The sequence below is a fragment of the Marseilla massiliensis genome (assembly GCF_023336985.1).
Lineage (GTDB): Bacteria > Bacteroidota > Bacteroidia > Bacteroidales > Bacteroidaceae > Prevotella > Prevotella intestinigallinarum.
In genome coordinates this window covers 1-57,671 of the sequence record NZ_JAMBLP010000011.1, presented here as the reverse complement: position 1 = coordinate 57,671, position 57,671 = coordinate 1, and the positions used below count along the sequence as shown (strand labels likewise).

Here is a 57,671-nt window from a genome sequence, read left to right as displayed (position 1 = left end):
TCACTAACTCCCCCTAATTCCCTCTACCTCCTTGATACATTAGTAATTAAAACTCGCCCGAGCCTGCTTCTACTCCCCATATCCGCCGAAGCCGGTTGCCTCGGTGTCGCTGCCGCCCATGGCGTTTTCGGGCCGTTTTTTCTCGCCGTTCATGTTGCCGAAGTTCCACGTCAGGGTGACGTTGACGCGCGGGTCGCGCCAGTTTTCCTGGTATCTCTCGAAGCTGTCGTTGCCGGTGTGGTTTTTCCAGCGGCGCGTTCCGAGCACGTCGCGCCAGTTTACCGACAGCGCCAATGCCTTGTTAAGGAACGTCTTGCGCACGCCCAGGTCGAGGCTTGCGTTGGGTTCGCGGTAGCCTTGCGTTATCACCCGTCGCGAGTTGTAGCGCCCGGTGGCCTGTAGCGATATGTCGTAGGGCAGGATGACGCTGGCCAGCAGGCGTGCGTCCCACGAGAAATTCTCGTCGGCCTCGCCCGTGACGGTCTGGTTGTCTATGACATAGCTGAACCCGTCGAGCTTGTAGTAGTAGGCGTTGACGGTCGTGGTGAGGTCGAGGATGCGGAAGAGCTTGTTTTTGACAATGAGCTCAACGCCGGCGCTCTGGCTCTTCGCCACGTTCTCGTTGGTAGAGTATATCGTGTCGTTGTGGTTGTAGGTGACACGCTGTATCACGTCGGTTGTCGGCCTGTAGTAGGCGCTCACGCTCAGCGTGTGGTCTTGCCACGTCTTGAGGAAGTTGAGAGAGAACGAGTTGGTGTACTCCGGTGTCAGTTGTGGGTTGCCAAACGATATCATCGAGGCGTCGCGCGTGTTGCGGAAACTGTTGAGCTGCCCGCCCCAGGGTCGCCTGAGCCGTCGCGTGTAGTTGAGCTGCAGCTGCGCCGTCTCGTTGAAGTGGTAGCTCAGGAAGAGGCTCGGGAAGAGCTGGAAATAGTCTTTCTTGAACGGCGTGTCGCGCAGCGAGGGGTCGTGTTCCTGCCAGTAGTCATAGCTCTCGGTGTTCACCCGCCAGTATTCGCCGCGCAGTCCGGCCATCACCCCCACCGGGCCGAGCTTGGTGGTTAGGGTGGCGTAGAGCGCGTGGACGTCGATGTCGTAGATGAACCGGTTGAAGTATTCGCGGTCTTCGGCCACGTTCTGGCCCGTCCAGCTGGTCTCGTCGATCCACGACTCCTGCGGCGAGTTCTCGCGCGAGAAGCGCCCGTCGTAGCCCGCTTCCACCTTGAGGTCTTCCGTCACCTGGTTTTCGTAGTCCACCTTTGCCTCCCACGAGCGGTTGTTCATGTGCATGGGGCGGTACTGGTAAGAGTATTCCGTGGGCTGCGAGCCGTCGTTCCACGTGGTGCTGTCCTGGTAGTAGTTGTCTTGGTCGCTCTTCCAGCGGTCGAACGACAGGTTGAAGTCAATCTTGTGCTTCTCGCCGAAGTTGTGCACATAGTCCAGTTCGGCGTGGTACATCCTCATGTCGCCGCTGCCGGAGTTGCGCCTGAACATTACATACGAGTCGGCCTGGGCCCCCAGCATGCCGTAGTGGTAGGGCGTTAGGCTGGTGTTGTCGTTGTCGCCGAGCATCGTCATGCCCGAGAGCGACAGCTCGTCGGCCGCCGTGGGGTGCCATGTCAGCCCCGCCCTTGCAAAGAGGTTGCCTCCCCTGTTCTCGCTGTCGGTCTCGTAGTTCTGGTATTGCCGGCTCTGCGTATATGTCTGCTCGCTCCTGGCCCCGCCCGTGCTCTTGCGCCTGCGGTAGCCTATGTTGGCAAAGGCGTCGAGCTTTCCGCTCGAGTAGTTGATGCTTCCGCTGGTGTTCCATCCGCCCCGCGTGTCGGCCCCGGCCCGCAGCGAGCCGTAGTATCCGGCCTTGCGGTCGCGCTTGAGCACAATGTTGATGATGCCGGCCGAGCCCTCGGGGCTGTACTTGGCGCTCGGGTTGTCTATCACCTCCACCCGCTCTATGCTCTCGGCCGGTATCTGTTGCAGTATCTCGGCGCGGTTGTCGGTGGTCAGCCCGCTGGCCTTGCCGTTTATCCATATCTCGACGCTGGTGTTGCCGCGCAGCGAAATCTCGCCGTCGGTGTCAATCTCTACCGAAGGTATGTTCTCGAGCAGGTCGCTGGCCGAGCCACCCGCGGCTGCCAGCACCTGGTCGACGGTGAACGTCTTGCGGTCTACCTCGAGCTTCATCTGCGAGCGTTGGCCCGTCACCTGCACCTCCTTGAGCACCTGGCTGTCTTCGCCGAGGTAGATAAACGGGAAGTTCGACTGCCTGTGGCCGGCCGAGATGGTAAACTTGCGCGTGGCCGGCTTGTAGCCGATGTACGACGCCTCGAGCACGTAGTCGCCGTCGGCCAGGCCCGTTATGTTGAATGCCCCGCCGCCGTCGGTCACGCTTCCCTTCACCATCTTGCCCGTCTTGGCCTGGCTTACCTTGATGTTGACAAACTGCAGCGCCTCGTTGCTCTGCCTGTCTATTATCTTTCCTTTCACCGAGCCTTGCGCGGCCGCTATCAGCGACGACATTGCCACAAGGCACAACATGATTATCCTGTACATAGTATTTATTAGACGCAGAATGCGGGGGGGATAGTATGTGGGCGCTTATACACTTAAGTTTATTTAACCCTAATCGCCCTGCAGACCGCCGTCCGCGCGCTTTGTTTTCCTTCTCCCGGCTTCCCAGGCGCTTTTGTCCTGTTGCCGGCATCTTGCCGTCCGCTTTGCCTCGTCGTAGCCCGCTACGCCTTCGGCAAATGCGTCAGCCAATCTTCCGGCAACAAAACAAAATCTCTCTGGCCTCTGCAGGTCGATTAGGGTTAACCCGTAATCGACCTGCAGACCGCCGTCCGTGCGCTTTGTTTTCCTTCTCCCGGCTTCCCAGGCGCTTGTTGGTCAGGCTTTCTTGCATGCCATTCTTCCGGCGTCTTGCCCAGGCATGCGCTCGATGCATGGTGGCGACGATAGGTAGTTGCGGCTTGTCGGGGCCGTTCGGCATTGCCGAACGGCCCGTATTGCGATGCCGAACGGCCCGTTTCAGACGGCAAAACGGGCCGTTTTGTAATTCGCTGAGGCTCAATGCGCCCGGCCGGCGCCGGCGCGTGGGCCTGTCAGACGCGCTGCTCGGTGTTGTTCATGCTGAGCATGCGCGGCGGCACGGCGGCCCTCACGTAGTCGGCCAGCAGGCTCCTCATGGCCTCGCGCACAAACGTGCGGGTGGTGAGCAGCACTATGCGGCGCGTGGGTATGGGCAGGGCGAAGGGCCTGACAAGGCGTCGCTGGGCCTCCGAGAGCTGGTCGAGGGCCAGCTCGGGGATGAAGGTGGTGCCGCGCCCGCCCTCGACCATGCGCATGAATGTCTCGATGCTGCCCAGCGAATAGACGTTCTTCGACGTCTGTCCGTCTTTCAGTCCGCAGAACTTCACTATCTGGTCGCGGAAGCAATGGCCCTCGTCGAGCAGCCAAAGGAAGCTGTCGGCAAGGTCGGCCGAGCGCACCGAGGCAGCCGCCGACAGGGCGTCGCCCTTGGCCACGTAGGCCACAAACTGCTCGAAGTAAAGCTCGGTCATGTCGAAGTGGTCGAGCCCGTCGACGTCGGCCACTATGGCGGCGTCTATCTCGCCTCTGGCCAGGGCCTGCTTTATGGCCTCTGTCTTCATCTCGGCCACGCGGATGTCGGTCTCGGGGTGGTCGGCCAGCAGCCGCGGGAAGAACCTCGGCAGCAGGTAGGGGGCTATGGTGGGCAGAATGCCCACCTTGAAGGCCCCCCGCACCGACCGCTTGGCCTCGGCCACGATGTCTTTTATCTTGTTGGCGCGCACCAGCACGCGCCACGCCTGCTCAACCACCAGGCGCCCGGCCGGCGTCGGCGCCACGGGCTGGGCGGTGCGGTCGAAGATGCGCAGGCCCAGTTCGTCTTCCAGTTTCTGTATCATCGAGCTCAGCGTGGGCTGCGTCACGCCACATTGTTCGGCGGCCTTGGCGAAGTGGCGCAGGCGGTAGACGGCCACGATGTATTCCATTTGTTGCAGTGTCATGGTCTCTGTGGTTTGTTGGTTTGCGTACTGCAAACTTACTCATTCTGCGCGACAATCGTGTAACATCGGGCGTTTTTCGTCGGCAAATCATCATTTTTGGGTATTTATTTGTCTCAAGCAAACCCTGTTTCGGGCCTCCGGCGGCATTTACCGGCCTGGCATACAGCGTGTTGTCTGCCGCCGATAGATGCCGTCTATCGGCCGATAGGCATTGTCTGTTTGCTTTGCGTGGCCATTGTGGCTATCTTTGCAGTGTCAAAAAGACAAAGCGACAACAATAGATAAACGTAACAACATACAATTAAAAACAAGACGACATGGAATCAATAATCAACGCACAGATGCCTGAGTTCAAGGTACAGGCATTCCAGAATGGAGAGTTCAAGACAGTGAGCAGCGAAGACCTGAAGGGCAAGTGGGCCCTGTTCTTCTTCTACCCGGCCGACTTCACCTTCGTTTGCCCCACCGAACTGGTGGACCTGGCCGAGAAATACGACCGCCTGAAGGAGATGGGCGTCGAGGTGTTCTCGGTGAGCACAGACACCCACTTCGTGCACAAGGCATGGCACGACGCCTCGGACAGCATAAAGAAAATAAAGTATGCGATGCTTGCCGACCCCACCGGCGTGCTCAGCCGCGGCTTCGGCGTGATGAAGGAAGACGAGGGTGTGGCCTACCGCGGAACGTTCCTGGTTAACCCCGATGGCCTGGTAAAGGTGGCCGAGGTGCAGGACAACAGCATCGGCCGCAACGCCGACGAGCTGCTGCGCAAGGTTGAGGCCGCCCAGTTTGTGGCCACCCACAGCGGCGAGGTTTGCCCAGCCAAGTGGAAGGCCGGCAGCGAGACACTCAAGCCGAGCATCGACCTCGTGGGCAAGTTGTGATTTAATCGCCGCCAGCGGCCCCGCCCTCTGCGGCCGGGGCCGCCCGTGGCGGCGGCTTGCGCGGCGTGGCAGCCATGCCCCGCAGCCCTTGCGGCAGCCCCGGCCCTGCCTTTCGTGGCCGGAGTGCAGTTTGTTTTTATACCCAGACTGGTTGTTGGAGCCCTGCAGGCTCCATCCTGTTGCCCGGCCCGTCGGCCTGTGCCATTGCCCTGTGCGCCCCGTGCGGCGCCGCGGCGGGGCTGCAGCCAAGGTGCCGGCAATAGGGTGGCGGCGGCTTGGGTGCATGGCGCGAGTGCCGTGGCAGGCTTCGGCCGCATATCGACAGGTCTGGGCTTTGTTTCAACCATAGCCCCTTTGCCCCTGGTGCACAGCGTGCACCTCCCCTCGCGGGATGCCGGGACAGGGGCTTAATTATATGACATTATGCTTGACAGAGATATATTGGAGCAGGTGAAAACCCTGCTCGCAGGGCTCAAGTCGCACTATGTGCTCCGTGCGGCTTTGTCGCCCGGCCACCAGAAGGCGGGCGAGTTGGAGGGCTTCCTCACAGACTTCTGCTCGTGCTCGCCCATGCTCGAGCTGCAGACCGAGGCCGCCGATGGCGGCAGGCTCGAGTTTGCCATAGTGAAAGACGAGACCCCCACCGGCATCACTTTCCGCGGAATACCCGGCGGCCACGAGTTTACCTCGCTGCTGCTGGCGCTGCTCAACGCCGACGGGGCAGGCAAGAACCTGCCCGACGGGGCTGTGGCGGCGCGCATACGGGCCCTGAAAGGCCCGGTGAGGCTGCGCACTTACATGTCGCTATCGTGCACCAACTGCCCCGACGTGGTGCAGGCCCTCAACGTTGTGACGCTGCTGGGCACCGACGTGGAGCACGAGATTGTTGACGGAGGGCTGTGGCAAGACGAGGTGGCGGCGCTCGGCATACAGGGCGTGCCGTCGGTCTTTGCCGACGGAGAGCTGCTGCATGTGGGCCGCGGCGACCTCGGGGTGCTGCTCGACGAGCTCGAGGCCAAGTACGGGTCGGAGGGCGCCGGCCAGGCCGAACCGGTTGAGCGGCGCTTCGACGTGGTGGTGGTCGGCGGAGGGCCGGCCGGTGCCTCGGCTGCCATATACTCGGCTCGCAAGGGCCTCAGCGTGGCCGTGGTGGCCGGCAGGATAGGCGGCCAGGTCAACGACACGGTGGGCATAGAGAACCTTATCTCGGTGCCGGCAACGACGGGAGCGTCGCTTGCCGCCGCGCTGCAGGAGCACATAGGGGCTTACCCCATCGAGGTGTTTGCCAACAGGAGCGTAGAGGGAGCCGACTTCAGCCAGCCGCTGAAGAGCGTCAAGGCCAAGGGCGGCGAGACGTTTGTGGCCCCTGCCGTGATCATTGCCACCGGGGCGTCGTGGCGCAGGCTCGGCGTCGAAGGCGAGTCGGAGTACATTGGGCGCGGCGTGGCGTTCTGCCCCCACTGCGACGGGCCTTTCTACAAGGGGCGCCACGTGGCCGTCATAGGCGGAGGCAACTCGGGCATAGAGGCCGCCATCGACCTTGCCGGCATCTGCAGCCGCGTCACAGTGCTTGAGTTTGCGGCCGAGCTGCGCGCCGACACCGTGCTGCAATACAAGGCTCGCAGCCTTGGCAATGTTGAGATACTGACCTCGAGGCAGACGGTGCGCGTGGTTGGCGACGGCAAGAAGGTCACGGCCATCGACGTGCGCGACCTCAACACGGGCGAGGTGAGCACGCTGCCGCTCGACGGGGTGTTCGTACAGATAGGGCTTGTGCCGGCCTCCGGGCCTTTCGCCGGGCTTGTCAACATAAACCGCCGCGGCGAGATAGTGACCGACGGTGCCGGGCGCTCGTCGGTGCCGGGCGTGTATGCCGCAGGCGACGTGGCCGACGTGCCGTTCAAGCAGATAGTCATTGCCATGGGCGATGGCGCCACGGCGGCCCTGTCGGCGTTCGACGACCGCGTGCGCGGCGTGCTCGGCAGCTGACCGTCGCGGCCGTCGAGGGTTGCATGGAGTGACGCATGGCAGTGCGATATTGGCCGTTTCGGCCTGCTGTGCGGGCTGTCTTGCACTGTGAGGCCCCGTAGGCCGCAACCTGCCTGCTGCCAGCCTGCCGCAAGGCTGGGGCCAGGGTGCAGGGCGGCCACGGCGGCATGATGCTGTGGTTTTAGGGATGCCCGCTCCCGCCGCGGGCCCGGCCTGGGGCCGTTGGCGGGGCGGATGAAAAGCAAAGGGTGGTGCGCCGCATGGGCGCACCACCCTTTTTGCTTGCCACCGGCTGCCGTCAGCGGGCGCCCCTCAGCATGTTGTCTATCTTGGCGGCGGCGTCGCGCCCCGATGCCATGGCCCTGACCACGAGCGAGGCACCGCTCGCCGCGTCGCCGGCAAACACCACGTTGTCGGCCACCTTGGGCAGCTCAGGCTTCAGGAATCCCATGGCCAGCAGGGCCATGTCGGCCTTGATTACCTCGGGCTTGCCCGCCGGCACCATCAGCGGGCGGCCGCCTTCGGGGTTGGGCTTCCACTCGATCTCCTGCACCTTCACACCCGTCAGCCGGCCGTCCTTGCCAAGGAACTCCAGAGTGTTGACGTTCCAGCGCCGCGTGCAGCCCTCTTCGTGGCTCGAAGTGGTCTTCAGCGTGCGCGGGAAAGCGGGCCAGGGGTTCTGCGGGTCGTCGGGGCCTGCCGGCGGCATTGGCATGATTTCTATCTGTGTGACGCTGCGGCAGCCCTGACGGTGGGCCGTGCCTATGCAGTCGCTGCCGGTGTCGCCGCCGCCAATCACGAGCACATCCTTGCCCCGGGCGCTCACCGTCTGGTCTTTGTTGAACTCCATTCCGGCCAGCACTCGGTTTTGCTGGGCCAGCATGTCGAGCGCGAAATATACGCCGCGCAGTTCGCGCCCCGGCACCTTGAGGTCGCGGGCGGTAGGCGTGCCGGTGGCTATCACGTAGGCGTCGAAGCCGTCGGGCAGCTTGTTGACGTCTATCTCAACACCGCACCTGAACTCAACGCCCTCGCCGCGCATCACCTCCAGCCGCCTGTCTATTATGGCCTTGTTGAGCTTGAAGTTGGGAATGCCGTAGCGCAGCAGCCCGCCGGCGGCCTCGTTGCGGTCGAACACGGTGACAGAGTAGCCCGCCAGGTTGAGCCTGTTGGCCGCCACCAGCCCTGCCGGGCCTGCCCCCACCACGCACACCCGCCGTCCGTTGCGCTCGGGGTGCTCTGTTCGCACATAGTTTTCGTGGAAAGCCATCTCCGTGATGGCCGCCTCGTCCTCGCGGTTGGTGGTAGGCTCGTGCTCCACGAGGTTGAGCACACACGCCTTTTCGCACAGCGCGGGGCACACGCGGCCCGTAAACTCGGGGAAGTCGTTGGTCGAGTTGAGCAGTCGGTAGGCCAGTTCGTAGTCGCCCCTGCACAGCGCGTCGTTCCACTCGGGCGGCTTGTTGCCCAGCGGACAGGCCCAGTGGCAGAACGGCACGCCGCAGTCCATGCAGCGGCTTGCCTGCGTGCGTCGGTCGTTGGCGTTGAGAGTCTGCTCCACTTCGCCGAAGTCGTGTATTCGGTCGTGTATCGGTCGGTAACCGGCTTCCTGCCGGTGTATGGTTAGGAATGCTTTTGGGTTGCCCATGTTCTTGTTTGGTTATGAGCCCCTCGCTGCCCCTCCACGCCGTGGGGGCGGCCCTGTTTGCGGCCGTTGCAGGTCGGGGCGTTGTTTGTTTTTTATGTTGATGGTTGTTGCGGGGCGCCCTTTCGCCACCCTGCAGTGCGTGGGTGGCGGCGGCGCCTCAGTAGTCTCGCTGCATGTCGGCAATCTTCTGTTGCAGCTTGCGCACCTGTTCCTCCTGCAGCACGCGCTTGTATTCAATCGGTATCACCTGTATGAAGTCGTCGGCATAGCGCCCCCAGTCGTCGAGCATCGTGCGCGCCAGCTTCGAGCCGGTGTACAGGTAGTGCTGCCTTATCAGTTCGTGCAGCTCCTTGCGGTGGGCGCTTTCCTCTACAAGGTTTATCTCAACCATGTCCATGTTGCAGTAGTAGTCGAAGTCGTGGCGGCGGTCCCACACATATGCCACGCCCCCGCTCATGCCTGCGGCGAAGTTCCTGCCGGTGTCGCCGAGCACCACCACGCGGCCTCCCGTCATGTATTCGCAGCAGTGGTCGCCCGCTCCCTCTACCACGGCGATGGCTCCCGAGTTGCGCACGGCGAAGCGCTCGCCCACCTTTCCGTTGACGTACAGCTCACCGGAGGTGGCCCCGTAGAGCCCGGTGTTGCCGGCTATGATGTTGTCTTCGGCCGCGAAGCTGCTCCTGGTGGGCGGCAGTATGGCTATGCGCCCGCCGCTGAGGCCCTTGGCGAAGTAGTCGTTGGCCTCGCCCTCGAGCTTGACGTTGACGCCCTTGGCCAGGAATGCCCCGAAGCTCTGGCCTGCCGAGCCCTTGAAGCGGATGTTTACCGTGCCGTCGGGCAGCCCCTGTTCACCGTGCCTGGCAGCTATGGCACCGCTCAGCATGGCGCAGGCGGCACGGTCGGTGTTGCGTATGGCATAGTCGAGGTTTGCCTCGTCCTGGTGGTCGATGGCCGCCGCGGCGGCGTGGATGATTCGCCTGTCGAGCACGTCGTCGAGGTCGTGGCGCTGCGATGCCGTGCAGTGCAGCGGGCCGTCGGCGCCGTCGCGTGCCAGCAGCCGGCTGAAGTCGAGCGTGGCCTCCTTCTCTGTCGCGGGCTTGCGTGCCGTTATCAGCTCAGTGTGGCCCACTATGTCGTCGAGCCGTGTGAAGCCCATCTCGGCCAGGTATTCGCGCACCTCTTCGGCCAGGAACATGAAGTAGTTGACCAAGTACTGGTATTTGCCCATGAAATGCTTGCGCAGCCGCGGGTCCTGGGTGGCCACTCCCATGGGGCAAGTGTTCAGGTTGCACTTGCGCATCATCACGCATCCCAGCACGATGAGGGCCGCCGTGCCGAACCCGAACTCCTCGGCGCCGAGCAGCGCCATGGCTATCACGTCGCGTCCGGTCTTGAGCTGTCCGTCGGCCTGCAGCCTGACGTAGCCCCTCAGCCCGTTTCTCACGAGCGTCTGCTGTGCCTCGGCCAGGCCAATCTCGGGCGGTATGCCGGCGAACCGCATGCTTGAGGCAGGGCTGGCACCCGTTCCGCCCTCGGCGCCGGAGATGACTATGAGATCGGCCTTGGCCTTGGCCACGCCTGCGGCGATGGTTCCCACGCCGCTCTCGGCCACGAGTTTCACGCTGATGGCGGCCCTGGGATTGACGTTCTTGAGGTCGAATATGAGTTGGGCCAGGTCTTCAATGGAGTATATGTCGTGGTGGGGCGGTGGCGAGATGAGCGATATGCCCGGTATAGAGTGGCGCGTCTTGGCAATGACCTCGTCGACCTTGAACCCCGGCAGCTGCCCGCCTTCGCCCGGCTTTGCCCCCTGTGCCACCTTTATCTGTATCTCCTCGGCGTTGACAAGGTAGGCGGCGTTGACCCCGAAGCGCCCCGAGGCCACCTGTTTCGTCTTTGACGACAGGCTGATGCCGTCGACCGACGCCGTGAACCGTGCGCTGTCTTCTCCGCCCTCGCCCGTGTTGCTGCGAGCCCCGAGCTTGTTCATTGCCAGGGCAATGGCCTCGTGGGCCTCTTTCGACAGCGCGCCGAAGCTCATGGCGCCCGTCACGAAGTGCCTTACTATGCTTTCGGCGGGCTCGACGCGGTCGATGGGTATCGGGTTGCGGCGGAAGTCGAAGAAGTCGCGGATGAATATGGGCTCGTCTTTCTTGTCGGCCAGCCTTGTGAACTCCTTGAACTTGGCATAGCTGCCAGTGCGTGTGGCCTGTTGCAGCGTGGCTATCGTCTCGGGGTTCCAGGCGTGGCGGATGCCGTCGCGGCGGTAGTGGAACTGCCCGTTGTTGGGCAGGAAGTCGGCCTTGGCCTGCTTGCCGAAGGCCATGTCGTGCATCTTCACCGCGTCGTCGGCGATGGTCTTCAGTCCGATGCCGCCTATTGTCGACGCCTCGGTGCCGAAGTATGCGCGCAGCAGGCTGTCGGACAGCCCTACGCTCTCGAATATCTTGGCGCCCCGGTAAGAGCGTATGGTGCTGATGCCCATCTTTGCCATTATCTTCATGAGGCCCTTCTTCACGGCCTTGACATAGTTTTTCTCGGCCGTCTCATAGTCTTCCTGTATCTTGTGGCGCCTCACGAGGTCGTCGAGTATGGCAAACACCATGTACGGGCATAGTGCCGACGCGCCGTAGCCCAGCAGCAGGGCGGCGTGCATGGTCTCCCGTATCTCGCCGCTCTCTATTATCAGTGCCGTCTGCACCCGCTTGCCCACGGATATCAGGTAGTGGTGCACGGCGCTCACGGCGAGCAGGCTCGGGATGGCGGCATGGTCGCGGTCGGCCCCGCGGTCGGTCAGAATGACGTAGTTGACGCCCTCGTCGACGCTGCGCTCCGCCTGCTTGCACAGGCTGTCGAGGGCCTCGCGGAGCCCCTCCTCGCCCTTGCCGCACTCGAAGGTGATGGGCAGCTTGACTGTGTTGAAGCCCTTGTAGCGTATGTTGCACAGTATGTCGAGCTGCGTGTTGTTCAGTATGGGGTGCGGCAGTCGCACCATCTTGCAGTTGGTCTCGTCGGGTTGCAGTATGCCCGTGCCCACGCGGCCAATGTATTCGGTGAGCGACATTACCAGGTTTTCGCGCAGCGGGTCGATGGCGGGGTTGGTAACCTGGGCGAACTGCTGCCTGAAGTAGTTGAACAGCGTTTGCGGCCGCTCGGTGAGTACGGCCAGCGGAGTGTCGTTGCCCATCGAGGCGGTGGGTTCGCTGCCGCTTACTGCCATCGGAATGATGGTCGAGCTGATGTCTTCCTCGCCGTAGCCGAACATCAGTTCGCGGCCCATCAGGTCGGGCAGGCTGTTGTCCACGCGGCGCCCGCTCCTGAGTTTCTCGAGCTGTATGCGGTTGGTGGCCAGCCACTGGCGGTAAGGATGCGCCGCGGCCAGGCGCTCCTTGATTTCGCCGTCGTAGTAGATGCGGCCCTCCTGCGTGTCGATGAGCAGTATCTTGCCCGGCTGCAGGCGTCCCTTCTCGGCAATCTCGGTGGGGTCGAAGTCCATCACGCCCACCTCGCTGGCCACCACCATCATGTCGTTCTTGGTGATGGTGTAGCGCGCCGGGCGCAGGCCGTTGCGGTCGAGCATGCCCCCGGCGAAGCGCCCGTCGCTGAAGAGCAGCGCCGCCGGGCCGTCCCACGGCTCCATCAGTATGGAGTGGTATTCGTAGAACGCCTTGAGGTCTTCCGAGATGGGGTTCTTGTCGTTGAAGCTCTCGGGCACCATCAGCGCCATGGCGTGGGGCAGCGAGAGCCCGCTCATGACGAAAAACTCGAGCACGTTGTCAAGGCTGGCCGAGTCGCTCATGCCCGGCTGCACTATGGGCGAGAGCTCTTGGATGTCGCCCAGCGCCTCGGAGCCGAGCACGCTCTCGCGGGCCTGCATCCACCCGCGGTTGCCCCTGATGGTGTTTATCTCGCCGTTGTGGGCCAGCAGGCGGAAGGGCTGCGCCAGGCTCCACGTCGGGAACGTGTTGGTAGAGAAGCGCGAGTGCACCAGCGCCAGCCCGCTCGTGAAGTAGCTGTTGGTTAGGTCGGGGAAGTAACGGCGCAGTTGCATGCTCGACAGCATGCCCTTGTATACAATGTTCTTGCTCGACAGCGAGCACACGTAGAAGTCGCTGTCGGCCACGCGGCGCTCTATGCGCTTGCGTATCTTGTAGAGCGTGCGCTCGAAGGTGGGCACGCGGTCGTCGGTGACGCCCGTTACGAACACCTGCCTTATGGCCGGCTCGGTCTGCAGGGCGGCCTCGCCAAGGCACTCGGGGCATGTGGGCACTGTGCGCAGGTGCATCAGCGAGAGCCCCTCGCGCTCAATCTCCTCGATCATCACCGACAGTATGGCTGCCTGGCGCTGCCCGTCCTTGGGCAGGAACACCAGCCCCGTGCCATACTTGCCCTTCTCGGGCACGGGTATGCCCTGCAGCAGTATGAACTCGTGGGGTATCTGCAGCATGATGCCAGCCCCGTCGCCAGTCTTGTTGTCTGCGCCCTCGGCACCGCGGTGGCGCATGTTCTCGAGCACCTTCAGGGCGTTGTCAACAAGCTCATGGCTTTTGTTGCCGTGTATGTTAACCACCATCCCCACGCCGCATGCGTCGTGCTCGTAGGCTGCATTATACAATCCTTTTCCCATATTTGGTTGCGTTTAGTTTGTTAAACCCTGATTTTGTTTTCGATTTGACTGCAAAATTACCTGTTTTGGTGTCAATATGACATGTCAGCAGAGACTTTTCAATCAACAAAATCGAACAAAATGTCAAATTGAAACGAAATAGAGTGAAATGCCTTACAAATAGTCTTTGTATCGTGCCGAATTTGTTTTGATTGTAATCAACGCGCGCTTTGCGCAGAACTTTTGTTGCCGCCGGTTCGCTACGTAGGCAGCCGTGTCCGGCCAAACGGGCCGTACAGCATTTCAAAACGGGCCGTATGGCCGTTCAAAACGGCCCATTCGGCAACGCCAAACGGCCCATATTGCAAAGTGCTGCCTGCCAGTGGGTTGCGCCGATGGCACACCTGCGGCATGCCGGACATGCCAATGTGCATCCGGCAGAGGCGTAAATGCAAAAGAAAAAGGTGGTTGGTTGATGCGTATTGATCAAAATCTCTTATGGAGAGATGGTATTTTCGGTGCAAAGATAAGGATAATCCAATAAACAAGCAAATATTTCGATGCCTTTTTTTCGCATAAAGGTCATTTTACTAAACATTTATTGAGCAAAACCATTTTCGGCCCGTTTGGCCGCCCGAGGCATGCTCCTAATATAAATATGTGGGGAATGATGGTGGCTCCAACATCAGGTGATGGTCCTGGAAACACACGGAAATGGGGTAAAAGTGTGCAGATTACGTAAACAAGGGGCATGCCCGCCAACCGGCTGTGCGGCCCGCCCCGACACTGGCCCAGAGCCATGGCGTAGGCCCGCCGAACCGCCTCGTGATTTTCTCTCCATAAGAGACGGACATTTTTCAGGCGTACGAACCATTGAGAATCGTTACAGTTTTTTAATTAATAATTTATCGTATGAGAAGAAAGTTTATTAGTGCACTGCTTTTTGGAGCCCTCGTTACGGCTTCGACAAGCACGTTTGTCTCTTGCAAGGACTACGATGACGACATCAACGGCCTGCAGGGACAAATTACGACTAATGCGTCTACTCTCGAGGAAATGGTCAACGAGAAGGTGAGCAACCTCACCACCGAGATCAACACCTTGAAAGACCAGGACGCTGCCCTCACGCAGGCTCTCGACCAGGCCAAGGCCGACTTGAACGCAGCCATAGAGGAGGCAAAGACCGCAGCCGGCGATGCTGAGGCTGCAGCCAAGGCTTATGCCGACGTGCAGGCTGAGGCAGCAAGGGTTGCCGCCATCGAGGCTGCAAAGCAGAGCATAGCCGATGCACAGGCACAACTGCAGGCCGGAATCGACGCTGCCACCCAGAAGCTCGAGGAAATCAGCGGCCAGGTGTCTACCCACGAGACGCAGATTGCAGGCCTGCTCGATGCTGACAAGAAACTGCAGGACGCCATCACTGCCGCCAATGGCAAGATTGACGCTGCCCAGACAACGGCCAACGACGCCCTGGCTTCTGCGCAGGAGGCCAACGACAAGCTGGCTCAGGTCGTAGAGAACCTCACAACCGTGAAGGGCGAACTTGACAGCCAGATCTCGCTGCTCGGCGACAAGGTTGACCAGGCCGTGGCCGACATCGCTGCCAACAAGGCCGAGGTGGATGCCGACATAGCCGAGGCCAACTCGCTCATCCAGTCTAACGCCGATGCCATCGCCGCCCTGCAAGGCAAGGACACGGAGCTCGGAAAGCTCATCGAGGCCAACACCAACGAGCTGACCGCGCTGAAAGGTCAGCTGGAGTCGCTCCAGTCGGCACTTGACGCCAACCTCGAGTCGGCCAAAGCATACACCGACGCACAGATAGAAGGACTGAAGTCGGCACTGGGCATACCCGTTGAGGATATCAAGACCAACTTCGAAGACATCCAAGGACGCCTCGGTAAGGCCGAGGAGCAGCTCGCAAAGATTGTCGAGGCTCTAAAGAGCGACGACGGTTCGATAGGCAGCATCAGCTCAAGCATTGCCTCGCTGCGCGAAGACCTCACCGAACTGACCGAACAGGTGGCAACGAACCTGGAGACCACCAACCAGAAGATTGGCGAGCTCGAGGGCGATATCGAGGAAATCAACGGCAAGCTTGCTACCAACACAACAAACATTTCAGACCTCCAGGAGCGCGTGTCTACACTCGAGAGCCAGATAGGCCAGTGGGCTGAAGGCATCGGCACGGTGGCAGAGAACGTCAAGCTCATGCAGGACAACATCAAAGCCCACAGCGACGAGTTGGCACGCCTGGCCGGAGTTAGCAAGCTGTTGAAGGGCCTTGTGTTCAATCCCGAGAAGTATTATCAAGGAATTGAGGCCATTGGCATAGAGTCATTCAACTACCATGCCATCATCGCAGGCTTGCAGACACCTAACCTTGATGACGACCAGACCGACGACAAGGCTACAAGGTTGGCTTCAACAGAGACCAGCGTTGTGCCTATCGTAGAGGCATCCTATTGGATGAACCCGTCGAATGCCACCGTTGACACTGTTACGGCCAACGTAAAGAAGCACTTCAGCTTCATCGTAAACAATGCAGAGTACACTCGCGCTGCCCAGGAAAGCGACATCGTGGTTGATAGCGCACGCTTTGACAAGGATGAGCGCGGATTGCTCAATGTGTTCTTCAGCATGAAGAATGCCAACAACATTGCCAAGATACCTGCAACAGGCAACGGAAACGTTGACGTGATGGCACTAAGGTACAACTACTCTACGGAGAATAGCGATACCACCATCATGTCTGATTTCGCAGCATTGAAGCAGTATAAGATTGAGAACTTCTACATCAATAAGGCAAACAATGGCAATGCTGGTGCTCCGACGGCTCAGAGCGGAGAGAACCATCTGGCCTTGACCGCTGCCGCAGCCGTTAGCCACAACTCTAATGGCGAATACAGCGCACCGACTCTCGAGATTGCTTACAACAAGACGGAGGGCATCGACCTTGACGAGTGGATCAACGTTCACTATGACATCAACGGCGAGACCGACAAGTATTGGGGCGACCAAGACGAAATCAACAAGAAGAAGTTCAAGCTGGTTTATGAGCTGATCGGTTACAAGGCAAACGATGCCGACAAGACAAATGAGAGCCAGCACGCCACAATCAGCTCCGACAATGTGCTCACCGTACACGATGTCAATGGCGAGACCGGCAGCCGCAAAATCATAGGCCGCACACCTCTGGTACGTGTAACCCTTGTTGACGTGAACACAAAAGAGCAGGTAGCTGCAGTGGGTTACATCGTGGTTAAGATTACCGACGTGTCTTCCGAGCCCATAAAGGTTGACGACATTGGCGCAATAGACAACGGATATACCGTTATCTGCGACGACAACGTTGCGCTCAACAATGTTAAGGCAATCACATGGCAGGAGGTTGAGGACAAGGTTCTCGGTGAGCTCAACATGAGCAAAGAGGAGTTTGAGAGCAACTACTCGCTCGAAGTGGTGAACGGAACGAAGAATGCCAAGCAGTATTCTTATGACGGCAGTGACAATTCATTCGCCGAAATGACAGACCGCATCGGCGAGATTGTCAACACGGAAGACGAACTCGGCCACACCACCAATATCCTCACGTGGACAGTCCGCAACCAGGAGGCTTATCAGCTGTTCGTAAGGGAGAATAAGTCGGAGGTGTCTGTTTACGTCAAGTTCGCTCCCCGCAATACTGTATCTACACAGCGTGACGTATACGTTAAGCTGACATGGGCTCCCAGTGCCGTTAACAAAACGCCTGAAGCAACCATACTCGACGCCGTAGAGCACAAGAGCAAGGCCGACTGGCATGCAACCAACTCACGCGAGGAGGGCTGGAAGGAGCTGCACGTACAGGTTGGTAGTGCAACCGTTGCAGGCGCAACCTGCGAGTATGAGAACCTGACTGTGGCCAAGACTTTCAACAAGCAGCCTATCGACATCATCAAGGATGACCTTGGAAGCACTTACGCCGCGCTCGCAAATGCAGCAAATGTAACTTACAAGTTCGCAGACCGGAATAAGCAGACCAAGACGCAATATGTAACAAGCAACACCACTTACAACATCACTGTAAGCCCAGATGGCTCTACCATCAGTGCTGCTGGTTCGACGCTTGCAACCATTAACCCGGCCGACGGTAAGATTACCATTGCCAAGAATGACGTGTCTAAGGCAATAATCAACAGCTATGGCAAGAATGATCTCGCTAACGCTCTTACGCTGACAGTGGAGATTGTGCCGTCTACTTGCTCACCCGCTAACGAAGACGACCTCATCGTTCTGAACAACAACAAGCTCGATGTGAAGGTTATCAAGCCAATCTTCGTTACCGACACTGCTGTAGAAGACATGGAGCTTAACAACGCAAGCACGCTTACCCGCGATGTGTTCCTGTCATTCGAGGACTTCAACGGATACGATCCTCAGACATTCTGGGACAACAGTATGGACAAGGTTGAGTTCTGGAAGTTCTATGGTGTGACAAGCATCAAGTGCGACGAGAGCAAGATTGAGACCAACTACACAGGCCAGTGGACCAGTGTTGACCCGAGCGTATTCACCATTGATTACACCGAGCCGGTTGGCGACATCAAGCTCAACAACATGGGTAAGGTGACACTCACACAGGTTAACATGAGCCGTGCCAACTCGTTTGACGTTCGCGTTCCGCTCACCATTACATACAGCTGGGGTACTCTGACTGCAAATGTGACTGTACATGTGAAGGCAGCTCCCGGCATGAGCACCATCAAGAGGCACTAATATTGATAATGACAAGTTAATATTGTAAAGGAGGGCGGGGCAGAATAAAGGCTCTTGCCCTCCTTTTCTCAACCAATCGATAAGCGAATAGAAAAGAATTTTCAAGTGAACAAGGATATGAGACTTCAAAAGATTTCTGTGCTCGTGGCCGTGATGGCATTGGTGCTTGCCCTTGGCGGCTGTCGCGGAAAGAAGGAAAAGCAGGCTGAGGGGCCGCAAAAGACTGAGTTTGAGCAGTCGATACAATCAAAGGATACTGTTGCTGTAAAGCAGCTTGTCGACAGGTTTTTCGGCTTTGCTAAGGCCAAGCAATACTCGGAAGCTGCAGGAATGCTTTACCGCAACGACAAAGACATTGAGGGCGAGCCGCAACAGCTGAACAACGAAGAGATGGCTCAGGTGAGGCAGATGCTGGAGTCTGTTCCCATGGTTGACTATCGGATAGAGTACATCAAGTTTGATGAGTACTACCAAAACGAAGTATTATGCCGGGTAGTGATAAAGCCCGCAGAAGGCGACATGCCCGAGATTTCTACCAAGATGTTCTTCAAGCCGGTCAATTACTTGGGCAGTTGGGTGCTTTGCCTTACCAATACCGAGTATGGAGACAGGGGGGTGGTCAAGCCCGGCAAGCGCGATTCGATGGAGCGTGCATACACGCGCCAGTCATCGGCAAAGCAGAAGCAGTGAGGCTTTTACCATTAATGATATAGAAAGGAGAAAAGAATATGAAAAAGAGACGTATACTTTTTATTGCCGCCACAATGGCATCGGCATTGCCTGCTGCTGCCCAGCAGGATGCAGCGGATGATGTAGAGTTCTGCCCGCACGCCTACATACAGGCGCATGGCGGGGCGCAGTACACTCTGGGCGAGGCGCCCTTTGGCGACCTCGTCTCGCCTACGGTCCAGCTGGGTGTGGGCTACCGCTTCCTGCCGTGGATGGGAGCCCGCCTTGCCGTGGGCGCATGGCAGAGCAAGGGCGGCTTCAACGGCTACACCGCCGACGGGCCGTCGCGCAACGTCACTTACTCTTACAACTACGTGGCGCCGGCCCTCGACGTGGTGTTCGACCTCACGTCGGCCATAGGCGGCTTCAACCCCTCGCGCCTTGTCAGCGTGACGGCGTTCGTGGGTGGCGGCGTCAACATCGGCTTCGGCAACGACGAGGCTGGCGACATTGCCCGCCGCGGTTACAGGCTGGCCTATCTCTGGGACGGCACCAAGGTGCTACCGATGGGCCGTGCGGGCCTTGGCGTTGACTTCCGCCTGTCGGATGCCGTGTCGTTAGGCATAGAGGGCAACGCCAACATCACATCCGACGAGTACAACTCGAAGGATGCGGCTCAGCCCGACTGGTACTTCAACGTGATGGCCGGCATAAAGGTCAACCTCGGAAAGACCCACCGCAAACGCGTCGCCGAGGCTCCCGTGCGCCAGCCCGAGCCTGTGGAGCAGCCCGCCCCGCCGGTGAGCGAGGCCGAGCCCGCCCCGGCGCCCAAGCCCGAAGCCCCGGCCACGATGCGCCGCGACGTGTTCTTCCTAATCAACTCGGCCCGCATATCCGACGCCGAGGGTGCAAAGCTCGCTGAGCTGGCTGCCTTCCTCAAGGCAAACCCGAAGCTCAAGGTGAAGGTGACGGGCTATGCCGACGCCGACACCGGCACCGACGCCATCAACGACCGGCTGTCGCGCCAGCGCGCCGAGGCCGTGGCCAAGGCCCTCACCGGGGTGCATGGCATCGAGGCATCGCGCATCGAGGTCAACAGCAAGGGCGCGCGCGTGCAGCCGTTTGCCGAAAACGACAAGAACCGCGTCACCATCTGTGTGGCCGAGTGAGCCGTGGTGGCATGTTTACAGGCACCGCAAGCTGGCTTGGCCCAAGCCTGCCCGCCGTTTGCCGTGTGCAGCCTGCCTTGCTTGAAGATAAAGCGGGCGGGAGCAGAGCGGGCTTGCCGGCCGGCCTGTCTTTGCCGGTTGTCTTGTCAAGATATATGGAAATCTAAGGCATAATGCAAATGACGATGCTTAATAATAACTTTTTCGACCAATTGTATGATATAGTATGTAATCATTTGTGATATTTTCTGACAGGGTAACAGTTAAACATATAGAGTACATTAAGAGGTGATGGGGCCTCCGCCGGCGGGCGGGCAAGGGCCCCATTTTTGGCGTTCAGCCCCACGGCCGCAGTGGCCTGGCTGCCGTCTCCCGGCAGGCGGGCGTTGCTGCCGAGGCCGTTTTGCATCGACAAACGGCCCGTTTCTCACGCCCAAACGGCCTCCGTCGCATTGCAAAACGGCCCGTTTGGCAATGCCCTGAGCCACAGCGTGTTGCGCCGTGTGCCCATGCCGGGGCGTCGCCGTGGTTTGCTTTAGCCCGCGTCAGCCGCCGCCAAGGGGCGTGCCTGAGCGCCCTGTGGCCGCAGCCGCGGCGCGCCCGGGCCTGTTCGGCGCAGCGCCCAAGACGTCTTTTTTACCGATTTTCTTTGCTGTTTACAATATTTTCAGTATTTTTGCATTATCCAAATCCTATGGCGCAGCCCGCCCGAACCGCTCGGGGATGGCGGGAGGGGCTCAACATAACCGTAACACTTATGCAGACAAACAGCCACTTATCCGTGTTGATACACGACCAGGCCAAGAAGTATGGCGACCGCGAAGCCTTGATATACAGGAAGTTCGGTAGCAAGAAATGGGTGTCGTGCTCGTGGGCGGAGTTCTCGCGCACGGTCGACATCGCGTCAAACGCTCTGATGGCCCTCGGCGTTGAGGCGCAGGAGAATGTGGGTGTGTTCGCTCAGAACTGTGTCGAATACATGTATTGCGACTTCGGCGCGTGGGGCGTAAGGGCCGTCACTATACCGTTCTATGCCACGAGCAGCGAGCAGCAGATACAGTTTATGATCAACGACGCGCGCGTCAGGGTGCTCTTCGTTGGCGAGCAAGAGCAGTACGACAAGGCCCACCGGGTGTTTGCGCTCTGCCCCACGATGGAGCGCATAGTCATCTTCGACCGCTCCGTGCGCATCAGCACCCACGACCCCAACGCCCTTTACTTCGACGACTTCCTCAAGCTCGGCCAGGGCCTTCCGCACCGGGCCGAGGTCGAAGGCCGGCGGGCCGAGGCATCATACGGCGACGTTGCCAACATCCTATATACCAGCGGGACCACCGGCGACAGCAAGGGCGTGGTGCTTACCCACGGGCAGTATCATGCCGCGCTTGAGGCCAACGGCCGCTGTGTGGCCGTGGGCGAAGACGACCGGGTGATGAACTTCCTGCCCTACGCCCATATCTTCGAGAAGGGATGGACGCTGCTGAGCCTGTCGCAGGGCGCAAGGCTCATAGTCAACACTTATCCGCAGGAGGTGCAGGAGTCCATGCGCGAGACCCACCCAACCAGCATGAGCTCCGTGCCGCGCTTTTGGGAGAAAGTGTATGCGGGCGTCCAGGAGCAGATAGACCGCGCCAACCCCGTAAAGCGCAAGCTGTTCAAAAACGCACTGGCCGTGGGCCGGAAGCACAACATCGAATACCTGAGCCGCGGGCTCAGGCCGCCGTTGCAGCTGCGCATTGAGTACGAGATGGTCAACCGCACCATATTCAGCCTCGTGCGCCATGAGCTCGGCCTCGAGCACCCCAACATCTTCCCCACGGCAGGGGCCACGGTGTCGGAGCATGTCGAGGAGTTCGTGCATTCCATCGGGCTCAACATGATTGTAGGCTACGGCCTCACCGAGAGCCTGGCCACCGTGTCGTGCGACCGCCTGGGCGAGCCTTACACCGTGGGGTCGGTGGGACGGCCCATCGACGGGCTCGAGGTGAAGATAAGCGACGAGGGCGAGATTCTGCTCAAGGGGCCCACCATAACGGGCGGATACTACAACCGCCCAGACCTGACGCGCGACGCCTTCACCCCCGACGGATATTTCCGCACGGGCGACTCGGGCTACATGAAAGACGGAGAGCTCTTTCTCAAGGAGCGCATAAAGGACCTCTTCAAGACCTCTAACGGCAAGTACATCGCCCCGCAGGCCATAGAGTCGAGGCTGCTCGTCGACAAGTTCATCGACCAGATTGCCATCATAGCCGACCAGCGCAAGTTTGTCTCGGCGCTCATCATACCCGAATACAGGCTCGTCGAGGAGTTTGCGCGCGCCAACGGCATTCCCTTTGAAAGCCGCGAAGACCTATGCGCCAACGCCAAGGTCAGGCAGATGATGATGGAGCGCATCAACACGCTGCAGCAGCAACTGGCCCACTACGAGCAGGTGAAGCGCATCACGCTGCTGCCCCACCACTTCAGCATGGAGCGTGGCGAGCTCACCAACACCCTGAAACTGAAGCGCCGGGTCATCAACGAGAACTACAAGGCCGAGATTGACAGAATGTACGAGGACGAGGGGAATTGAGAATTAAAAGTTAAAAGCTAAGAATTATGAATTAAAAATGGGCTGCGTGGTGTCAGCAGGATGCGAAGGCAAAGGCAAAAGTCCGTGCGAGTTAAGGATTGAAAATTAAGAATTAAGAATTAAAAGGGGGCTGCGCGGTGTCAGCGGAAGGTGAAGTCAAAGGCAAATGTCTGTACTCCTGTACTCCAGCACTCCCTGAATCTGGGACAAATGTCCGTACTCCAGTACTCCCGAACTCCGTTAATCAGAGGCAAATGTCTGTACTCCTGCACTCCTGCACCACTGCAACTACAAGAACATTATATATATATGATTACCGCAGAACAACTGAAAGACGTCATGGAGCGCGCCGACGCGCTCAACCGATACCTTGACATTGACAAGAAGCAGATGGAGTATGAGGAGGAAGACCTGCGCACACAGGCCCCCGACTTCTGGGACGACCCGAAGCGGGCCGAGGAGCAAATGAAGAAGGTCAAGGCCCTAAAGAGCTGGATCGACGGCTACAAGGAGGTGCGCACGTGCGCCGATGAGTTGCAGCTCGCGTTCGACTTCCACAAGGACGACATGGTCACCGAGGAGGAGGTCGATGCCGACTACGACCGCGCCATAAAGGCCATAGAGGCCCTCGAGCTCAAGAACATGCTGCGCCAGAAGGAAGACCCCATGGACTGCGTGATGAAGATAAACAGCGGCGCCGGCGGCACCGAGAGCCAGGACTGGGCACAGATGCTCATGAGGATGTACATGAGGTGGGCCGAAGCCCATGGCTACAAGGTCACGATAAGCAACCTGCAGGATGGCGACGAGGCCGGAATAAAGAGTGTTACCATGGAGATTGAGGGCGGCGAGTATGCCTACGGCTACCTCAAAAGCGAGAACGGGGTGCACCGACTGGTGCGCGTGTCGCCGTTCAACGCGCAGGGTAAGCGCATGACGAGCTTCGCCAGCGTGTTCGTGACGCCGCTCGTCGACGACACCATCGAGGTGTATGTAGACCCGGCGCGCGTCAGCTGGGACCTCTTCCGGAGCGGAGGGGCCGGCGGACAGAACGTCAACAAGGTGGAGACGGGCGTGCGACTGCGCTATCAGTACGTCGACCCCGACACCGGCGAGGAAGAAGAGATACTCATAGAGAACACCGAGAGCCGCAAGCAATTGGAGAACCGGAACAACGCCATGCGCCTCTTGAAATCCCAACTCTACGACCGCGCCATGAAGAAACGCCTCGAGGCACAGGCCAAGATAGAGGCAGGCAAGAAGAAGATTGAATGGGGAAGCCAGATAAGGAGCTACGTGTTTGATGACCGGAGGGTGAAAGACCATCGCACAAACTACCAGACCACCGATGTCGACGGGGTGATGGACGGCAAGATCGACGGCTTCATCAAGGCCTATCTCATGGAGTTCCCCGTCAACGAAGAGGCCTGACCGGCACTGAAGACAATGATACCGACAACTAAAAACAACTGATTATGAGCGACAAAGGAAAGGCTCGCCGTGCGGCTTATGAAGCACAGCAGGAGAAGAAAGCAAAGAGAGTGGTCAACTGGATATTCGCCGCGCTGGTGCTGCTGGCGATATTGTACATCATCTACACGTTCGGCATAGTGAGCTGATGGGCGCTGTCGGCAATGTGGAGATAGAGCGCAAGTTCCTCGTCGCGGGCGACGGCTACAAGCGCCTGGCCTGCGGCAGCAGTTGCATACGGCAGGGATACATCTGCAGCGAGCCCGGTCGCACGGTAAGGGTGCGCCTGCGCGGCGGCCGTGGTTACCTCACCATAAAGGGCCCTTCGGCCGATGGCGGCCTGAGCCGCTATGAGTTTGAGAGGGAAATCACGGACGACGAGGCCAACGCCCTCTTCGACCTCTGCGAGCCGGGCGCCATCGACAAGACGCGCTGGATTGTAGAGTGGGGCGGCCATACGTTTGAGGTCGACGAGTTCCACGGCTGCAACGACGGGCTGACCGTGGCCGAGGTGGAGCTGGCCTCGCCCACAGAGCAGGTCGACCTGCCGCCGTTCGCAGGCCGCGAGGTCACCGGCGACCGCCGGTTTTACAATTCCAGCCTCACCAAACGGCCTTTCACCGACTGGAGCGACGCCGAGCGAGCAGAAGTGCTGCGCCCAGTGCAAGGCTGACGCCTATGGCGTTTGCCACCAGGTCGGCCAGGTCGCCGCTGCGCCGGCCCCCGGTGCAGTATGCCTGAAGCAGTTCGATGGCCCCGCTCATGGCCACGGGGGCAACCCAGCCTGCCGCCGCCACGCGTGGGGTTATGGTCTTGTGCTTGTTGCGCAGCAGGTATTCGGCCCAGAGAATGAGGCACGTTCCGCCGTACATGGCCACGTGAACCCACTTGTCAATGAACCTCACGTTGTCGAGTTCCGTGTGTGGCGGCGTGAAGAAAGACAGATACCAGATGGCTGCCACGCATGCCGTCGTGAGCGGGTATTTCCTTATCAATCGATATGTCTGTTGCATATTTGCTTTCGTTTACGGTGCAAATTTACTGATTTTTTTATAATTTTGCACTGTGAATAATGACAAAACAACTTTATGGCACAGTTAGAAAGAGCTAAATTCGGAAGCAAGCTGGGCGTCATCCTCGCCACGGCGGGCTCGGCGGTGGGGCTTGGCAACGTGTGGCGTTTCCCCTACCTGGCCGGCGAGAACGGCGGTGCGGCTTTCATGTTGGTATATATTGGTTGCGTGCTTTTGCTGGGCATGCCGTGCATGGTGTCCGAGTTCATCGTCGGGCGGCGCGCCCAGGCAAACGCGGCGCGTGCCTTCCGCATGCTCGGCGGGCGCACGCCGCTGGCCCTTGTGGGCTACATGGGCGTGATAACCGGCACGCTCATCACCGGCTACTACGCCGTGGTGTCGGGCTGGTGCCTTGAGTACATCTACGCATCGGCGGCAGGTCACTTTGCCGGGGCGGGCCCTGCTGAGGTGAGCCGCTACTTTGCCGACTTCGAGACCGACCCCGTGAGGCCCATTGTGTGGATGGTACTGGTGTTCCTGGCCACCCATTGGGTGATAGTCCACGGCGTGCGCGACGGCATAGAACGGGCCTCGAAGCTGATGATGCCGGCCCTATTCATACTGCTTCTCATTGTGGTGGTGGCCTCATGCCTGCTGCCCGGGGCGGTGAGGGGCATTGAGTTTCTGTTCAAGCCCGACTTCAGCAAGGTGACCGGAGGCGTGTTCCTGAGTGCCCTCGGCCAGGCTTTCTATTCGCTAAGCATCGGCATGGGCTGCATGTGCACATACGCCTCTTACTTCGGGCGGCAGACGCGCCTTGGCTCTTCGGCCATGCAGATAGGCGTGATAGTGATACTTGTGGCTGTGCTCTCGGGCCTGATGATATTCCCTGCGGCCTTCTCCGTGGGCATAAAGCCCGACAGCGGCCCGTCGCTCATATTCATAACGCTGCCCAATGTGTTCCGCGAGGCTTTCGGCTTTGCCCCTGTCCTGGGCTACGTGGTGGCCGTGCTGTTCTACGTGCTGCTCACCCTGGCCGCGCTGACGTCGCTCATCTCGCTCCATGAGGTGAGCACGGCGTTCCTCCACGAGGAGCTCCACATCACCCGCCGCCGTGCCGCCACCATAGTCACGGCCACGGGCATAGTGCTCGGAGGGTTCTGTTCGCTGTCGCTCGGAGGCCGTGAGTGGCTGACGCTGTTTGGCCGCCCGCTGTTCGAGCTGTGCGACTTTGTCACCGGCCAGATGCTCATGCCCTTCGGCGGCATACTCATCTGCCTGCTTGTGGGCTGGTATCTGCCCCACAAGCTCGTGCGCGACGAGTTTACCAACTGGGGCACGTTGCCCGGCCGCTACCTGCGTCTCTTTGTCTTCTGCGTGAAGTATGTGTGCCCTATATGCATAGTGCTGATATTCCTCAACCAGCTGGGACTGCTCTGACGCAGCACCGGCCAAACCGAAGCATGAGCCATGAAGCACCGCCCTGACCTGTTTTACCAGCGCACCGACCGCCGTGCGGCCTTGGCCCTGGTGGGCTTGGCAGCCGTTTGCACCGCGCTCGTGGTGTGGCTGGGCGGCAGCGGCGGTGGCGGCGCCCCGGCCGTTGTCACCGACACGGTGTATGCCAGTGTGCCCGGTGGCGGCCCCGGTGGCCACGCCGACATGTATGTGGGGCCCGTCGAGGAGCGCCGCACGGAGCTGTTTGCCTTCGACCCCAACACTGCCGACAGCACCGCCCTGCTGCGCCTGGGGCTGCGGCCGTGGCAGGTGCGCGCCATATACAGGTACAGGGCCAGGGGCGGGGTGTATCGCCGTCCCGACGACTTTGCGCGGCTCTACGGGCTCACTGCGGGCGAGTTCAGGCGCTTGCGCCCGTACATTACCATATCGCCCGACTTCATGCCTGCCGCCACGCTCGTGGCCGACAGTGCCTTGGGGCGCGACACGCTGCGCTACCCGGTCAAGCTGAAGGCCGGCGAGAGCATAGTGCTCAACACCGCCGACACGGCCGAGCTGCGCCGCGTGCCGGGCATAGGGGCCTATTTCGCGCGAGCCATTGTGCGCTACGGCGAGCGGCTGGGCGGATATGTCAGCACCGCCCAGCTCGACGAGATTGATGGTTTCCCCGAAGAGGCAAAGCCATATTTCACCATCAGCGATCCGCATCAGCGGCGTATGAACCTCAACACGCTGCCGATGAGTTCACTGCGACGCCATCCTTACATCAGTTTCTACCAGGCCAAGGCCATCGTAGACTACCGCCGCCAGCACGGACGGCTGCAGAGTCTCGACGACCTTAGGCTGTGCCGCGACTTCACTCCCGAGGCCATCAGGCGGCTCGAACCTTACGTTGAATTTTGAGAATGAATGCCATATCACCTTTTGCGCGCCCGTTTTACGTCATGCTCAAGCCTGCTGGGCCGCGTTGCAACCTGCATTGCCGCTACTGTTACTACACCGAGAAGCAGTCGCTGTATGCCGGTGGCGGCGGTGAGGCCATCGACGACGCTATGCTCGAGAGCTTCACCCGGCAGTACATCGAGGCCCAGACGTCGCCCGACGTGCTCTTCACGTGGCACGGCGGCGAGCCCCTGCTGCGCCCGCTGTCGTTTTACCGCAGGGCGCTGGCGCTGCAACGGCGCTATGCCGGCGGCCGCCACATAGACAACTGCCTGCAGACCAACGGCACGCTGCTCACCGACGAGTGGTGCCGTTTCTTCAGCGATGAGGGCTTCCTTGTGGGCATCAGCATCGACGGGCCGCGCGAGATGCACGACGCTTTGCGCGGGCCCACGTTCGACAGGGTGATGCGCGGCATCGAGTTGCTCGACCGTCACGGTGTGGAATGGAACGCCATGGCCACTGTCAACAGCGCCAACGTGGGCCACCCGCAGGAGTTCTACCGCTTCTTCCGCTCCATAGGCTGCCGTTACCTGCAGTTTACGCCGGTGGTAGAGCGCACCCGCGACGACGCGTCGCCGCTCTCGGTGCCCGGCTGGGAAGAGGGCGGCAGACTCACGCCCGAGTCGGTTGACGCCGCCCGGTGGGGCGACTTTGCCTGCGGGGTGTTCGACGAGTGGGTCAGGGCCGACGTTGGCAGCGTGTTCGTACAGCTCTTCGACGCCACCCTGGCCAACTGGGCCGGAGTGGCTCCGGGCGTATGCTCGCTGGCCGGGGTGTGCGGACAGTCGCCGGCCATGGAGGCCGACGGCACGCTGTACTGTTGCGACCACTTTGTGTTTCCGCAATACAGCCTTGGCAACATGCGCCACAAAAGCATAACGGAGATGGCCTACGGGCAGCGGCTGCGCGACTTCGGGCTGCGCAAGCACACGGCTCTAACGCGCCAGTGCCGCGAGTGCAGGTGGCTGTTTGCCTGCAACGGCGAGTGCCCCCGCAACCGTTTCGTGCGCGACCGCTACGGCAACAGCGGCCACAACTATCTGTGCGAGGGCTATGCAAGGTATTTTTCGCACGTTGCCCCCTACATGGACTTCATGAAGGCCGAGCTTGATGCGGGCCGCGCCCCGGCCAACGTGATGGGCGCGCGCATAGGGGGCTGAGGCCGCCGGTGCCCCGCCGATGTAGTGATTTTTTGCCACTCGCCGAGCAAAACCGCATCCGCAGGCAACTGCCTGGCGCACAGGTAGTTGGCAATACGCCCCGTTTCGCATTGCGAAACGGGGCGTATTGCGTTCCGATATGTGCCGTATTGCAGGCAGGTATGGCCCTTATGGCCCGGCCGTCAGGCCGTGGCCGCGGGGCGGAGCCGCCTTTGTCGGGTTTTTTCATGGCCGCCGCCGGGCGTGGCCTTGGCTGTGGCCGTGGTGGCGCGGCATCAGCGTTCCACCACTATCGTCACCGGGCCGAGCAGGCCCGAGGGCAGCAGCGGTTCGTCTTTCTCGAAAAACTTAAACGAGACTACAGCCTTGCGGCCCTGCTGCGGGCGCGGCAGCCCCTTAGCCAGCCATTCGGGCACGCTCTTCATCTGCCGCCCGATGACGGGGTTGCCCGGTGCGTATGAGTAGCGTATGGGTTCGCTCCACTCCATGTCGTCGGGCAGCTGCTCGTCGCCGATCATCCGGTTGGGCCACAGGTTGGTCACCTCTATCTCCACCTCATTGTCACCGCCGTCAATGAAGTCGGTGATGTCGCAGCGGTAGGGCTTCTTCCACAGGTGGGCACACTCGCGCCCGTTGACCGACACGCGTGCCGTGTGCTTCACGTCGCCCAGGCAGAGCACGTAGCGCGCCCTGCGGTCTTTGCGCCCTATGTCGACGGTCTTGGTGTATGTGGCAGAGCCCGAGAAATAGCGTACGCCTGCGTCGGGGTGCTCGTTCCACGGCATCAGGCTGTCCAGCCTGACCTCGGCCGGGGCGCCCCATCCCTCGGCAAAGCGCAGCGTCCAGCCTCCGCCTACGGCCAGGGTGTCGGCCTCATGCCGTCTGTGCGTGTTGTGTGCGGCAGGCAGGGCCGTGGCCGTTCGGCGCAAGACGATGAACAGGGCCTCGTGCTCGTCGAAGTCTATCTTCACCGTAGTGCCACTGCCGTTGTCGCTCCACGCCATGGCTGTGTGTCTGGTGCCGGTGTCCGGGTGCCATATCTCGGGCGTGCGTCCTGCCGACGCAATGCTGATGGTGGCCGAAAAGGCCGAGTCGAGTGTGTTGGCTATGAAGTAAATGTCGGTAGCCCCGTCGCGGCGGTGAGTCCACTGCAGGCTGCCGGCATCGGCCCGCAGCGACGGGTGCCTGCTCCTGTAGTCGTCGGCGTGGCGGCCGCGTTGCAGCAGCGCCTGGCAGCGGGCAAGATAGTCGAAGAGCAGTCGGGCCGCCCCGCTGCGCCACCACGTCTGCCCCGGTGTGCACCATGCCCCCCACTTGCCGAAAGTCATGCCCGGCACGGCGCCGGGCCACGGGTTTTGGGCGCCGGCGTGAATCATCAGGGCGTTCACCCCGAGGCAAAACGCCCTGTCGGCCATGCGCTTCATGTCTTCGGGGCTTTCACGCCAGGCGGCCGGGGCCCACGCCGTAAACCCCTCGGCATACACCCGCCGCAGCCCGTTGGCGTGGGCTATGGCAGTGTGGCGCGGCACGCTGGGCCACCCCCATTTCTCGGGCTTGAGCCAAAACTCGGTGCAGAAGCAGTCGTCGGGCAGTTGGCGGGTGATGGCTTCGGTGCTTATGGGACTGAAAGGCTTGGCCCTGCCCGTGCCGTAGGGCTGGTAGAGCAGCCTGATGCCGCCGCTTTGGTGGGCCAGCTCGGCCATGTAGCCATAGTAGTTTTCGGCAAAGAGGGTCATCACCACCTTTTGGAAGTCGGTGTAGAAGCGCTTCGACTGCCCGGCGTCGCCCACGTTATGGCCTGCCATTACCGGCAGCCATGGCAACAGGTCGTAGCCCGTTCGGGCCTTGAACTCGCCTGGCATCAGTGGCGTCCAGTCTTGTCCGCCGGCCTCGTAGCTGTCTATCTCCAGCCGGCAGAAGGTTTGCCCGGCGTCGTCGCCGGCAATGTCGAGCAGCATTTCGGGGTAGCTCTCCCAATAGCGGCGCACGGCTTCGCGGCTCATCTTGTCGCATTCAAGCCCGAGGCCGCCGTAGGGGGCAGTGGCTTCGTTGGTCTTTCCGTTGGTGGTGTGGCCGAAGCGCATCAGCCGCCATGTACCCTTGGCCAGCTCCGGCCTGGCCTGCGACGTGGCCGCGTCGAACGTGGCGCTGATGTCAATCACGTCGGCAGGGCCGGCAATGGTGTCGGCGGGCATGGCCAGCACGGCAATGTCGCGGTAGAAATCATATCTCGGGTCGGTGGCAGGCCGGCGCAGCTCGATTGGCCTGGCGTGGCGGCCGATGGTCACCACGGTGTCGGTCCATACCAGTTTCTGCATGGAATACTCAGGCGTCACCGTGGGATAGGCGCTCGACGACCACCCCGGGCAGTTGTGGGTGCCAAACGTCAGGCCGAGCCTGCGGCACTCGCTGATGGCGTGGCGCATCAGCCTGCGCCAGTTGTCGGTGCCGATGGCGTTGGCCGTGTCGCGCGCGGCCACCTGCATGGGCCCCCCTACCATGAACTGCTGCACGCCACCTATGCCCGCGCTGCGGTAGGCTTCAAGGTCGGCAGTGATGCCCTCGGCCGTCACAATGCCGTCCATCCACTGCCATATCATCAGCGGGCGGGCTTCTTGCGGCGGGCAGTCGAAGGCAGAGTCGGGCGGCGTCAGAAAGGTCTTTATCCTGCCCATGGCCTCGGCCTGCTGCGTTTTGTCAAAGCCGTGGCCCGCGCCGAACACCACGTGCAGGCTGGCGTCGGCATAGGCCTTGGCAGCCCGGCGCGAGTATTCCAGCGGCACCACGTTGTCTTTGTCGCCATGCACTATCAGCACCGGGCCGCCATATCCGGCCATGGCGGCGCCAACGTCGATGGCCCTTGCCTCTTTGAAGAAGCGGCGGCCCAGCGGCACACCCCACACGCGGGTGGTGTCGGGTATGTCGGCCTCGCTCTTGTAAGCCTCGTTCCAGTTGTCGGGTATGCACAGTGCGGGATAAACCAGCACGAGGCGGCTCAACTGCGACCGCAGCCCGGCGGCCGCCATGACGGCAGCCAGTCCGCCCTGGCTCTCGCCGATAATCACGATGCCGGTAGTGTCGACATCGGGCAGCGTGCGCATGTGGGCCACGATGGCACTGAGGTCGGCTGCCTCGTCGGCCACCGACATGTTCATCGTGTTGGCGTCGCTGCGGCTTCGGGCCGACCCACAGGGGAAGTCGAAGGCGTAGCACTTGTAGCCCATGGCGCAGAGCGTGGCGAAATACGCCCGTCCCGAACTGTGGCTGCCGTTGAAGCCGTGGGCTATGATGGCCACGGGGCGGCGCCCGGCGTGGCCCACGGGTGTGGCCGTGATGCCGTAGATGCGGCGGTTGCCGTTGTTCACCCATGTCTCTTTCTCTGTGAATGTGGTGGCGGCCCGTGCCGTGGCCATGCCTGCGAGGGCGGCCAGCGATGCCAGCAGCATCGCGGTCCGTGCGGCGAGCTGTGGCAATGATGCTTTGCGTGTGATGAAAGTCAGTAGCGGTAACGATTGCATAAGAATAGGGTTTTAGTGGTGCAAAGATACAAATTTTTTCCGAATGTCGGGCTTTGATGCCGGTCAATTATGCTAACGGCCTGTTCCGCCTGCACTTTTGTGAGCCAATGGCCCGTCCGGGCCACGGCTTGGTTAATGTTGCATGCCGTCGGCCCCGTCGCTGATATTGCCTTATCAGCGGCGGGCCTCTCCGTGGCAAGGCAGTGGCGTCACGGTCGGCGCTTACTGCCGGATGCCTTGATGAGCGTGCCCATACGCCTTGCGGCATGGCAGGCAACGGCCACGCTCGCCGCCAGTCCGGCCCCATAGTGCCACAGTCCGGCGTGGGTGCCGGGCCCGTCGATGCCAAGCAGGGCCAGTCCCGACAGGGCGGTGGCGGCAAACATTGCCGTGACAACGGCCGTGGGCAGGGTTCGCCTGTTGGCCCCATGGGCCATTATCCGCCTGTACCATCGCCGGTGAAACCATATATGGGCTGCCACGGCTGCAGTGAAGGCCGCCGAGGCAACCACATGGCAGACTGCCATGTCGTGCCAGCAGTCGTGGTTGCCGGTGTGTGCGGCGGCGTGTAGAGCCATACCCGTGGCAGTGGTAAGCACAAAGGTGGGCACCAAGGCCCAGTCTGTTGCCAGTGATTTTTTCATCGTCATGTGGTTTATTTGGTGAAAACATAATGCAAGCGAGGGCAATGGGAGCTTGCTCACTGATTGCCGAGTGCAGCTTATCTTATGCAAAGATAATGCAAGCGAGGGCAATGGGAGCTTGCTCACTGATTGCCGAGTGCAGCTTATCTTATGCAAAGGTCGCAATAACGACCGTCACAGACGATAACAATTGTAAAGAAACGGGCCTCAGATTCTGTTTCTTATCCTCGATAGCGACACGGGCGTTATGCCAAGGTACGACGCAATGTAGTGCTGCGGCACGCGCCTCACGATGTCGGGGCGCGTGGCCAGCAGTTCCTCGTAGCGTTGTTGAGGCGTGTTCTTTATGCGCGATAGAAACAGCTGCTGGTAAGCGTGAAACCGCTCTATCAGCTTCTCTTCGTAGGCGGTGCGCAGTCCGGGCGTGCGCTCAATGAGGGCGTAGAAGTCGTCTTTCCTTATGGCATACGCTTCGGTCGGCTCAATGCTTTCAAGGTAGAACAGGCTGGGGCGTTGCTGGTGCATGCTTTCGAAAGAGGACACGAAGTCGCCTTCAAAGAAAAACTGGAATGTGATGTCGCGCCCGTCTTTGTAGAAGAACAGGCGCAGGCACCCCTTCCTGATGAGATACAGCGTGTGGGCCACGCGGCCTTCGCGCAGCAGGATGGTTTTCGCGGGTATGGTGCGGGCCTCGGCCACTTGGCGCAGCTCGTCCATGTAGGGCTGTCGGGGCGTATCGCCGGCGGTCGCCATCTCTTCATGGCGGATGCTGTTGGCAGGCTTTTTATACATAAGTAGCTGTTCAAAATTAACCGATACAATAGACCTTGCAGGTGTCCTCTATGTCTTTGCCACCATCTTGTGTGCTCTTTCGGGCCGCATACCAAAGTCTCATCGGTCGCGTAGCCCGCTACGCTCCCTCTTCGGACTTTGGCATGCATCTCCGAAAGAGCGCACAATTTGATGGCAACTGATTTTGATCACCTACTTAATTTGCAGGTTTCAGACTATAAGGCGGCATACTTCAGGCGGCTGTTGTGGCATATTCCCGTTGCTCTTCACGCCTGCTGCCTTACGGTGGCGAGGGTGTCAGACACAGCGATGCCCGCCATGCTGCCGGGCGTTGCTGACAATGGAGTTGGCGTAACCCACTCTGGCCGCAGCCACCTGTCACGGCCTTCAGTCGGTTATTTCAAAGCGGGCAACTATTGAATACCTGTTCTTTATGGTGCGGAAGAAGTCGAACGAGGCCGCGTTCGACGACAACACGTTGCTTTGCGCAAACGGCATGGCGCCCGGGTTGTCTTCTTCCACTATGCGTATCACGCCGCCAAGTTTCTTGCCCATGGCCTCAACCAGGTAGGCGGCCTTGCGCTGCGCGGCCTTCAGGGCCTCTGTCTTTCCCTTGCGGTGGTAGGCAGCCATGTCGTTGTTTTCCAGCTCGCCTATGCGCATCGATTGTATGCCCTTGGTGTCTATGCGCTTCACGATGTCGTTTATCTGGTTGAAGTCGGTCAGGGTGACGTCAAACTTCTTTGACACCAGGAAGTCGAGCCCCTGCTGCCGCCAGTAGTCGCCTATCTCTTGCGTCCTTATGGCATTGGGGCCGACCCCGGCTTCGGCCAGTGCCTTGCGCAGCCCCTGCTCTATTGTGGACAGGGCAACCTTGGTGCTGTATTCTTCGGGCTTCGACTTGCCGTCGAACTCCTCTTCGAAGTATTCGCGAATTTCTATCAGATAGTGAATCTTGTCGGGCACAACCTCTATTTCCGACGTGCCCGTCACCTCGATGTATCGCCCGTTGTCCTGGGCCCGCAGCGATAGGGTGGCAAGTATCAACAGGGCCAATGCCAATAGTTTCGGTTTCATATTGATGTCTGTTTGTTGTCGTTGTCAAAAGCCTTCCACCAATCGGCAGGCGTCAGAATAGTCGAGCATGTTTGCCAGCGAGTCTTGCTCGCCGGGCGTTAGCCTGCTGAAGCGCAGCGTGTCGATGAGCCAGCCGTTGGCAGAAAACAATGCGTCAAGCGAGTCTTTCTTTTCTTTCAGCATGCTCTTGTACAAGCGGCTCATGTCGTAGCCGTCGGGCCCAGATATCAAGAACTGGCCGCTTTCGAGCCCCATGTAGATGCGAGGGGCGGCTACGACGGTGTCGTTGAACACAAATCCCATGCGCCTGCCCGAGAGCGCGCTGGTAGAGTCGGCCCATGCCTGCAGCCTGTTGCCGCCGACGCGGCCTGCTATCACGCTTCTGCCTAAGTGGTCGCGGTAAAGCCGCAGGCCAACAAACTCTTTCACGGTGGCCACCGGCCTGAGGGCAATGCTGTCTTTCCGGCCGTCGTATATACCGTACCAGCCGTTCTCCCTGTGTGCCGACGGTGGCGATGTGCATGCCACTGCTGTAAGCAGCGACAGCAGCAGCGTGGCGCATCTGTGGATGGCTTTGTTGTTCATAAGCGCTCTGTCGTTTTGTTGCTTCAGCCACCGTGGGGGCGTAATCGGCTGTGCGGCCTTTGCTTGGCGCCCCCGGTGGCCCGATGCAAAAATACAAAAAGAATGGCGAACGCCATAATATTATTGCCACAAGATTGGTATTTATGCCGAATAGGGCGTTGGCAGCCCGGCCTATTCCGTTGTTCCCGGGTGCCAGTGTGGGCCGGAAGCGCGGGCACTGACGCCTGCCGGGCTGTTGCCTGTGCCTGGGGTGGGGTGGTGTGCCTGCGGCGAAACAATGCCGACCGGATTGCGTTGACCCCGGGCGCTGCTTGCCCTTGAGGCCCGCCGCCCCCATTGTTATCGGTCGATAAGACGCAATTATGGTCTGCCAATGCCGTTATCTCACATATTTTGATTAACTTTGTCACGATGTAATGCCATGCACGAGGCAATGGCAATGTAACTCTTATTTGGTATGAAATCGCTTAAGGAAATATACAGAATAGGCAAAGGGCCGTCGAGCAGCCACACAATGGGGCCGCAGAAGGCCGCTCAGATATTTGCATCACGCAACAACGGCGTGTCGTTGTTTGTAGTAACGCTATATGGCAGCCTCGCCGCAACAGGAAGGGGGCACATGACCGACGTGGCCATACGCGATGTGCTGGAGCCGTTGGCCCCTGTCGACATACTGTGGGAACCGTCGGTGTTCCTGCCATACCACCCTAACGGCATGAAGTTTGAGGCCCGCGACGCCGAGGGGCACACGCTCGATGAGTGGACTGTTTACAGCATTGGTGGCGGGGCTCTGTCGGAGGGCACCGCGCAGGGCGGCATATTCGACACCCCAGAGGTGTATGGCATGAACACCATGACAGAGATAATGGAGTGGTGCAACAGCACCGGGCGCAGCTACTGGGAGTATGTTGACATGTGCGAAGACAGTTCCATCTGGGACTACCTGCAGCAGGTTTGGGAGACTATGCAGGCCGCCGTGGAGCGAGGCATCAACAATGAAGGCCGGCTGCCGGGCCCGCTCAACCTCATGCGCAAGGCCCCCATATACTATGTGAAGGCCTCCGGCTACAAGCAGTCGCTGCAGACCCGAGGGCTGGTTTATTCGTACGCGTTGGCCGTCAGCGAGGAGAACGCCTCGGGAGGCACCATAGTTACGGCACCGACATGCGGGGCCTGCGGGGTGTTGCCTGCCGTGCTGTACCATGTCTACAAGGGTCACGCCTTCTCAGACCGCCGCATACTGCACGCAATAGCCACGGCCGGGCTTATAGGCAACATCGTCAAGCACAACGCTTCGATCTCTGGCGCCGACGTGGGATGCCAAGGTGAGGTGGGGGTTGCCTGTGCCATGGCTTCGGCTGCGGCCTGCCAGCTGTTCGGGGGCAGCCCTTCGCAAATTGAATATGCCGCCGAGATGGGGCTTGAGCACCACCTTGGCATGACGTGCGACCCTGTTTGCGGGCTTGTGCAGATACCGTGCATAGAGCGGAACGCGTTTGCTGCCACCCGCGCCCTTGACGCAAACCTGTATGCTTCGTTTTCCGATGGCACGCACAGGGTTTCGTTTGACAAGGTAATCAACGTGATGAAGCAAACAGGCCACGACATACCCTCGCTTTACAAGGAGACCAGTGAGGGTGGCCTGGCCAAGGATTTCGACACCGACTCGCGGCTGGGCGGTGGCATGCCGGTGTGAGTGGCGTTCGGGCCGGCGGCCCGTGACTGTTGTGGCGGCGTCTTGTGGCGGCTTCGCCCTCGTGCCTGTCGGCTGTGCGGCATTGCCTTGCAGATGCATAACCCACGTGCCTGTTGGCAGCGGGCATTGCCGCAAGACTCTCCTATTGTGGCCCATCCAGAAAAACAAAGGCTCCCGGTTTAAGCGTGAACCGGGAGCCTTTTGTTGTTAGCCATGGAGCTGTCTGCCCGTGTGGCCTTAGCTTTGACCCTCTGAACCATGAGGCCCGACCGTGGCAAAGCCCACTATTCACCACGGCCAGGTGCACGTAAACCGTTATTTCAGAATCCAGAAATCCCAGTCAAACAGGTCTTTCACCTTGTCGCCCTTGAAGCGGAAATACAGGTCATGCACCCCCTTGGCGCCCTTAACCTTGCAAGACACTCGGGCGAAACCGGGCCTTGTGCCGGCCTCACCTACGTTTAACGTGCCGGCCAGCGGCCCTTCGGCACTGTCGAGACGTATTTCCACCTTTGCCGTTTGGTCTTTGCCCATCACAGTGGCTGTGAGTTTCCTTGCCCCCTTTGGCCCGAAGTCAACGCCACGCAGGCACAGCGTCTCACCGTCGTCAATGTCGGTGACAACAATTCCGCCCGTTACGCAGGGCTTGGTCTTCAGTCCGTATCCCCAGGCCATGGTCTCGGCCTCCACACGGCGGTAAGGATTGAATGTTCCCACCTGCTCAAGCCTTGTGTCAAGCCAGTAAGGCACCTCCTCGATGGTGCCGTCGGCGTTGTAGTGCATCTTGGCCACAGCCACCGAGCGGCGCTCTTTGTGCTCCATGGTCTCCAGATGCAGCAGCTCGTAGTTAAGCCCGAAGACATACGACGAACCCTTGTAGTCGATAATGCCCGGATGGTTTCCCCTCGACTTGTCGGTGGGCCGCATTATGTAGCCTCGTGTCTGCCACGGCCCGGTGGGGCTGTCGCTCATGGCGTAGCCGATGCCCTCGGGGCAGCATGTAGAGGCGAAGGCCATGTAGTATTGCCCTTGCCGCTTGTACACCCACGGCCCTTCCTGGTAGTGTTCGGGCCTCTTGTCGAGCTTGACAATGTTTCCAGAGTAAGAAATCATGTCTTTGTTCAGTTTCACGTAGTAGACGTTGGGGTTTCCCCAGTACATGTAAGCCTGCCCGTCGTCGTCGATCATCACCGTGGGGTCTATGTCGTCCCAGTGCTCACGCTGCCATACGAGAGGCTTGCCCAGCGGGTCTTTGAATGGTCCGTATGGCGAATCTGCCACGAGAACGCCAATGCCGTTTCCGTGGATGGGGCAGTACATGTAGTATTTTCCGTTTCTGTACACCACCTGTTCGGCCCACGCCCCATTGTCGTGCTTAGCCCAGGCGAAGTCGTTGAGCGATGCCACGGCCCCGTGGTCTGTCCAGTTCACCATGTCGGTCGACGTGTACAGCAGCCAGTCTTTCATCTTGAAGCCCTCGGCGTCGTCCTCGTCGTGGGTGGTGTAAAGGTAGATGGTGTCGTTGGCTACCAGTGGGGCGGGGTCGGCCGTATACTTTGTCTGTATGATAGGGCTTTGGCCCAATGCCGTGGCGGCCGACAGTGCCGCCACGGAAAGCGAAAATATGTGTCTCATTTTTTCTGTATGGATAGGGTTGGGTGTTTATTGGGCAGAGAAATTGCGGCTTACGAAAGGCAGGCAGAGGTAAAGGGCGGTGTGCCAATACTCCCAGTCGTGCACGCCGTCCCTAACCCTGAACTGGCAGGGGATGGCGGCATGGCGCATGGCCCGGGTGAAGTCGATGTTGCGGTCGAGCAGAAAATCGTCGTCGCCGCAGTCGACAAACCACTGCACGGAGCGAAGCCTTTCTCTGGACTGGCTGTCGGCCTCTGCCACGAACCGCACGCAGCTATGGTCGATGACCGACCTCGTGAGCTTGGCCAGCTTTCCGTCGGGCTTTTCTGCATCGGTCTCCCGGCCATCGGGTATGTCCATCAAGGCGCTCATGGCATATACGGCGCAGAACATGTCGGGGTGCCTGAGTCCATATGCCGTGGCGCCGCCGCCACCCATTGACAGACCGGCAATGGCGCGGTTGGCCTTGCTTCCGCCTGTGCGGAATTGCTTTTCGATGAATGGCACGAGCTCGGTGAAGAAGAACGTCTCGTACTTCCAGCCATCCATGTCGAAGTATCCGTTCTGGTAGACGTTAGGGTCGCCGCCACCGGCGTCGGGTGTAACGATGACCATCGGTCTGGCCTCGCCGCTGGCCACGAGCCTGTCGACCACATCCTTCAGCCGCCCCTGTGACACCCAGTCGTCGTTTTTGCCCCACATCCCGTGAAGGAGGTAGAGCACGGGGTAGCGCCTTGTGTCTCCGGAGTCGAAGCCTTTGGGCAGCAATACGGTATACGCACGCTTCACGCCGAGCACTTTGCTCTGTATGGTGTCGGTCACGATACGGCTTTCATTTACTCCTTGCGCGCTTGCCGCGAGCGACATCAAGGCAGCGATAATAAGCATTCTTGTTCTTTTCATATTGGTATATGTCTGTTGATGTTGCGTGTTGTTGCATGTAATGTCGTCATTGGCGGGCCTCTGCCTTGCGTCTAACAACGTAAGAACGGCCTGCCGCGGTGTCAATGTCATACTCGTAGACTTTTGTCAGCGAAGGCATGCTCGGTGTTGCCATGGCTGAGACCTCAGGCGTGGCGATGGCAGCCGGGGCGAGGAAAGGGTTGGGGCAGGGCCCATTGGCGGGCCTCAGGCCCTTGCCTTTCAGTGGCACGTATGAGCGCAGGCGCAGCGTTCCACCCCTGGCCGATGTTATTTTTGCCGATGCCAGCTTGCCTCCGTACCACGCCATGCTCACCTCGAAACCGCCCCGGGCCTTTAGCCCCCTGACGCTGCCCTTGTCCCATGCCCGAGGCAGGGCCGGCAACAGTTGCACCGCCCCGTCGTGGCTCTGCACAAGCATCTCGGCCACCCCTGCTGTGAATCCGAAATTGCCGTCGATTTGGAATGGCGGATGAGCGTCGAAAAGGTTGGGGTATGTGCGTCCGTCGGGATGGTCGGCAGCCTCTTTGTCGGATGGCAGCAGCCGGAGCATGTTGCTTATTATGCGGTAGGCATGCTCCCCGTCGAGCATGCGCGCCCAGAAGTTTATCTTCCAGCCAATGCTCCATCCCGTGGCTTGGTCGCCGCGTTGCCCGAGTGTCGTCTTTGCCGCCTCGAACAGCAGTGGGTTGAGCCGTGGCGAAATTTGGTTGCTGGGGTAGAGCCCGTAGAGATGGGATATATGCCGGTGCTTGTCGTCCGGGTCGTCAATGTCGTCCAACCACTCTTGCAACTGGTTGTTCCGTCCGATGCGCATTGGCGGCAACTTGCCCATGGCCAGCCTGAGCGAGTCTTTCAGCGACTGCCGTTCGCCCACTATGCCAGCCGCAAGCAGGGTGTTGCCGAGTGCGTCGAATACAATCTGGTTGTCCATTGTACATCCGGCAGTCACGGGGCCGTGCTCAGGCGATATAGACGGTGCCACCACAAGATGCCGACCGTAGGGGTGCTCTGTGAGGAAGTCGAGGAAAAACAGTGCCGTGCCCCTCAGCACGGGGTAATATTTGCGCAGGAAACCAGTGTCGGCCGTGAACAGATAGTGCTGCCACAGGTGCTGTGCCAGCCAGGCCCCACCGCTTGGCCACATGCCTGCCGCGGCGAAGTCTACCAAGCCCGCTATGCGCCACAGGTCGGTGTTGTGATGGGCCGTCCACCCGCGGCAGCCATACATGGTGCGGGCGGTCTGCGCCCCGGTGACAGACAGGTCTTTGAGCATGTCGAACAAAGGCTCGTGGCACTCGCTGAGGTTGGTCACCTCTGCGGGCCAGTAGTTCATCTCGGTGTTAATGTTTATAGTGTACTTGCTGTCCCAAGGCGCTGCCACGCTGTTGTTCCATATACCCTGAAGCGTGGCGGGCTGGCCGCCAGGCAGCGACGATGATATGAGCAGGTAACGCCCGTATTGGAAGAGCAGCGCGGCCAAGTCTTCGTCATTCCCATCGGCGTAGTTGGCAAGCCGCCTCGGTGTCTCGGCGAGCGAGGCCGCAGAGCCTGGCAGGTCGAGGCTCACCCTGTCGAACATCGACCTGTATCGCGCCACGTGCCGCCTAACGGCCTCGTCATATCTCGTTTGCATGGCCTTGTCGAGGTATAGGGCTGCCTTGGCACGCTCGTCGGCGCTCGTGTCTCGATAGCTCACATAGTTGGTGGTGGCCGAAATGTATATCGTGGCCGTAGTGGCGTGGCTCACGCTCAGCGTCTCGCCGCAGCCATCGGTCTGACCGTCGGTCTTTACGCCTATAAGGCAGGCAGCCCTCAGGCATCCCTTCACGCCCTTCTGGTCGCGCCCGTGGCATGTTATGTGCAACTTTTCGCCTTCGGCCCGCACTTCATGGCGCAGCGGGGCGTCGTATCCGATGGTGAAGTTCAGCGCCTTGTCCTTTCCGGCCCTGATGTTCATTATTATCACATTGTCGGCCAACGAAGCAAAGGCTGTGCGAGTGTAGCTCACTCCTGCCACCTCGTAGGTGGTGGTTGACACGGCCCTGCCTATGTCGAGGTCCCTTCGGTAGCGTGAGGCGTTGCCGTGGCCGGGAAATGTCATGAAGACGCTGCCCATGGTGAGGTAGCTCATGCCGTTCTTCCCAGTCTGGAAGTTGGCGTCGACAAGTCTCTGGGCCTCGTTGTTCTTGCCGGAGAACACAAGTTTCCTTATAGCCGGCAGCACGTAGAGTGCGTTGGGGTTGTCGTTGTTGTAAGGCGAGCCGGCCCAGAAAGTCTCTTCGTTTAGTTGCAGTTCCTCCTTCTCGGTGCCGCCGAATACCATGGCGCCGAGGCGGGAGTTGCCTATGGGCAGGGCCTCAGTCCATGCCCGGGCAGGCTGCGAGTACCATAGCCTGAGCTCGCCAGCCCATGTGCAGGCGCATAAGGTCATGGCGATGAATGCCAGTAAGTTTTTTTTCATGTTTAGCGTCTTTATTTGTATTGCCTGTCATGGTGTCTCTTTGGCGGCGGGCGAGTGGCTGGTAGTGGTTCCCGCAACGGCCCGCAGGCAGCTTATGACATGCAAATATAACCTAAATACTTGAGAAACCGCAGCTTTGCCAACAAACTTCTGCCTGCCTCCTGTCGGTGCACAGGTGTGGGCACATGGCGCGGTGGCGCAGTGGCGGGCTGCCATCTTTTGGCAAAAGCCATCCTCCCGCCTGCCAGTGAGGCAGGCGGGAGGGCGGCAATATATCAGGCAAACGCCACCTGTGGTGTAGCGATGCCCTGTAGAAATTACATTTTTATCCGTACAGACACGATGCCCTTGCCCGACATGCGCACCAGAGCCTTGCCACCTTTCACTTGCGCGTGGGCATCGGCCATGTCGACAGTATCGTTGGTCTCAACAGCCTCGGCCGTGGCTTCGGCCGATGGCAGTTGTATGCTCAGGCACCTGAAACCATCGCCCATATTGATGGCCACGAGTGTCATTTCAGTGCGCGAGGCGTTGGCGTAGGCCGTGACCAGAAGGTCGGGGGCCGCCGCAGAGGCCTCAATGCGGTCCATACCCTTGGCATATTTGGCGTAGTGAGCCATGATGTAGCCGTTTTTGGTGGGCTCGCCCTCTGGCGTGGTGTTGCGCTCCGGGTCGTTGTCGCCAATCATGCCGTAGAACCGTTTCAGGTACCAATATACATAAGCCGAGCAGTTGCCTTCCATACAATGGTGCATCTCCAGAGCCAGATGGTTGAGGCTGTATGTCCACTTCTGGAACTCGAGGTAGTTGTCGGCGTTGTCCTTGTTCTGCCCGTCGTTGAAAAGGTGCTCCGTCATCCACCACGTCTTTCCAGCTGCCTTGAGGTGATTGTCGTACAGTCCGCACACATATTTGCGCCGTTGGGCAGTGTAGGGCTGCGTGGTGTCTAAGAATCCCTGGTATAAATGGCCGGCCAAGATGTCGGTCTGTGCCATGGCTTCGGCGTCGGTCAGCACGGCATCGGTATAGTCGGGGTTGTATCCGCACGACTCCGGGCCCATCAGTCTTGTGCCTGCGGCCCTTATCTTCTGGCCGAAGCGCTTTGTGAAGTCGACAATCTCGGCAGGCGACCAATAGGTGAAGTCCATGTCGGGCTCGTTTTGCACCGAAATGGCGTATATGCCGACCCCGTTTTGCCGCATGAAGTCGACGTAGCTTACCAGGTGGTCAGCATAGTCGGCATACTTGTCGGCTCGTAGGTGCTTGAGCGACTTGCCGTTGACGGTCACCTTGTCGGCCCGCTCGTCGCCGCAGTCCCACGGGCAGGCGAAAATGATGGCGCCGAGGGCCTGTGCCCGCCTTGCGCCGTCGACATCGTCGGCCCATCTGTTCTCGTCGGGGTAAATCATTAGCCTGAGGATGTTGTAGCCCAGGCCCGACGGCGAGTACATGCGCTCCAGCTCGCCGGCCGAAATGCGGTCGGCGGGAGCTACCCATATCGACGGGTTGTACATGCCTCCGAATCCGGTCACGTGTTGGTGGGTGATGCTTATGTCGGTGGTCACATCTACAGTCTCATACTTAGGTTTCTGGGTTAGGGTGAGGGAACTTTTGGCTTTGCCGTCGGCCCCGATGAGTGCCAGTGTGGCCTGCCTCGCCTCGTCAGAGGCATTCTCGGCATACTCAATCCTCACTTTGTCAAACCGCCTTCCGCCCTCCCGGCTGCCTCCGCTCACGGCTCTCACTGCGGTGATGACACCGTTGTCCGAATGTTCTATGCGGTAATGACTGCCGTCGCTCTCGACCACAGCCGTGGCCGAGCCCGCCGTATAGTCGACAGCAATGCTGTCGCTGACAAACGACAGAGGCTCTGTGAGTGCCGCACTGATGGTGTCGTCGTCGGAGCACGACCACATGCCGAAGGCCGTAACGATGCTTACGGCAAGCACCGCCATACCTTCCATTAAGTGTTTTCTCTTATTCGTTTTCATTGTAAAAGTCATTGTATAGAGTTGTCGGTAACACCTTTTCCGGCCAAGGCGTCGGCCACGCCCATGTATGAGGCGTTGCGCATGTGAAGCCCATTCCACAGTCCTCTGGCGTTGTCGGTGACATTTGACAGAGCTATGCCATACTGTTGCGGCCCGGGAATTGTCTCAAGGTATTTCCTGACCACATAGTTGTAGTAGTCGGCCACCTTAAGCCTTTGCTCGAAAGTGATGGCCCCGGCTTCTATCTGCTGTCCGTGCTCGTCTTCAAGGCGGATGTCGAGTTCGGCGATGCGTATCATCCGGCCCGTGTCTTTCAGCTTTGTCAGTAGTGCCGATATGTCGGCCTCATTCTGCTTCTGTTTCTCGGCCGACAGCGAGCAGGCAAGGTGGAGCTTGGCCCCGATGCCGTCGACTTTTGTTACGCCGTCGGCCTCCCACTTGGCTATCATCCTGACAAGGCGGTCGAGCTTCTCAGTCCCGTTCTTCTCAAGGTTGCTTTCGCTTACGAATAGAGTCAGCTCGCCCTCGCCGCCGTTGTCTTTGTAGTACTTGCGGGCGCTGGCCACCACCATGCGGGCATAGTTATCCTCCAGGTAGTCGGCCCAGTAGACGTTGGTCAAGGTGTCTTTGTCGGCCTTGTTGTCATTGTTGGCCGACCTAAGCATGTAACGCCCGTCGTCAGACATGGGTTCATCCAAAACGTCCCATGACCTGATGTAGCCACCGGCGGCCTTCATCACTCCTGCAAGATAGGCGTCGAGCGCCTTGGTCAGAGTGTCGCGTTTCTCCTCGGCCGTATAGTAATAGGGAGGCTCGCCCACCGACCAGTCGATGTAGATGTTGTCAATGTAGTAGTCGGCCTTGCCCGTCTTCGACCCTACAGCCAGTTCGAAAGATGAGAGCTTCATCTGTTCGGCCGAAAGGTTGAGGGCTGCGAAGTCGAGGCGAATCAGTTCCTTGCCCCATGCGTCGCCTTGGCATCCGAAGCCGTAGGGCGAGTTGTATGGCGAGTAATCTCCGCCTACACCCACTCGCATTCTCATTCCCTGTCCGTAAAGTCCTCCTGAGCCGGGAGCTTTCATGTCGAGCACGAGAGTCTTGCAGTCGCCCAATGTAACCCCCTCGGGCAGGCTGATGTCAAACACAGGGTAAGAGTCGTAGGCCGCATCCTTGATGTGGAGCACATGTCCGTTCTTGCCCACAGGGTCGTCGACCACCGTTGCCGTGCCCGAGTTGCCTGACAGTCGGAAGGCCGACCCAAGCGGTTGTGCCTCGAAGTCGAAGAACATGGCAGTGCCCGGGTGCTCAGTGCCAGGTATCGGTGCTATGGCCGAATATAGGTACGCCGTGTTGTTGATGTCGTGGCCGCACAGGGCATGGCCGAATATGCCTGTGCCGGCATCCTTGGCCGCGGCCACGAGATCGGTCACGGCATACGCGCCGACTGTGCCGTCGTTGCCGATGATGTCCTTATGGCCCAAGCCGCTTGTTGTCACTGCCTCGTCGGCGTTGGTGATAACGAGACTGTTGAGGCCAGTGCCTTCGGTCAGGTCATTTGCCGGCAGGCCTATCCCGAGCTTTAAGGCGGGGTGTCGCGAGCGGTCGACGTAGCTTTTCAGCACGCCATAGCTGTTGAGGTAGTCGGCCATGGCGACCTCGTCGGGGCGGTTGAACGCCATGCCCGAGTTGAAAGGCCCGTCGTCGGCGCACGACGTCAAGTCTATAGCCAAGGCCAATATCGCAAGTTTGCCTAAAGAGTTCATGTCAAATAACTTTTATTCTACTTCTTTGTCACGGTGGGGTATAGCATCTTCACCTCTCTGCTTCTAAGCACAAGGGTGTCTTTGGTGGCATACTCCAGGTTGCCGTGGTTTTTCAGTCTCACTTTGTAGTCGAGGTACAGTCCGTCTCTGTCCTTTCCTCCCATACTGTGTTTCTCGCCTTTGCTTACGAACTTTCCGTTGCCCGATATTTCGTAATCGGCATTGTCAGATGTCACTGAGCATGTGCCGTCGGCACTGAACGTAAGCGTGAGGTTGAACGTAACGGCGTTGCCGTCGTCTTTCTTTACGGTTATGGGTAGCATGGTCTTGTTCAGACCCATGGTCGAGGTGAACACAACCTCGTCGTTTTCAACGTATTGCGCGTGGCGCACGGCGGTGGCTTTGGTGCCGTCGGCTTTGGTTATGGCGTCTGTGCCACGGCGCAGGTACGAGCCTTGGTATGGGTTTACATACCTGATGGCGTAGAGCACGTAGTCGCGGGGCTGCACGCTCCAGTTGCCGCCAACCATGCGGTCGGGATTGTCGACCAGAGGCTTGCCTCTCAGTATAGAGTCTACTCCCATCGCATCGGTCATGACCAGAGGTATGACATAGTTGAATTCCAGGGCTTTGGGGTCGTTGAAGAAGGCGTCGGTGAGCTGCACGTCGACCCCACCTCGCGGCTTCCCGGCAGGTATGCTTATCTTGTCGGAAGCCAGGGTATAGTATTCTCTTGGCATGGGCAGCACCTTGTTGCCGCCAGTCGAGGCGTCAAAGAAGAGTCCATCGCAGAGTCTGTCGTCGACGCTCACCTTTATTATAATATTGTTTGGGTTGCTGTAGGCCCCGCCCATGGTGGCTTGTATCTGCACCTTGTGCTGGTTGTCGAGAGTCACGTCGACCTCGTCGTTGTTGCCTAAGGTCACAGTGCGACCCACAACCTGGTGGGCGAAGTATGCCGTCTGGTAATCGAAGTCGTCGAACACAGGGTTGCCGTTGTCGCAGGCCGTCAGTGCCATCGCGGCCAATGCCGCCAATAGTGTATGTCTGTAGTGTATCATTGATTGTTGTGTTAAGTGTTATTTCCAGCCTTTGTTTTGCTTCAGTGCGTCATATTTCAGTATCTCGGAATATGGTATGGGGCAGAACGTCATGTAGTCGGCAAACGCACGTTGCTCGACATCAAACGGATGGTATGCCCCGGCGTTGGCATCCATGCCCCGGGCAGTCTCGGTCAGCGTGGAGTTCCAACGCCTGAGATCCCAGAAGCGGAAGCTCTCGAAGCACAGTTCCAGTCGCCTCTCGTTGCGTATGAGCTGGCGCATCTTGTCTTTGTCGTCCTTACACTCCTCGAGATAGGCGTCTTCTTGACCTTTGGCCAAGCCAGCTCGCTTGCGTATGGCCTTTATCACGTCGTATGCCGAGTATTCATGCCCGCCTCGACCGGTTGGCCCGTAGGCCTCGTTGGCTGCCTCGGCGTAGTTGAGGAACATCTCGGTGTATCTCACACGTGGTATGTAATGAGGCTTTTTCATGTTTGACGAAGGGTTGCAGTTGACGTCCATGCGCAGGCGTTTCTTCATGTAGTAGCCCGTCCGGGTTGACGTTTCCTTCACGTTGATGCCGTCGTCGGTGCCGGAGAGCGAGCCGGTGAGGATGGCAACGTCGTGCGACGTGCCTGTGCCATCGTCGGCTGTGCCCTTGCTGCCGTTGTAGAAGATGTACTTAGACAGCCTCGGGTCGCGGCCTGAGTATGGGTCTTCGGCGTTGTATCCGCTCTTCGGGTTGCTGATGGGATAGCCGTTGGCCATTGGGAAAGCGTCGACAAGGTTTTGCGTGGGGTTCATCATGCCCTTGCCAAACCATGACGGCGGATAGTTGTTCTGCTCCTGCGAGTCGTCGGCGGTCTGTATATTCTCGCGCCAAAGTATCTCCTTGGGGTTGACACCCTCCTTCAGGGCGTCGATTTCGGTGGTGTTGCAATAGTAAGTTACGCCATTTGCGGCCAAGCCGTCAACCCCGCCGACATGGTCGATGACTGCAGCTGCAGCGTCGGCGGCAGTTCCCCAGGCTTGCTGGTCGCCCTTGAAGGCTGGGCTTGCGGCCAGCAGCGTAACCCTGGAGCGTATGGCCTTGGCAATGATGCCGTTGAACAACTGGCGGGCGTATTGCCCCATCACCCTGTTGTATACTTCCTTCCGCTTGGTTATTCCCAGGTATTTGGCGGGTATGTCGCTGTCGCTGTTTATGTTCTCATACTCCTCGGGCAGTTTGGCCTCGGCTGAGTCGAGGTCGGAGATAATCTGCCTTACGCACTCCGAGAATGTGGCGCGAGGCATGTTGAAGTTGGCGTCAGAGCTTAGGAACGTGGTAAACAAAGGCACGCCCATGAGCTGTCCGTCGTCAGTGATGCCGGCGTGGTTTCTCAGCAGATAGTAGTAGAACAGGGCCCTGAGACCATAAGCCTCACCCGTTACGCGCATTCTGAACAACCGGGCCGGCTCTTCGTCGTCGGCCCACTTTACGTTGTCTATGTTGGCAATAAACCTGTTGAGCACGTTTATGGTGTTGTAGCCCTGGTTCCAGAAGTTCACAGGGTTGTCGGCGGCCGTCCAGTTGCCTGTTGCCATGTTTAGGTATGGGTTGCCCTTCTGGTTGGTCACGGCATCGTCGGTGGCGTAGTCGGTGTCGCTATAGTAGCCCGGTATTATTCTATAGCAGTTGAGCAGCATGCCCTGGGCATACTCAGAGCTGGAGTTTACCTGTTCTTGGTCTTTGAAATTGTCTATGGCTGGTGAGAACAGGTCGTCGCATCCCGACAGCATAACGATGCCCGTTACCAGCATGATGATATTTTTCTTCATAGTTTCCGGTTGTTAGAATTGTGCTTTTAAGCCGATGCTGAAGTTGCGGGTGTAGGGTGCGCCACCAATGTTGCGCTCCATGTGCTTGCGCTCCTTGGCAATGGTGAGCAGGCTCTCGCCGCTGACATATACGATGAGCCCCTTGACAAGCATGCCCGGCTTGAACATGCTCTTGCCCAGGTCGTAGGTGATCTGAACCTTGTTGAGGTCGAAGCGGTCTGTTGAGTACAGCCAGAACGTGGAGTTGCGGAAGTTGTTGCTGTTGTCGGTGGTGCTCAGGCGCGGGAATGTGGCAGTGGCCTTGGTGTCTTCTGTCCACCGGCCCATCACCACCTCAGAGTATTTGCGTGACCCTCTAACCCAGTAATAGTCGGAGTTCTTGAAGCCTTTTGCTCCTGTCTGGCCTGTCCCGGCAACAAACAGCGTGAAGTCTTTCCACTTCAAGGTGAGGTTGATGCCATACGTGAAAGGGCTCGTGCCACGGCCGAGGTTCACCTGATCGCGGGAGTCGACCACGTTGTCGCCATTGACGTCTTTGTATTTCAGGTCGCCAGGCTTGACAGAGCCGAAGGTCTGCTGTGCGTGGGCTGCTATGTCGGCCTGGCTGTCGAAAAAGCCCTCGCAGACATATCCCCACTGAGAGTTGAGCGGGTTGCCAACACGGTACTGGTACTTGTCGCTGTAAACCTCGTCACGTTTTGTAGCCTCGGCTGTGCAGTACATGCCTGCCAACCCCAGGCTGGCATCCACCTGGCCCACTTTTTTGTGAAGGTTGACAGTGAAGTCGAAGCCCGAGTATCTGTCTTTGTTGAAATTGATATTGGGCAGGAAGTTGACGTTGCTGTAACTGAACCATGAGGGATAAACCGTATTGTTGCCGGTGGCCAGGCCGCCGTCCATCACGTAGCGGAAATAGTTGGCGTCAATGGTCAGCAGCCTGTCGAAGAGTGAAGCCTCCAGTCCGAAGCGCATTTCCTTGCGTGTGACGAATGTGAGGTTGGGGTTGCTGCCAAGTTTCTGGCTGGCCGTGTAGCCGCCTGCCGAGCTGTCGTGCCATTGATACCACCCTCCTTTGGTGTCGTAGTATCCCTGGTAGAGGTAGTAGTTGTTTATGTCCAAGTCTTCGTGCAGGTTGGCGAATGAGGCCGTTAGCTTCAGGTCGTCGACAAACGCCACGTTTTCGGCAAACCATTTCTCCTGGCTTACGCGCCATCCCAGCGCCACCGTGGGAGACAGCGCATTGCGGTTGCCCTCGGGCAACTTTGCCGAGTGTACCATGGCACCGGTGAAGTCGAAGTAGTAACGGTGCTGATAGTTATATGCTGCACGCAGGCCCAGGTTTACATTGCTTGTGCGGTGGTATTCGGAACTGCCGTGGTTGGCGTCGGTTGACTGTTGTGTCTGGTAGCCCCAACCAAGCAGGGTGGCCGACACGTTGTGCGAGTCGTTGAACGTTCGGTTGTAGTCGAATTGGGCACTGAAGGTGATGGTCTGCCTGTATTTGCTGTCACCAAGGTACTCGTTTGACGATGCCGTGTCTTCGTTATACTTCTTAAGTGATGTTATCATGTCACGGCCGTTGACGTTAGACCACGTGGGTTCGTACACGGCATAGTCCACTTTGTATGCCTCGGAATAATAGTTCTCGTAGTCAACTCCGAACACTGTCTTGAACGACAGGCCCTTGAGAAGCATGCTCAGGTCGGCCCCGATGTTGACGTCGAACATGAAGTTGCGTGTGCGGTACTTCACGTAGCCCGCAGCCATGGTTGTGGCCAGGTTGTTGCTCAGGTCGGTGGAGGTGCCTCCCAAGAGATACTTGCCGTCAATTATGTGGCTGCTCGTGCTGATGATGTCGCGTATGGCAGAGTTGTTCTGATCCATCTGGTCGATGGGCAGCAGTGGCGCGAACCAGTTGGGCCGCAGCGTAGAGGCTGTGTTCCAGAAGTCGTCTCGGCCCCAGTAGCGGTCTTGCACGTTCACGGCGACATTGACTTGCGCTTTGAGCCAGTCGGTTATGCGCATGTCAACGTTGGTGCGCACATAGAAGTTCTTTGTGTTGTTCTTGTCGGCCTCGCCCAGCTTTACAAGTTCGTTGGCATAGTTCATGCCGAAGTTGACGTAATACTGGGTGCTTTTCGAACCTCCGTAAACCTCGCCTGTGGCGTCGGCCGTGGTGGTGAACTTGCGCAGGTAGTCAGAGCTGTATAGGTCGAGGTCTGGATAACGGTAAGGGTTTGAGTGGCGTGCGGTCTGGTAGATGGTGGTGGCATCATACCGCTCGTTTATTCCGTCGTTGCGGCACGCCTCGTTGTATAGGGCCATGTAGCTGGCAGCGTCAAGGTACTTGGGGAATGCCTTGGGCACTTTCAGGCCAACGTTGGCACGTACGTCGATGTGCATTCGCGACACCTTTCCACGCTTTGTTGTGATGATAATCGCCCCCTTGGCCCCACGGCTGCCGTAGAGGGCCACCGCGCTTGCGCCCTTTAGCACGGTCACCGTCTCGACCATGGTGGCATTGACATCGGTTACGTTGCGTGGAATGCCGTCAATGATGATAAGGGGCCATTGTCCCCATATGGTGCCGGAGTAACCGCCTATGATGGCGTTGAGGTCGTCGGTCGCGCCGGTGTGGTAGTCTTTCTCCAACAGTTCGGCCACGTTCACTGTCGACACGGCTCCCATCAGGTCACGCTTGTCGGCCTGCCCGAACGCCACGTTTACCGTTTCGCCATTGCTGACACCCACGCTGTCTGTCACTTCCCTCGCCATGGCCTCGGTAAGGCAGCCCGCCGTCATAATCGAAATCATGGCTCTGATATATAAGTCTTTTCGTTTCATTGTTACTGTTTTCTGGTTCAGGATGCCGCTTCTGCGGCACCCTTGTTACATAAACCTATCGTTTGCGTATCGTAAAGCTGTGCTTTAATTTGTATTGGCCCGCCGTCAGTTCCAGCCGGGGTTCTGGCCAAAGCTCTCGTACATCATCACGTCGTCGCGTAAGAACGGTAGCCAGTAGTGCCTGTCTTGGTACTTGCGCTCGAAAAGAATTTCCTCCCTGATGTTCAATACATGAGCGTCTTGCGGGTTGTCATAGTCTACGCCCTTGGGGTCGCGGTCGAAGAATACGGCCTTTTTCAGCGTGTACGGCCGTTCGGTTAGCAGCATCCACCGTCGCAGGTCAACGAAACGGTGACCCTCGAAAGCCAGCTCTACGGCTCGCTCACGGCGCAACTCGCTGGCTCCCATATTACCTCTTCGCCAAGGTTGAAACTGTTATGGTAGTCAGTGGGCAAGGTGGCGCTGCATGAAACGGGCCGTATGATGACGTGAAACGAGCCGTTCCGGCTGTCGATACGGGCCGTTCGGGCCGGCCGAAAGGGCCGTATTGTAAGCCTGTGGCTCAGGGCCGGCCGCTGAGGGTGGCCGCTAACGGGCGTTACGATGGTGGGCGAGGTGTTGTAGTGCCACGAATATTCGTTACAGATGCAGGCATGCCGACGGTTGGTTGAAATGGTATGGGCGCGTTAATTGCGATGCGCCCATACCGAAGAAACAAAGTATAATCAACTATTTAAATGTGCCTGCAATCCGATTGTGGCTTGTTTATCGGCGGCCTGCGGCCACCCTCTTGCCCGACTCCTTGCCGAAGAGGAACTGCGGAACGTAGCCTCCGGCGTCGACCACCACCTTTTCAAACACGATGCCCGGGTCTTTTGGCCTCAGTGTGAGGGTGTGGAGGCTGTCGGGGCCCACGGGCAGCGTGACGGTGCTTTCGACCACCCTGCGCGCCACGGTGGGGTAATAAACCGAGTGGACGTTTTCGGGGTTCTCGTTGAGCCGGCTGTTGAAGTTGACGCTTACGGCATCGCCGCCGTCGAGGCTCACCTCGTATGTCATGCCGCCCTTGACCTGGAAGTCGAGCGTTGACTTGACAACGACGTGCACCTTCACTGTCTTCACGCCGCCAATGCCGCCGAACTTGTATGTCAATTCGGCCCCGTCGGTAGGCTTGGTGTAGGGCATGAGGGCCATGGCGCCCAGGGTGCGGCCCATGTGGGGTATGTTTGTCCAGCATGCCTCTTTTGCGTCGCGCTTGCAGAAATAGTGCTCGGCCTCGATGCTCACCACGCCATCGGAGCCCTCGAACACGTAGCCGCCCTGCCCGCCGGCAGCCATACGGTATACCCGTGGCATGATGTCGTGGGGGAAATCGTCGTTCCACGATGTGGAACCTATGTGCTTCTGTATCATCATGCCACGCCATTTGCCTCCGGCCAGCTCGTTGTTGTATTGTGCGCAGAGAGCCGAGTCGCGCCTGAAGAAGCGCTCGCAGCGGTCGGCCCATACGTTGGCGTCGGGGTTGCCGGCCTCGTAGAGCCTGTTGTTCATGGCCTGGGCGCGATACATGCGGTGGAGGTTGGCCATGGCCTGGATGGGAAAGAGAATCAGTTCGCGGTAAGCGTCGTGCTGGTCGGGGCGGAGCCTGGTGTACAGCTCCAGTGCCTCGGCCTCAAGCTCGGTGTATTCGGCCACCACTTCGTCCCACTCGCCCTTGTCGAGGTTGTAGGTGCCGGCATCGAGCATCTCTGCCGTAGAGCGGCCGTTGAGCTTGCAGCACAGGTTGAGCAGCCGCGCTGCCTCGTCGGCGTGGGCCTCGCCAAACTGCTGGGCGCAGAACTCGCGCGTGTGGTCGAGCAGGTTGCCGGCGTTGAAGCGGCGCGGGTTCCATGCCATGCTCAGGAACATGTCGATGGGATACTCCATTGGCTTGAGGTCGCCCACGTTCAGTACCCACAGCTTGTCGACACCATATTCGTAGGTGAGGTGCAGCTGCTCCCACATGTTCTGTATTGGCGTGGCGTTGAGGAACTTTGAGTTGCGGGGCGCTCCCACATAGTCTACATGGTAATACATGCCCCATCCGCCTTTGCGCTTGCGCTCGCTGGCGTTGGGCAGGCGGGTCACGTCGCCCCAGTTGTCGTCGCACAGCAGCACTATGGCGTCGTCGGGCGCCTTCAGTCCCTTCGCCATGTATCTCTGCACCTCCTTGTAGACGGCCCAGACCTGTGGCCTCTCCTTGGCAGGGCGGCCGGTGGCTTCGGCAATGATGGCCCTTTGGTTCTTGAAAATCTTGCGCAGCAGGGCTATGTTGCGCTCGTCTTTGGTCTTGTACTCGCTGTCGTTGCGGTCTTCGCCGCCCATGGGCTCGTCGCCGTCGCCACGCATGCCGATGGTTATCAGGTCTTCGGCGTCTTTGGCGCGCTCAACACCGAGGCGGAAGAAGTCGTCGATGACCTTCTGGTTGGTCTCATAGTTCCACGCCCCGTACTGCTTGCGGTGGCGTGCCCATTCCTGGTGGTTGCGCGCCATGGGCTCGTGGTGCGACGTGCCCATGATGATGCCCATCTCGTTGGCAGTCTTGCTGTTGAGCGGGTCGTCGGCATAGAAGCTCCATCCCCACATCGCCGGCCACATGAAGTTGGCCTTGAGGCGCAGCAGCAGCTCGAACACACGGGCGTAGAAGTCGTGGCCGCCATAGTCGGTGCCGTAGGTGTTCTTCACCCACGAGGTGAGGCAGGGGGCCTCGTCGTTGAGGAATATGCCGCGGTAACGCACGGCCGGCTCACCGTCGGTGTATGTGCCACCTTTTATATAAATTCGCTCGTGGTGCTCGACAGGCACGTCAGCCCACCAATACCACGGCGAGACGCCAATCTGCCTCGACAGCTCGTATATGCCGTAGATGGTGCCGCGGCGGTCGGAGCCGGCAATGGCCACCTGGTTGCCGGTGGTGGTTATGATGTATTTCTCGCACTTGCCCTTCAGGTCTTTGGCGTTTATCACACCGAGGCTGGCCAGGCGGTCGATGCCTGCAGAGTGGCCTATGGTGCCGACAACGATCTTGGCGTCGGCATGCCGGCCCATCGTGGCCTCGGCGCCGCACACCTTGCCGATGTCGGTGGCCAGGTTGCGGGCGGCTATCGACACGCCCTTGAGGTCGGCAGGGTCAAGGTCGATGGTTACGCGGCCGTCGTTAAGCAGCAGGCCGCCGCCCGTGAAACTCACGAACCGGGGGGCGCCGGCCATGGCCGACACCACGAATAGCAGGGCCGACACGGCCATTTGCCTGATGAAAGATTGTCTTTTTATCATTTCTAATTTTAGGTATGTTATTCGTTTCTCCGCGAAATTAGCAATACTTAAGGACAGTGAGGCCATGAAACGGCTTTTATTTTGCGGCATGAAACAAATAGCAAACAATACGGAACACGCTTGCAAGCCTCATGCGGAATTAGTGATTAACTTCGCGATGTAAACCAAACAAAAAAACAAGAATGAGACATTATGTATCTGTCATGCTGTTGCTTCTTGCCATGATGGCGCATGCCGCCGACGGCAAGTGGGCAGGAACGTGGGCCACAGCTATAGAGCCGGTGGGGAAAAACGACCTGCCGGACAATCTGGACTTGGCCAACAGCTCCATAAGGCAAGTGGTTAAGGTGTCGACGGGGGGCCGGGAGATAAGGTTGAGGCTGTCGAACGAGTTCAGTGAGAAACCAATAGAGATTCGCTCGGTATGGGTGGCCGACACGCGCGACTCGTCGGACGTTGACAGGAAGACGGCCCGCAGCCTGTATTTCGGCGGGAGGAAGGCCGTAACTATAGAACCAGGCAAGACCGTGACGAGCGACGCCCTGGCCTACGGCCTCAAGCCGTTGCAGCTGCTGGCCATAACCATCAGCTATGGGGCGGTGTCGGCCAAGGCCACGGGGCACAGGGGCTCGCGTACCACGTCGTATGTCGTTAAGGGTGAGGGCAGGCCCCGGCGCTCTTTCAACGGGGCATTGCGCTTGGAGCGGTGGCTCAACATCGCAGCTGTGGAGGTGAGGGCCGACGGCAAGAAAAGCATTGCCATACTGGGCAACTCGATAACCGACGGGCGAGGCAGCGACACCGACAGGCAGAACAGGTGGCCCGACCGGATGGCCGAGGCACTGGCCGGCAACGCGCTGACCTCCGGGATCGGGGTGCTTAACCTTGGCATTGGCGGCAACTGTGTGGTGGCCGGGGGGCTCGGCCCAACGGCACTGAACCGCTTTGACACCGACATACTGGGGCAAAACGGGCTTGAGGCGGTAGTCGTATTTGAGGGCATCAACGACATAGGCGGAGCACAAGGCAACTGTGAACGCAGGGCAGGAGAGCTGATAGAGGCCTACAAGCTGTTTGTGGACAAGGCGCACAAACGCGGAATAAAGGTGTATGGGGCTACAATAACGCCGTTTGGCAACAGTTTCTACGACGCGGGCTTCTTCAGGGAGGCCGCCAGGCAGACCGTCAACAGGTGGATAAGGACTGGCGGGGCCTTTGACGGGGTTATCGACTTCGACATGCTGATGCGCGACAGCGAATGCCCCGCAAAGCTCAGGAGGCAGTGGCAAAGCGACTGGCTGCACCCTAACGCCGAAGGGTATGAGGCCATGGGGCGGATGGCGGCGCAGTTTATCATTGACGAACAAACAAAGGCCGAGCCATGAGCGTTGTTGTTTCTTTGAATGAAGCCAAGGGCTTTTGCCGCCTGGGCTGGCTTACGAGGATAGGGTTTGGCGCAGGAGACCTGGCACAGAACCTGGTGTACCAGACCATTTCCATGTATTTGCTGATATACTACACCAATGTCTACGGCCTTGACCCGTCGGCAGCGGCGTTCATGTTTCTCGTAGTGAGGGTGGTCGACCTCGTGTGGGACCCTTTAGTGGGAACATTTGTCGACAAGCACTCGCCGCGCTTCGGCAAGTACCGCTCATACCTGCTCTTTGCCGGAGTGCCGCTGTCGGGCTTCGCCATCATGTGCTTCTGGAACGGATACAGCGGTTCGCTGCTGTATGCCTATGTCACTTACGTGGGGCTGTCGATGCTATACACTCTGATAAACGTGCCTTACGGAGCCCTGAATGCCTCGCTCACTCGTGACACCAACGAGATAACCATACTCACATCGGTTAGGATGTTGCTGGCAAACACCGGCGGACTGGCCGTGGCCTATGGTATCCCGGTGCTCTTGGCCAAGCTGTCGCCCGACGGGAAGATGAACACCGCGGCCTCGTCGGACGCATGGCTGACGACAATGACTATTTACGCTGTGGCAGGTCTGGCGCTTATGCTCTTCTGTTTCAGCCAGACGCGGGAGCGTGTGGTGATGGGCGACGACGAGACTGCCGACGTGAGGCTCAGTGACCTCTGGACGGAGTTCTTCCGCAACAGGCCGCTGCGCATACTGGCCTTCTTCTTCGTGACGGCGTTTGCCATGATGGCCGTGGGCAACTCGGCAGGCTCTTACTACATGATATATAACATACATGCCGACGCCGGGCAGGTGGCCAACTTCATGGCTCTGGGGTCTGTGCCTGCATTCATATTCATGCCAATGGTTCCGGCCATCAAGCGGAAGGTTGGCAAGCGGGCCATGTTCAGCATCTTTCTTTCCGTTGCCATTGTGGGCATGGTGCTGGCCTTTGTGGGCTTCGACAAGGGCAGCGAGAGCGTACAGTCGCCGCTGGCTGAACAGGGCATCCTGTGGCTTGTGGCTGTCATACTGGCGGCTTTGCTCGTTGTCGCCCTGATGATAATATCGCGTTACGAACTCACCGACGAGCGTATCGACGAGATTAACCGTGAGATTGAGCGTAGGCGCAATGTTTGATTTGTGTTGCCATCATGATGGCGTGGGGCTTGCAGCGGTGTTGCGGCATGTGTGTCGAGTGGCCATGGCCGCCATTGCCAGGCAATGCCTTTGGCAAGGAGGGAGGGGCTGTCCGCACGGAGACAAGGTGAAAATAGCTTGACGGCAATGGGCTACTTAGGTTAAGGCGTGCGCCGTCTGGTGGTGCCTGTTGCCTTGTTAGGGTGGTTGGATATGTAGGTTTGTGGCCGCTGCAGGTTTAATGCCACCGACAGGCAGCCCAGGGCTGGCGAGCAGACGGCTCTTGCTACGTTGCAGAAGTGGTATGATTGTGGCGTTGACGATGCCGCCCGCCATGTAGGCCAGGGCACGGGCATTGTCGACTGTTGGCTTTTATTGCGGTCCATTGGACAGTGGTGGGCACAATGGAATCTGTTGGCAGGCAGCTTGCTGTGGTGATGCGTCCGGCAGTTGGCGATTCCAATGGCGAGTTACTGCATAGCTTCTTGCGGGTTCGCATCCACATCTCATACTGTTCGGACAGCACTGTCATTCCCCTTGTTCGCATCCATTTCACAAATGTTGTATACCTTTCGCAAGTCTCATTGTGCCTTACATAAAATACAGAATCCCGAAAAAGTGGGGGTGTTGTCGTTTTTC

The 57,671-nt window shown here is 59.2% G+C and carries 34 protein-coding genes and 1 pseudogene; 15 read left to right on the top strand and 20 right to left on the bottom strand.

Annotated elements, in window-relative coordinates:
• Positions 1–69 precede the first annotated feature (69 nt).
• Positions 70–2,550 carry a TonB-dependent receptor domain-containing protein gene (locus M3089_RS09090; RefSeq protein WP_249083529.1) on the bottom strand — a complete coding sequence of 827 codons (2,481 nt, stop codon included), beginning with the start codon at positions 2,548–2,550 and terminating at the stop codon, positions 70–72.
• A 551-nt stretch (positions 2,551–3,101) separates the two neighbouring features.
• Positions 3,102–4,028, bottom strand: coding sequence for a hydrogen peroxide-inducible genes activator (locus tag M3089_RS09085; protein ID WP_249083528.1), 927 nt, complete (start codon positions 4,026–4,028; stop codon positions 3,102–3,104).
• A gap of 317 nt (positions 4,029–4,345) precedes the next feature.
• Between M3089_RS09085 and ahpC the strand changes: the two genes are divergently transcribed.
• Both ahpC and ahpF read left to right on the top strand, forming a co-directional pair.
• Positions 4,346–4,912, top strand: a complete 567-nt coding sequence (ahpC, locus tag M3089_RS09080; protein ID WP_205110423.1) for an alkyl hydroperoxide reductase subunit C — start codon at positions 4,346–4,348, stop codon at positions 4,910–4,912.
• Between the two features lie 423 nt (positions 4,913–5,335).
• The gene (ahpF, locus tag M3089_RS09075; RefSeq protein ID WP_249083526.1) at positions 5,336–6,901 is read left to right on the top strand and encodes an alkyl hydroperoxide reductase subunit F; all 1,566 of its coding nucleotides are present in this window, start codon (positions 5,336–5,338) and stop codon (positions 6,899–6,901) included.
• 298 nt (positions 6,902–7,199) lie between these two features.
• On the opposite strand, the gene M3089_RS09070 is transcribed toward ahpF, so the two are convergent.
• Positions 7,200–8,549 carry a glutamate synthase subunit beta gene (locus M3089_RS09070; RefSeq protein ID WP_249083524.1) on the bottom strand — a complete coding sequence of 450 codons (1,350 nt, stop codon included), beginning with the start codon at positions 8,547–8,549 and terminating at the stop codon, positions 7,200–7,202.
• A 157-nt stretch (positions 8,550–8,706) separates the two neighbouring features.
• A complete protein-coding gene (gene gltB / locus M3089_RS09065) occupies positions 8,707–13,176 on the bottom strand; it encodes a glutamate synthase large subunit (protein ID WP_249083522.1) in 4,470 nt (1,489 codons plus the stop codon).
• 891 nt (positions 13,177–14,067) lie between these two features.
• Here gltB and M3089_RS09060 point away from each other — a divergent pair.
• The 7 genes from M3089_RS09060 to M3089_RS09030 all read left to right on the top strand — a co-directional run bounded on the left by M3089_RS09060 (position 14,068) and on the right by M3089_RS09030 (position 24,469).
• Positions 14,068–17,913, top strand: a complete 3,846-nt coding sequence (locus M3089_RS09060; RefSeq protein ID WP_249083521.1) for a coiled-coil domain-containing protein — start codon at positions 14,068–14,070, stop codon at positions 17,911–17,913.
• 117 nt (positions 17,914–18,030) lie between these two features.
• Complete coding sequence (locus tag M3089_RS09055; protein ID WP_249083519.1) at positions 18,031–18,603, top strand: hypothetical protein; 573 nt, start codon at positions 18,031–18,033, stop codon at positions 18,601–18,603.
• Positions 18,604–18,641: 38 nt separating this feature from the next.
• Positions 18,642–19,751: an OmpA family protein gene (locus M3089_RS09050; protein WP_249083517.1), complete on the top strand. Its 1,110-nt coding sequence runs from the start codon at positions 18,642–18,644 to the stop codon at positions 19,749–19,751.
• 757 nt (positions 19,752–20,508) lie between these two features.
• The gene (locus M3089_RS09045) at positions 20,509–22,326 is read left to right on the top strand and encodes an AMP-dependent synthetase/ligase (RefSeq protein WP_249083515.1); all 1,818 of its coding nucleotides are present in this window, start codon (positions 20,509–20,511) and stop codon (positions 22,324–22,326) included.
• A 309-nt stretch (positions 22,327–22,635) separates the two neighbouring features.
• The gene (gene prfB, locus M3089_RS09040) at positions 22,636–23,757 is read left to right on the top strand and encodes a peptide chain release factor 2 (RefSeq protein ID WP_249083513.1); all 1,122 of its coding nucleotides are present in this window, start codon (positions 22,636–22,638) and stop codon (positions 23,755–23,757) included.
• A gap of 44 nt (positions 23,758–23,801) precedes the next feature.
• Positions 23,802–23,945, top strand: coding sequence for a hypothetical protein (locus tag M3089_RS09035; RefSeq protein WP_249083510.1), 144 nt, complete (start codon positions 23,802–23,804; stop codon positions 23,943–23,945).
• Positions 23,945–24,469 (top strand): CYTH domain-containing protein, encoded by a 525-nt coding sequence (locus tag M3089_RS09030; protein WP_249083508.1) that lies wholly within the window; start codon positions 23,945–23,947, stop codon positions 24,467–24,469. Before M3089_RS09035 ends, M3089_RS09030 begins: the two co-directional genes overlap by 1 nt.
• Here M3089_RS09030 and M3089_RS09025 read toward each other — a convergent pair.
• Positions 24,414–24,809 (bottom strand): VanZ family protein, encoded by a 396-nt coding sequence (locus M3089_RS09025; protein ID WP_205110446.1) that lies wholly within the window; start codon positions 24,807–24,809, stop codon positions 24,414–24,416. The genes M3089_RS09030 and M3089_RS09025 overlap by 56 nt on opposite strands.
• A gap of 75 nt (positions 24,810–24,884) precedes the next feature.
• On the opposite strand from M3089_RS09025, the gene M3089_RS09020 reads away from it, so the two are divergent.
• From M3089_RS09020 to M3089_RS09010, 3 genes are read left to right on the top strand one after another with little or no spacing between them, the layout of a single operon-like run.
• Complete coding sequence (locus M3089_RS09020; protein ID WP_249083506.1) at positions 24,885–26,249, top strand: sodium-dependent transporter; 1,365 nt, start codon at positions 24,885–24,887, stop codon at positions 26,247–26,249.
• Positions 26,250–26,279: 30 nt separating this feature from the next.
• Positions 26,280–27,170 (top strand): ComEA family DNA-binding protein, encoded by an 891-nt coding sequence (locus M3089_RS09015; RefSeq protein WP_249083504.1) that lies wholly within the window; start codon positions 26,280–26,282, stop codon positions 27,168–27,170.
• A 2-nt stretch (positions 27,171–27,172) separates the two neighbouring features.
• Positions 27,173–28,372, top strand: a complete 1,200-nt coding sequence (locus M3089_RS09010) for an anaerobic sulfatase-maturation protein (RefSeq protein WP_205110452.1) — start codon at positions 27,173–27,175, stop codon at positions 28,370–28,372.
• Between the two features lie 275 nt (positions 28,373–28,647).
• Here M3089_RS09010 and M3089_RS09005 read toward each other — a convergent pair whose 3' ends face one another.
• The 5 genes from M3089_RS09005 to M3089_RS08985 form a co-directional block, all read right to left on the bottom strand.
• A complete protein-coding gene (locus tag M3089_RS09005) occupies positions 28,648–31,890 on the bottom strand; it encodes an alpha/beta fold hydrolase (RefSeq protein WP_249083502.1) in 3,243 nt (1,080 codons plus the stop codon).
• 209 nt (positions 31,891–32,099) lie between these two features.
• Positions 32,100–32,534 carry a DUF4405 domain-containing protein gene (locus M3089_RS09000; protein ID WP_249083501.1) on the bottom strand — a complete coding sequence of 145 codons (435 nt, stop codon included), beginning with the start codon at positions 32,532–32,534 and terminating at the stop codon, positions 32,100–32,102.
• A 207-nt stretch (positions 32,535–32,741) separates the two neighbouring features.
• Positions 32,742–33,326, bottom strand: a complete 585-nt coding sequence (locus M3089_RS08995; RefSeq protein ID WP_249083499.1) for a Crp/Fnr family transcriptional regulator — start codon at positions 33,324–33,326, stop codon at positions 32,742–32,744.
• Positions 33,327–33,713: 387 nt separating this feature from the next.
• Positions 33,714–34,403 (bottom strand): SIMPL domain-containing protein, encoded by a 690-nt coding sequence (locus tag M3089_RS08990; protein WP_249083497.1) that lies wholly within the window; start codon positions 34,401–34,403, stop codon positions 33,714–33,716.
• Positions 34,404–34,427: 24 nt separating this feature from the next.
• Positions 34,428–34,988 (bottom strand): preprotein translocase subunit SecD family protein, encoded by a 561-nt coding sequence (locus M3089_RS08985; RefSeq protein WP_249083495.1) that lies wholly within the window; start codon positions 34,986–34,988, stop codon positions 34,428–34,430.
• Between the two features lie 457 nt (positions 34,989–35,445).
• On the opposite strand from M3089_RS08985, the gene M3089_RS08980 reads away from it, so the two are divergent.
• On the top strand, positions 35,446–36,684 hold the full coding sequence (locus tag M3089_RS08980; RefSeq protein WP_205109146.1) for an L-serine ammonia-lyase: 1,239 nt from the start codon (positions 35,446–35,448) through the stop codon (positions 36,682–36,684).
• A 315-nt stretch (positions 36,685–36,999) separates the two neighbouring features.
• Here the strand turns inward: M3089_RS08980 and M3089_RS08975 are convergent, their stop codons facing one another.
• From M3089_RS08975 to M3089_RS08930, 10 genes and pseudogenes are all read right to left on the bottom strand, one after another.
• The gene (locus M3089_RS08975) at positions 37,000–38,319 is read right to left on the bottom strand and encodes a glycoside hydrolase family 43 protein (RefSeq protein WP_249083493.1); all 1,320 of its coding nucleotides are present in this window, start codon (positions 38,317–38,319) and stop codon (positions 37,000–37,002) included.
• A 27-nt stretch (positions 38,320–38,346) separates the two neighbouring features.
• Complete coding sequence (locus M3089_RS08970) at positions 38,347–39,222, bottom strand: alpha/beta hydrolase (protein ID WP_249083491.1); 876 nt, start codon at positions 39,220–39,222, stop codon at positions 38,347–38,349.
• 46 nt (positions 39,223–39,268) lie between these two features.
• The gene (locus M3089_RS08965) at positions 39,269–41,704 is read right to left on the bottom strand and encodes a glycoside hydrolase family 95 protein (RefSeq protein WP_249083489.1); all 2,436 of its coding nucleotides are present in this window, start codon (positions 41,702–41,704) and stop codon (positions 39,269–39,271) included.
• Between the two features lie 317 nt (positions 41,705–42,021).
• Positions 42,022–43,695: a hypothetical protein gene (locus M3089_RS08960; RefSeq protein WP_249083487.1), complete on the bottom strand. Its 1,674-nt coding sequence runs from the start codon at positions 43,693–43,695 to the stop codon at positions 42,022–42,024.
• Positions 43,696–43,703: 8 nt separating this feature from the next.
• Entirely contained in the window at positions 43,704–45,458 is a 1,755-nt protein-coding gene (locus M3089_RS08955) for an endo-1,4-beta-xylanase (protein ID WP_249083485.1), read from the bottom strand.
• Between the two features lie 17 nt (positions 45,459–45,475).
• Entirely contained in the window at positions 45,476–46,519 is a 1,044-nt protein-coding gene (locus M3089_RS08950; RefSeq protein WP_249083483.1) for a DUF5627 domain-containing protein, read from the bottom strand.
• Between the two features lie 18 nt (positions 46,520–46,537).
• Complete coding sequence (locus M3089_RS08945) at positions 46,538–48,322, bottom strand: RagB/SusD family nutrient uptake outer membrane protein (protein WP_249083482.1); 1,785 nt, start codon at positions 48,320–48,322, stop codon at positions 46,538–46,540.
• A gap of 12 nt (positions 48,323–48,334) precedes the next feature.
• Entirely contained in the window at positions 48,335–51,166 is a 2,832-nt protein-coding gene (locus M3089_RS08940; protein WP_249083480.1) for a SusC/RagA family TonB-linked outer membrane protein, read from the bottom strand.
• Between the two features lie 105 nt (positions 51,167–51,271).
• Positions 51,272–51,562, bottom strand: a pseudogene (locus tag M3089_RS08935) (RagB/SusD family nutrient uptake outer membrane protein); the annotation flags it as partial.
• 369 nt (positions 51,563–51,931) lie between these two features.
• The gene (locus M3089_RS08930; protein ID WP_394802273.1) at positions 51,932–54,481 is read right to left on the bottom strand and encodes a glycosyl hydrolase 115 family protein; all 2,550 of its coding nucleotides are present in this window, start codon (positions 54,479–54,481) and stop codon (positions 51,932–51,934) included.
• Positions 54,482–54,663: 182 nt separating this feature from the next.
• Between M3089_RS08930 and M3089_RS08925 the strand changes: the two genes are divergently transcribed.
• Positions 54,664–55,866 carry an SGNH/GDSL hydrolase family protein gene (locus tag M3089_RS08925; protein ID WP_249083478.1) on the top strand — a complete coding sequence of 401 codons (1,203 nt, stop codon included), beginning with the start codon at positions 54,664–54,666 and terminating at the stop codon, positions 55,864–55,866.
• Positions 55,863–57,032 carry an MFS transporter gene (locus M3089_RS08920; protein WP_249083476.1) on the top strand — a complete coding sequence of 390 codons (1,170 nt, stop codon included), beginning with the start codon at positions 55,863–55,865 and terminating at the stop codon, positions 57,030–57,032. Before M3089_RS08925 ends, M3089_RS08920 begins: the two co-directional genes overlap by 4 nt.
• Positions 57,033–57,671 lie beyond the last annotated feature (639 nt).

Bases quoted from the DNA above. Each gene is read 5' to 3' on its own strand.
- ahpF (WP_249083526.1), top strand. From the start codon at position 5,336: ATGCTTGACAGAGATATATTGGAGCAGGTGAAAACCCTGCTCGCAGGG.
- M3089_RS09085 (WP_249083528.1), bottom strand. From the start codon at position 4,028: ATGACACTGCAACAAATGGAATACATCGTGGCCGTCTACCGCCTGCGC.
- M3089_RS09070 (WP_249083524.1), bottom strand. From the start codon at position 8,549: ATGGGCAACCCAAAAGCATTCCTAACCATACACCGGCAGGAAGCCGGT.
- M3089_RS09005 (WP_249083502.1), bottom strand. From the start codon at position 31,890: ATGCAATCGTTACCGCTACTGACTTTCATCACACGCAAAGCATCATTG.
- M3089_RS09030 (WP_249083508.1), top strand. From the start codon at position 23,945: ATGGGCGCTGTCGGCAATGTGGAGATAGAGCGCAAGTTCCTCGTCGCG.
- M3089_RS08970 (WP_249083491.1), bottom strand. From the start codon at position 39,222: ATGAAAAGAACAAGAATGCTTATTATCGCTGCCTTGATGTCGCTCGCG.
- M3089_RS08990 (WP_249083497.1), bottom strand. From the start codon at position 34,403: ATGAAACCGAAACTATTGGCATTGGCCCTGTTGATACTTGCCACCCTA.
- M3089_RS08940 (WP_249083480.1), bottom strand. From the start codon at position 51,166: ATGAAACGAAAAGACTTATATATCAGAGCCATGATTTCGATTATGACG.
- M3089_RS08930 (WP_394802273.1), bottom strand. From the start codon at position 54,481: ATGATAAAAAGACAATCTTTCATCAGGCAAATGGCCGTGTCGGCCCTG.
- M3089_RS09000 (WP_249083501.1), bottom strand. From the start codon at position 32,534: ATGAAAAAATCACTGGCAACAGACTGGGCCTTGGTGCCCACCTTTGTG.
- gltB (WP_249083522.1), bottom strand. From the start codon at position 13,176: ATGGGAAAAGGATTGTATAATGCAGCCTACGAGCACGACGCATGCGGC.
- M3089_RS08955 (WP_249083485.1), bottom strand. From the start codon at position 45,458: ATGAACTCTTTAGGCAAACTTGCGATATTGGCCTTGGCTATAGACTTG.
- M3089_RS08980 (WP_205109146.1), top strand. From the start codon at position 35,446: ATGAAATCGCTTAAGGAAATATACAGAATAGGCAAAGGGCCGTCGAGC.
- M3089_RS09035 (WP_249083510.1), top strand. From the start codon at position 23,802: ATGAGCGACAAAGGAAAGGCTCGCCGTGCGGCTTATGAAGCACAGCAG.
- M3089_RS09020 (WP_249083506.1), top strand. From the start codon at position 24,885: ATGGCACAGTTAGAAAGAGCTAAATTCGGAAGCAAGCTGGGCGTCATC.
- prfB (WP_249083513.1), top strand. From the start codon at position 22,636: ATGATTACCGCAGAACAACTGAAAGACGTCATGGAGCGCGCCGACGCG.
- M3089_RS09060 (WP_249083521.1), top strand. From the start codon at position 14,068: ATGAGAAGAAAGTTTATTAGTGCACTGCTTTTTGGAGCCCTCGTTACG.
- M3089_RS08985 (WP_249083495.1), bottom strand. From the start codon at position 34,988: ATGAACAACAAAGCCATCCACAGATGCGCCACGCTGCTGCTGTCGCTG.
- M3089_RS09010 (WP_205110452.1), top strand. From the start codon at position 27,173: ATGAATGCCATATCACCTTTTGCGCGCCCGTTTTACGTCATGCTCAAG.
- M3089_RS09090 (WP_249083529.1), bottom strand. From the start codon at position 2,550: ATGTACAGGATAATCATGTTGTGCCTTGTGGCAATGTCGTCGCTGATA.
- M3089_RS08995 (WP_249083499.1), bottom strand. From the start codon at position 33,326: ATGTATAAAAAGCCTGCCAACAGCATCCGCCATGAAGAGATGGCGACC.
- M3089_RS08945 (WP_249083482.1), bottom strand. From the start codon at position 48,322: ATGAAGAAAAATATCATCATGCTGGTAACGGGCATCGTTATGCTGTCG.
- M3089_RS09055 (WP_249083519.1), top strand. From the start codon at position 18,031: ATGAGACTTCAAAAGATTTCTGTGCTCGTGGCCGTGATGGCATTGGTG.
- M3089_RS09050 (WP_249083517.1), top strand. From the start codon at position 18,642: ATGAAAAAGAGACGTATACTTTTTATTGCCGCCACAATGGCATCGGCA.
- M3089_RS08925 (WP_249083478.1), top strand. From the start codon at position 54,664: ATGAGACATTATGTATCTGTCATGCTGTTGCTTCTTGCCATGATGGCG.
- M3089_RS08965 (WP_249083489.1), bottom strand. From the start codon at position 41,704: ATGAAAAAAAACTTACTGGCATTCATCGCCATGACCTTATGCGCCTGC.
- M3089_RS08950 (WP_249083483.1), bottom strand. From the start codon at position 46,519: ATGATACACTACAGACATACACTATTGGCGGCATTGGCCGCGATGGCA.
- M3089_RS09025 (WP_205110446.1), bottom strand. From the start codon at position 24,809: ATGCAACAGACATATCGATTGATAAGGAAATACCCGCTCACGACGGCA.
- M3089_RS09015 (WP_249083504.1), top strand. From the start codon at position 26,280: ATGAAGCACCGCCCTGACCTGTTTTACCAGCGCACCGACCGCCGTGCG.
- M3089_RS08920 (WP_249083476.1), top strand. From the start codon at position 55,863: ATGAGCGTTGTTGTTTCTTTGAATGAAGCCAAGGGCTTTTGCCGCCTG.
- M3089_RS09045 (WP_249083515.1), top strand. From the start codon at position 20,509: ATGCAGACAAACAGCCACTTATCCGTGTTGATACACGACCAGGCCAAG.
- ahpC (WP_205110423.1), top strand. From the start codon at position 4,346: ATGGAATCAATAATCAACGCACAGATGCCTGAGTTCAAGGTACAGGCA.
- M3089_RS08960 (WP_249083487.1), bottom strand. From the start codon at position 43,695: ATGAAAACGAATAAGAGAAAACACTTAATGGAAGGTATGGCGGTGCTT.
- M3089_RS08975 (WP_249083493.1), bottom strand. From the start codon at position 38,319: ATGAGACACATATTTTCGCTTTCCGTGGCGGCACTGTCGGCCGCCACG.